Source organism: Stenotrophomonas sp. 93052_Sma (assembly GCF_056481145.1).
Genome location: NZ_CM151134.1, coordinates 4,104,003 through 4,161,673, shown reverse-complemented (window position 1 = coordinate 4,161,673; position 57,671 = coordinate 4,104,003). Strand labels below are relative to the sequence as shown.

The window sequence follows — 57,671 nt, the reverse complement described above, 5'->3', positions numbered from 1 at the left end:
CGCATCATCGCGGTGGACACCAACCCGTCCAAGTTCGAACTGGCGCGCGAATTCGGCGCCACCGACTGCATCAACCCGAAGGACTACGACAAGCCGATCCAGCAGGTCATCGTCGAGATGACCACCTGGGGCGTGGACCACAGCTTCGAGTGCATCGGCAACGTCAACGTGATGCGCGCGGCGCTGGAATGCGCGCACCGTGGCTGGGGCCAGAGCGTGGTGATCGGCGTGGCCGGTTCGGGCCAGGAGATCTCCACCCGTCCGTTCCAGCTGGTGACCGGGCGCAAGTGGATGGGCACCGCCTTCGGCGGCGTGAAGGGCCGCAGCCAGTTGCCGGGCATGGTGGAGGACGCGATGAAGGGCGATATCGAACTGGCACCCTTCGTCACCCACACCATGGACCTGGACAAGATCAACGAAGCCTTCGACCTGATGCACGAAGGCAAGTCGATCCGTTCGGTGGTCCACTACTGAGCCGCGTCATGGGCTGGCTGGATGCCCTGCGCCGGCCGCGTGCGGAAGACCCGCGCGCGGCCCTGGTGGCTCCGATCGAGCAGGCGTTGCGTGCGCTGGGCTGGGTAGTGGGCGAGGTGGGGCCACCGCGTGCGGTGACCTCGGCCTTCGGCAGTGACGATGGCATGCCGTTCGAGCAGTGGCTTGCGCAGGTATTCCTGCCGCGCCTTCATGAGGCGCGCGCAGCTGGACAGTGGCCGCCGCGCAGCGATGTGGCCGTGGCGGCCTGGCGCAATCTTGATGGCCAGCCTGGCGTCGAATCGTTGCTGCGCCTGCTGGCGCAGCTGGATGAACGGATCAACAAAGGCATCCACGCCGCGCGTGGATAAGCCGACCAAGGTCGGCATCTACCAGAAGCACGCGTGCGCTGACGCGCCGCGCAGGAGAGCACCATGGAACGTATTGAACACCGCGCCTGTTTCGGCGGCTGGCAGGACGTCTACCGGCATCATTCCACCACGCTGGGCTGCGACATGCAGTTCGCCGTGTACCTGCCGCCGCAGGGGGAAACGCAGAAACTGCCGGTGCTGTACTGGCTGAGCGGGCTGACCTGCACCGAGCAGAACGTCATCACCAAGGCGGGCGCGCAGCGCTACGCGGCCGAGCATGGCGTGATCATCGTCGCGCCCGATACCAGCCCACGCGGCGATGACGTGGCCGATGCCGAGGGCTATGACCTGGGCAAGGGGGCGGGGTTCTACCTCAATGCCACCCGTGCACCGTGGGCGAAGCACTACCGCATGCACGACTACGTGGCGCAGGAACTGCCGGCACTGATCGAGGCGAATTTCCCGGTCACCGATGCGCGCGGCATCAGCGGCCACTCGATGGGCGGTCACGGTGCGCTGGTGATCGCGCTGCGCAACCCGGGGCGCTACCGCAGCGTGTCGGCGTTCTCGCCGATCGTTGCGCCCAGCCACGTGCCGTGGGGGCAGAAGGCCTTCCACGCCTACCTGGGCGACAACCCGGCGGACTGGGCGCAGTGGGATGCCAGCGAACTGGTCGCCGTGGCCACTGAGCGCCTGCCGTTGCTGGTCGACCAGGGCGAGGCGGACGAATTCCTGCAGACCCAGCTGCAGCCGCAGCGCCTGCAGCAGGCCTGCGATGCCGCCGGCCATCCGCTGACCCTGCGCCTGCAGCCCGGCTACGACCACAGCTACTACTTCATCGCCAGCTTCATCGGCGAGCACATCGCCCACCACGCCCGCGCCCTGCACGGCTGACGGCTTTCCGGTAGTGCCGGCCGCTGGCCGGCAACCTGCAGCCCTGTGATTCACCGGGATTGCCGGCCAGCGGCCGGCACTACCATGGCGGGGCACGCGACGTGTCGTATTGCCGTATTGGATCACGTGGCCGTGGCGCGGGCGGGGCTATCGTGCGCCCATACGGCCTTGCGGATCGGGGGATGCATGCCGGTAGTGCTGGCGCTGCTGTATGTGCTGTGCCACGGCCTGGTCGTGGCCCTGTGGCCGGGTTCCGCCGGTGCGGGTTCCTTCGGGTTCCTCACGGGCGCCCCGTTGCTGGCCGCGGCCGCCTGCCTGTGGCGGGCCCGCCGCGACCGTGCCGCGCTCGGCTGGCGCGCCACCGCCCTGGCGCTGCTGCTCTGGGCGGGTGGCATGGCCGTCAACATGATCGATGCGCTCGGTGCCGGCCGTGCCGATGTCACGCCGCAGGCCAGCCTGTTCCTGTACGTGCTGTATGGCGTGCCCCTGGTGTTCATCCTGGCGCGGGCGCGCCGCGAGCGCCTGAGCATCAGCCTGATCGACGCGGCGATGGCCGCGTTGCTGGGTGTGCTGTTCTTCGTGCACACCGCATCGTTCGCCGCCCGTGTCGAGGTCGACGCCCATGCGATGTCCAACATGCAGCGCATGTTCGACATCCAGAACCTGTGTATCGCCGCGTTCGCCGTGGTGCGATGGCTGGCCGGCGACGTGCCTGAACGGCGCAGGTTCTTCCGCGCACTGGCGCTGTACGCACTGGCCTATCTGCTGGTGGCCTACTACATCAACCACTACACCTCCGATGATGCATTCGGTGCGTTCAACGATCTGCTGATCGACGTACCTTTTCTGCTGATCGCCTGCCTGGCGCTGGACACGAGGCCGGACACAGGCACCACGGCACACCCGCGGCTGGCGAGGACGGTGCAGGCCGCCGGTCCGATCATCCTGCCATTGCTGCTGCTGGTGGTCGGCACGCTGGTGGTCGATCATGCGCGGCCGTTGGCCGTTGCCGGCTTCGTCGTAGCCACCCTTGGCTTCGGCCTGCGCAGCGTCCTGCTGCAGACCGATCTTCTGGAACGCCAGGCAGCACTGGATCAACTGGCGCGGCAGGATGGCCTGACCGGCGTGGCCAACCGCCGCGAGTTCGACGCACGGCTGACGTCCGAGTGGAATCGCGCACGGCGCAGCGGCACCGAGCTGGGCCTGCTGCTGGTGGATATCGACCACTTCAAGGCCTTCAACGACCAGCACGGCCATCCGGCCGGTGATCGTTGCCTGCAGGCGGTGGCCGGGGTGCTGAAGGCCATAGCCGGTCGCGGTGGTGACAGCGTTGCGCGTTATGGCGGTGAAGAGTTCGCCGTCATCGTGCCCGGAAGCCCGTTGTCGGGCGTGCTGGCGCTGGCCGAGCGGCTGCGCGAAGCGGTCGAAGCGCTGCCATTGCCGGAAGGCCCGGTCAGCATCAGCGTCGGCGTGGGTTACCTGCATCCGCCGGCTCTGGCCCGTGCCGATCAGTTGCTGGCGGATGCCGATGCCGGCCTGTACGCCGCCAAGCGTGCCGGTCGCAACCAGGTGATCCTGCATGCGCACGTGCTCGACGACGAAGGCAGTGCGCATGGCAGGATGGATTGCTGAGCGCGCCGGGTGCCCGGTCCCCGTGCGCGATTGCGCACGGGCGGTGCGGCCGGGTCAGCGCTGCCGCAACCAGCCGGTGGGATCGAGCAGCCTCAGCCCGACCGGTGACAACGAGCGCTGGCGCAACGGCAGGTTTGCCGCCTGCACGGCCATCGCACAGCGCGCCAGCTGCTGGCGCAACGGTGCCAGCGTGTCATCTTCGCGCGGGCGTGCATGCCGCCACTGGGCGATGCGCAGCAGGCAGACCAGCAGGTCCAGTTCGCTGGCCGCGATGAACGGTGAGCCAGCGGGCAGCAGGTCGATCGGGGCGGTGGGCGTGGCCAGCAGCGGCAGCAGGCCGACGAACGCGTCGCAGCCTTCGGGATCAATACCGAGGCTGCTCAGCTGGGCGAGTCCATCGGCCTGTTGATCAGGATCGTGCAGCTGGCGTATCGCCGCCAGCAGTGCCTGTTCGCCGCGGCCGAACTGGCGGCCGAAGGCGCGGTAGTTGACGCGGGTGGGAAACAACGGGGAACGGGAGGCCATGGTGGCTAGGGTCGTGGGTCGCGGGTTTCCACCAGCACGGGACAGGGCGCGTGGTCGATGGTCCATTGCCCGATCGAGGGTTCGAACAGGCGTTCCAGGCGGGACAGGTGGCGGTGGCCGATGACGATCAGGTCGCACTTCAGGCGCCGGGCCTGCTCGCTGATCACTTCGCCCGGGTCACCCGAGGGAATCTGCGCGATGGCGTCGACGCCGCGCTCGCGCAGCTCGGCCAGGGCTTCGGCCAGCACCGCTTCGGCCCGCGAGCGCTGGCGGGCGGCTTCCGGGTACTCGATGCGGTCGGCTTCGCTGGCATCGGCCGCCAGCGCGAATTCGGGGTCGAGCACGCACAGCAGGTGCAGGCGGCTGTGGGGGCCGGCGATGGCGGCGGCCAGGTCCAGCACGCGTGCGTGCTGGGGGCCACCATCCAGGGCGACCAGCAGGGTATTGAACATGGATGTCTCCTTGGCAGGCCGGGGATGGTCGCCGATGTCACCGCGCGCACCCATGCCGTGCGCGGCAGTCAATGGATGCGTATAACGCAATCCACTGTGGTCACAAGTGTCGTAGAGTCATCTGATTTACTGGAGACTTTCATGCCCCTGCCGGACCTGAACCTGTTGCTGGCACTGGACGTGCTGATTGACGAATGCAGCGTGGCCGCCGCCGCGCGCCGGATGAACCTGAGCGCGCCGGCGATGAGCCGTACCCTGGGCCGGATCCGCACCGCGCTGGGCGACCCGGTGCTGGTGCGTGCCGGCCGCGGCCTGGCGCCCACGCCCCGCGCCCTGCAGCTGCGCGAGCAGGTCCGCGATGTGATCGAGCAGGCCCACCGCGTCTTCAACGCCGGTCGCGAGGTAGACATGCGCGTGCTCGAGCGAACCTTCAGCGTGCGTGCCAATGATGTGTTCGTCGGTGGTTTCGGCGGACGCCTGCGCGAGCTGTTCCGCCAGCAGGCGCCGCGCGCAGTGCTGCGCTTCGTGCCCGAAGGCGATACCGACGACGATGCGATGGCGCAGGGCCGGATCGACCTGTACATCAGCACCGCCGGCAAGCATGCACCCGATACCAAGGTGCAGAACCTGTTCAGTACCTCGTTCATGGGCGCCGCGCGCGAAGATCATCCGTTGTTCGATGAGGAGATCAGCGCCGAGCGTTTTGCTGCCTGCGACCACATCGCGGTGTCGCGGCGGGGGCTGCCGCGTGGCCCGATCGATGACGACCTGGCCACGCTGGGCCTGCAGCGGCGGGTGGCGCTGATCAGCCCGACCTTCCACGGCGCGATCTTCGCTGCCGCCGAGTCGGACCTGATCCTGCCGCAGATGCCGAGCGTGATGCTGGAGCGGATCGTCAGCATGCGCCTGCCGCTGCGCCTGTTCCCGCTGCCGATCCCGGTGCGCACCGCCGCCATCGTCCAGGCCTGGCACCCGCGGCTGGACAACGATGCTGCGCACCAGTGGCTGCGGCGCTCGATCAAGACCATGTGCGAAAGCGCAGGGGAGGCTCCGCGCTGACACTTTCATGCGTGCGCGTGACGCACGCCTGGGATGCGGGCTGCGCCATTTTTCGCAGGGAACCAGCTCCCTAGACTGCGCTCCCCGGAGTTTCACTGAGCGCATTCCAATGACCCCCAACATGCCGTGCACTGCACGGATCGGTGCCCGGCGATGAGTACGCCGGCCGCCGCTGTCCCGGCCGCTGCTGCGCCCCGTCCTGCCGCCGCCCCCGGGCTCGACCGCCGCGTTCTGGTCGGCCTGTGTGGCGTGCTGCTGGCGGTGCTGGTGTCGGGCTTCAACGAGAACATCACCAAGGTCGCCCTGGCCGACATCCGTGGCGCGATGGGTTTCAGCGTCGACGACGGCAGCTGGATCGTCGCCCTCTACAGCGCGATGTCGGTCAGCGCGATGGCCTTCGCACCGTGGTGTGCCGCCACCTTCTCGCTGCGCCGCTTCGCATTGGCGATGATCGGTGGCTTCATGGTGCTGGGCGTGCTGTGCCCGCTTGCCCCGAACCTGCAGGTGTTCCTGCTGTTGCGCGCTGCAGGGTCTGTGCGGTGGCGCGCTGCCGCCGCTGCTGATGAGCGTGGCCCTGCGCTTCCTGCCCCCGGGCATCAAGCTGTATGGCCTGGCCGGCTACGCGTTGACCGCTACCTTCGGCCCGAGCATGGGCACGCCGCTGGCCGCGTTCTGGGTCGAGCAGGTGGGCTGGCACTGGGCGTTCTGGCAGATCGTGCCGTACTGCCTGGCTGCCATGGCGATGGTCAGCTGGGGCCTGCCGCAGGACCCGCTGCGGCTGGAGCGTTTTGCCCAGTTCGATGGCGTGGGCCTGGCGCTGGGCCTGCCGGCGCTGGTGCTGCTGGTGCTGGGCCTGGTGCAGGGCCCGCGCCTGAACTGGTTCGACTCGCCGATGATCACCCTGATGATCGGTGGCGGCGCCGGCCTGATGGTGCTGTTCATGATCAATGAATGGTTCCACCCGCTGCCGTTCTTCAAGCTGCAGCTGCTGGCCAACCGCAATCTCAGCTACTCGCTGGTGACGCTGGGCGGCGTGCTGTTCGTGCTGCTGGCGGTGATCTCGATCCCGTCCGGGTTCCTGGCCAGCGTGCAGGGCTACCGGCCGCTGCAGACCGCACCGATGCTGCTGTGGGTGGCGCTGCCGCAGGTGATCGCGCTGCCGCTGGTGGCGGCGCTGCTGAACATCCGCGCGGTGGACTGCCGCTGGGTGCAGGCCACGGGCCTGGCGATGCTGGCGCTGGCCTGCTGGCTGGGCTCGCACCTGGACGTGGCCTGGATCCGCGACAACTTCCTGTGGGTACAGCTGCTGCAGGTATTCGCCCAGCCGATGGCGGTGTTGCCGCTGCTGATGCTGGCCACTGGCGGACTGGCACCGCAGGACGGTCCGTTCGCCTCGGCGTGGTTCAACACGGTCAAGGGCTTTGCTGCCGTGCTCGCCAGCGGCGTGCTGGATGCCGTCGCCCAGGGCCGCCGTCATTTCCATTCCACCGTGCTGGTCGACCGCCTTGGCGAGCAGCCGTGGCTGGCCGAGGGCCCGCAGCTGGGCGCGCGCCTGCATGCGCAGGTGCAGGCGCTGACCTCGGCCGACCTGTACTGGGTGGTCGCGCTGGTGGCGCTGGCCTTCATTCCCCTCATTGCCTGGATGCCCACCCGCATCCATCCGCCACGTGCCGTGGCCTGAACCTTTCGCAGGAACCCCCCTCATGACGATCAATCGAACCACTCTCAATACCGGCCTGGGCCTGGGCGTGCTGGCCCTGGCCATCGGTGCCTGGCTGCTGCTGCGCGACGGCGGTCACCAGACCACCAACAATGCCTATGTCGTGGCCGACTACACGCTGGTTGCGCCGAAGATTCCCGGCTTTGTCAGTGCCGTGGAAGTAGAGGACAACCAGTCGGTGAAGGCGGGCGACGTGCTTGCCCGCATCGACGACCGCGACTACCAGGTGGCCCTGCAGGCGGCCCGTGCCGACCTCGCCAACGCCCGTGCACAGCTGGCCAACGCGCAGGCCGCACTGGCCCAGCAGGACTCGCTGATCGAACAGGCCAAGGCCAGCGTCGATGTCAGCCGTTCCGAACTGACCCTGGCCAGCGCCGACCAGCAGCGCTACCGCGAACTGGCCCGTGACGGTGCCGGTACCGTGCAGAACGCACAGCAGGCGCAGTCGAAGCAGGCCGTGGCCAGTGCGCATCTGCAGCAGGGCCAGGCCGCGCTGTCGACCGCACGCCAGCGCACCGACATCCTCAGCGCGGGCGTGCAGGCTGCACAGGCGGCGGTGCAGCGTGCGGAAGCGGCGCAGGCGCGCGCCGAACTGGATCTGTCGCACACCGTGCTGCGCGCACCGATCGATGGCATGGTCGGTCGCCGCGCGGTGCGCGTGGGTGCCTACCTGACGCCGGGTACGCCGGTGGCCGCGGTGGTGCCGCTGAAGCGCGCCTTCGTGGTCGCCAACTTCCAGGAAACGCAGATGACCCGCATGCAGGCCGGCCAGCAGGTCGAACTGAAGGTGGACGTATTCCCGGGCAAGCCGCTGCGCGGGCACATCGACAGCATTGCACCAGCCACCGGCGTCACCTTTGCTGCAGTCGCACCAGAGAACGCCACCGGCAACTTCACCAAGGTGGTGCAGCGCATTCCGGTGAAGATCGTGCTGGAGCCGGGCCAGCCGCTGCTGGACCAGCTGCGTGCCGGCATGTCGGTGGAAGCCAGCGTTGACCTGGGCAGCCGCGCGCGCGCGCAGAGCGTGCAGCACAGTCCGGGCCACAAGAGCGGGGAGGGCGCATGAGCGCAGTCACCGTGTTCCGCACCTTCGTTGCGGCCAGCCTGTGCACGGCCTTGGCTGCCTGCACGATGGGGCCGGACTTCGTACGCCCGCAGGCGGAACTGCCCAGCCACTGGCAGGGTGAGGCCGTCGCCGGCAACGCCATCGACCAGGACGCGGCCTGGTGGGCCGGCTTCGACGATCCACTGCTGGGGCAGCTGGCCAACCAGGTGCTGGCGGCCAACCTGGACCTGCAGCTGGCGGCCAACCGCGTGCAGCAGAGCCGTGCTGCACGCGGCATCACCGCCGCCGATCGCCTGCCCAGCGTCAGCGCGAGCGCCAGTGGCGTGCGTGCACGCAACAGCGAGGTGGGCCTGAATGATCCGTCCGGCAACGGCGGCCGTGATGACTACGGGCTGTTCCAGGCCGGTATCGGCCTGAGCTGGGAACTGGACCTGTGGGGCCGCGTGCGGCGGCAGGTGGAAGCGGCCGACGCGCGCGTGCAGATGGCCGAGGAGGATGCACATGCAGTGCGCATCGCGCTGCTGGCGGAAACCGCGCGTGATTACCTGCAGCTGCGCGCGACGCGGCAGCTGCTGGCGATCACCGAGGATAACCTCAGCATCGCCCACGACATCAAACGCCTGACCGAAGCACGCCAACGCCAGGGTGTGGCCAGCACGCTGCAGGTGTCCAGCGCGGCCGCGCAGGTGGCATCGCTGCAGGCACGCATCGCGCCGTTGCAGCATCGCGAATCGCAGCTGCGCAATGCGCTGGCGTTCCTGCTGGCGCAGCCGCCGCAGGCGCTGGACGCGCAGCTGCAGGACGCACGCCGTGACTGGCCGGCGTTGCCGGCCGTAGCGGTGGGGCTGCCCAGTGAACTGGCCGAGCGTCGCCCGGACATCCGTCGTGCCGAAGCGGCACTGCATGCGGCAACGGCAGGCATCGGCGTGGCCAAGGCCAGTTTCCTGCCGCGCATCACCTTGAATGGCGACGCCGGCTTCCAGGCCAAGCAGCTGGATGACCTGGATGGCTGGAACGCGCACCGCTTCAGCATCGGGCCGTCCATCAGCGTACCGATCTTCCAAGGCGGGCGGCTGAAGGCCAACCTCGCGCTGAGCAGGCTGCAGCAGCAACAGTCGGCGCTGCAGTTCCGCCGTACCGTGCTGCAGGCATGGCACGAAGTGGATGACGCCATGGATGGCTACAGTGCCGAGCAGCAGCGCACGGTGCAGCTGCACGTGGCGGTGGATGAGAGCGAGACGGCACTGGGGGCGGCGCGCCGGCAGTACCAGGCCGGCGTGGTCGACATGCTGGACGTGCTGACCACCCAGCGCATCGCACTGGACAACCAGGCCGCGCTGGCCAACAGCCAGGCCACCGCCGCGATCGCGCGTGTAGAGCTGTACCGCGCGCTGGGCGGTGGCTGGTAGTGCCGGCCGCTGGCCGGCACCTTCATGGATGTTGCGGATGCCGGCCAGCGGCCGGCTCTACCTCGCGTCCCGGTAGTTGCCAACCAAGGTTGGCAACTACCAGAGCAGGGCTTCAACGCACGTCGCGCAGTTCCCAGTGGCTGCCGGCCAGCAGGCGCAGGCGCTGCTTGAACACGTCACTGTCGATGCGGGTGGTGGCGACCAGGTTGATGCGCAGGTCCTTCTGCTCGCCGGTCACGGTGGCCTCCGGATCGGTCACGCCCCACTGCGGTTCCACCGCGTCCGGGTCGGGCTGCTTGGCCTTCCAGCGCTCGAACAGCGTGCCGCTGCGCAGGGCATCCTGCAGCTCTTCGGCGAAACCGGCGGCGCCCTGCGAGTGGAAGGACAGGTCAGGGTCATTGCCACGGGCCTTGGACGGGTCGGGCAGGCTGATGTGGTACTGCGCAGGCATGGAGTTCTCCTTGAAGTGCGGCAAGACTGGCACAACCGCAGTGGAATCGATGTGCAGATTCCGGCCGTGGCCAGCGCTCATTCGAACCGATGCGGCCCATCGGCGAAGCCTACGGTGACCGCGCCCTTGCCGACGTTGACCATGCCGGTCAGGCTCATCACCGATTCGTACACGGTCACGCCATGGGTGGCGCAGACCTCTTTCAGCTGTGCGTAGCCGGGCAGGGCACGCAGCTCGTCCAGTTCTCCGCCGTAGCTGACGCACACCGTCGGCGTCATCAGCCCGGCGCGTACGCGCTGGCCAACTACCGCGAACAGCTTCTGCACGGCGTTGTCGAAGCCCTTGATCTTGGCCACCGGTCCGGTCTCGCCGCGGTAACCGTGCAGCACCGGCTTGATGTCCAGCGCACTGCCCAGCGCCGCGCTGAGCAGGCCGACGCTGCGGTCGCCCTTGTGCCGCGCACGCGCGCGCATGTAGTACAGGTCACGGGTGACCATGTAGCCGTGCACGTTGCTGGCCAGCTCCTCCAGCCGCTCGCGGATCTGCTGCACGCTGGCGTTGCTGTCGCGCAGGCGCACCGCTTCCACTGCGGTCACCGCCTGCGCGGCGAACAGGTTCTGGGTGTCGAGCACGCGCAGCGCGAACGGCGAGTTGTAACCGGCCGCCTGGCGCACCGGCTTGTAGTCGTTGAGGATGGCGAAGCTGGCCTGCAGCGCGTTGTCATGGATGGGGCTGCGGGTCTTGGTGATGGTCATGCAGAACACGTGGTCGTAATCGATCACCAGCTGCTGCAGGAACAGGTCGCGGATCTGGTTGACGCTGAAGGGGATGGTTTCCGCTTCAGCACCGTGTTCGGCCACGTGCGCGTGCAGGAAGCTCAGTGTGGCCTGTTCATCGCGATGATCGGCCAGCACGGCTTCGCCGATGCGGACGGTGATCGGCAGCAGCACGATGTTGTGCTCGGCAATGAAGTCCTGCGGCAGGTCGCAGGCCGAGTCGACGACGATTCCGATGCGCATCCGCGGCTCTCCCCTCCAGGGCGGTTGTAGGTTCGGAAACGTGAAATCTATCTCAAATCCCAGCCAGGCGCGCGAGGGAAACGCGCCACGCCCTGTTCAGCGACTGCGCTGCACCGCCACCGGCAGGCTGTCCAGGCGTTGCCATTCGGGCTGCTGCAGCAGGGCAGGATCGGCCAGCACGGCCGCCATCAGCGGATGGGCGTCGTTGCCCCAGAACAGTTCCTGGTCGATGGCCAAGGTCGGGACCCCGAACACCCCGGCGCCAATTGCGGCCTCTGTGTTACGGCGCAGCTGCTCCTTCACCGCCGGGTCGGCGATGGCGCTGGCGACATCGTCAATACCCAGCTGTGCGGCCGGTTCGCGCAGGGCGTCAGGGCTGTCGGCCGCGTTGCCGTCGCGCCAGATCCAGTCGAACAGGACGTCCACCGCCTGCACGCTGGCACCGGCGGCCAGGCACAGGCGCAGGGCGGGCAGCGGGTTGAACGGATGGCCGGGCGGGAATCGCAGCGGTGTGCCCTCGGCCTGCGCGGTCCACAACAGCTGGCGGTAGATGAAGCGGCGCTTGGCCGGAATCTCGGCCGGCCCGAGGTTGCCCAGGTGATGCAGCACCGCACCGAAGGCAATCGGCACGGTCTGGATCTGCGCGAACTGCGGCAGCTGCTTCAGCTTCTGCCAGTGCAGGTAGGAGTAGGGCGAGATGAGGTCGAAGTACCAGCGCAGTGTCGCCATCGGTGTGTCCTCGTGTGCGGTCAGGGCTGCGCGTTGCGCTGCAGGTAGCGGTCACGCAGTTCGGTCTGGCGCGAGCGCATCGGCATCGCACGGCCGCCCAGCCAGACCTGCTCGGCATAGTGCGCCACGTCCAGCGGATCGCCCTCCCACAGCACCAGGTCGGCGCGCTTGCCGGGCTCGATGCTGCCGATCTGGTCGGCCACCCCGAACGCCTGTGCAGGCACCCGGGTCAGGCCGGCCAGGCCATCGGCCCACGGCAGGCCGTTGGCCACTGCGTTGCCGGCCAGCTGGCGCATCTTGCGCGCGTTGTGGGTGGCGTCGCCGCGCTGCACGAAGGAAACCGCCACGCCGGCACGCTGCAGGCGCGCGGCGTTTTCCAGGGTGGCGCCGATCTGGTCGAAGCTGGCCGGCAGGTTGGCCAGCACGTCAACGAACACCGGCACCTGTGCGGCGGCCAGCTCCGGCGCGACCTGCCAGGCTTCGCTGGCGCCGGCGATGGCGATCTTCACCTTTTCGCGGGTGGCCCAGCGCAGCAGCTGGCGGATATCGGCGGCGCGATCCACCTCCACCACGATGCGGCCCTGGCCGGCCAGGTAGCGACTGAGCGTGCGGCGTCCGGCTGGCGTCAGCAGCGCGTGCGGCGAGTCCGCGGCCACCTGTCCGCGTGCTTCGTCGATCATCTGCTGCAACAGCATCCATTGCGCGGCGCGCGAATGCCCGGTCAGTTCGGAGGCTGCCGCGCCGATGCGCAGGAACAGGGCACGCGGGCCGATCGGGTCGATGCTGCCATCGAGCCGCATCACGCCGCCCTGGCCGGCCACGAAACCACCGCCGGTGGCAGCGCCCAGCGCGGTGAAGCCGATGCCTTCCAGGCGCGTTACCGGAATCAACACTGAGGCCGGGTTGTAGGCGAGGGTGACGTCGAATTCCGGCCGCAGTGGCTGCTCACCGAGCTTCAGAGAACTGTCCACCGTGCTCGATTCACCGGAAACTTCTTCGATGCCAGTCTCGGTGATGCCACCGAACAGTGCCGGTGTCAGGGGACGGCCATTGGCCTCGACCACGCTGGCGCCGGCCGGCGCCGACAGGCCGTTGCCCACCGCGCGGATGACGCCGCCCTGCACCAGCACATCGGCGTTCTGCAGGCTGCCACGTGCGCTGGCGGTGTGCACCGTTGCGTTGCGCACCAGCAGGTCCTGTGCCTGTGCGGATGCGGAGATGCAGGCCAGCACCATGACAGTAGCGCCGAACCATGCTCGGCTGCCCTTCGCGGCAGACTGCGTCAACTGCTTGAGCACCACCATCAGCGCACCTCCTGGCCAAGCTGGAAATCAGAACGCGGCGTCGCTGCCGGTGCACTGCGGTCGTACAGCCTGCGGCCATCAATGAAGACCTGCTCGGCCAGCGCATACGAACTGAAGGGGTTGCCGTTCCAGACCACCACGTCGGCCATCTTGCCGGCCTCCAGGGTGCCGGTCTGGCCTTCAATGCCCAGCGCCTTGGCGGCGTTGGCGGTCATCCAGGTGATGGCGTGTTCAGGCGTGATCTCCGGCATGCGCGCTGGCGCGCGGACGCCATCACCTTGGCTGCTTCCTGGTTCAGGCGCTGGATGCCCTCGGGTGAATCGGAGTGGACGATGGCGCAGCTGTTCTTCGGCCGGTCGACCAGCGCGATGTTCTCCGGGATGCCGTCGAAGGCTTCCATCTTGAAGCCCCACCAGTCGGCCCACAGCGCACCGCAGACGCCGTCGGCGGCCAGCCGGTCGGCCAGCTTGTAGGCCTCCACGCCGTGGTGGAACGCAGCGACCTTGAAACCGAACTCCTTGGCCAGGTCGAGCATGGTGGCCATCTCGTCGGCGCGGTAGCAGTGGATGTGCACGCGGATGTCGCCTTCGATCGCGCCGGCCAGCGTGTCCAGCTTGAGATCGCGCTTGCCGCCGGCATCACCGGCGCTGTCGCCCTTGTCACTGCCGAACCAGCCCTTGCGCTTGGCTGGCTTCGGCTTGTTCTTGGCGATGTAGTCGGCGGCATCGATGAAGGCGGCGCGGTAGCCGGCCACGTTGCCCATGCGCGTGGCAGGTGCAACGCCCTTGCCTTCGCCATAGACGCGCTTGGGGTTCTCGCCGCAGGCCATTTTCAGGCCCCACGGTGCACCGGGGAACTTCATCGCCTGGTAGGTCACCGCGGGTACGTTCTTGAGGGTCACACCGCGGCCACCCACCAGGTTGGCCGAGCCCGGCAGCACCTGCATGCTGGTCACGCCGCCGGCCAGCGCGGTGGCGAAGCCCGGGTCCTGCGGCCACACCGAGTGCTCGGCCCAGACGTTGGCGGTGACCGGTGCGGTCATCTCGTTGCCGTCGCTGTGCGCACCGACGCCCGGGCTGGGATACACGCCCAGGTGCGAATGCACGTCGATCAGGCCCGGAGTGACCCACTTTCCTTGTGCATCAATGCGGGTGACGCCCGCATCGGCCTGCAGCTGGCGGCCGACGGCAACGATGCGGCCGTCGCGCAGCAGCACATCGGCGTTGTCCAGGCGCTGGCCGGTACCGGTCAGCACGGTGGCGTTCTGGATCAGTACCGGCGCATCGGGATGGGCCTGGTAGGTGCTGGGGTAGGGATCGGCGACGAAGCGCGAGGCGCCCACCGCCGGAGCCGTACTCAATGAAAGCAGCGCCAGGGCCACCCCGGCGCGCAACAACGTCGATGCCATGCAGTTCCCCTTGCAACCTGGTCCAACCGCCGACGCTAGCCCGGTGGTGGCGGGCTTGCCAAGTGACCTTCTTCACAGGACGGTCGACGGCGGCTCGACTGCACCGGCCGGGTGGCCGAAAATACCCGGTCCCCCGCCGTACCGGACCGCCCATGAAAAGCAAGCAGGAAATCGTCGACAACTGGCTGCCCCGGTATACCGGCGTGCCTCTGGACCAGTTCGGCCAGCACATCCTGCTGACCAACTTCGGCGGCTACCTGCATACCTTTTCCGAGCTGACCGGTGCGCCGGTCATCGGCCTGGACCGGCCGATGGCCAGTGCCACCATCGATGGCATCACCATGATCAACTTCGGCATGGGCAGCCCCAATGCCGCGATCATCATGGACCTGCTGTCGGCGGTGATGCCCAAGGCGGTGCTGTTCCTGGGCAAGTGCGGTGGCCTGAAGCGCAAGAACCAGCTGGGTGACCTGGTGTTGCCGATCGCGGCGATCCGCGGCGAGGGCACCTCGGGCGACTACCTGCCGCCGGAAGTGCCGGCGCTGCCTGCGTTCGCGCTGCAGCGTGCGGTCTCGACCATGATCCGCGACCTCGGCCACGACTACTGGACCGGTACCGTCTACACCACCAACCGCCGGGTCTGGGAGCACGACGAGGCGTTCAAGGAGCGGCTGCGGGCGATGCGCTGCATGGCCATCGACATGGAAACCGCCACCGTGTTCGCCGCCGGCTTCGCCAACCACATCCCCAGCGGTGCGCTGCTGCTGGTGTCGGACCAGCCGATGATTCCCGACGGGGTCAAGACCGAGGCCTCCGATGCCAAGGTCAGCTCCCAGTTCGTGGAAAACCATATCCAGATCGGTATCGAGGCGCTTAAGCTTATCCGGCGCAACGGCAAGTCGGTCCGCCACCTGCGCTTCGACGAATGATGATGATGGCCTGGCGCGGCGCGCCGGCCCTGGGGAGTAGGTGATGGACGTTGCCGCGCAAGTGGTGGAATTCTGGAAAGAGGCGGGCCCTGCGAAGTGGTTCGCCCGCGACGATGCGTTCGACGCGCAGTTCCGCCAGTTGTTCCTGGATGAGCATTTCGCGGCCGCTTCGCGCGCGCGCGAACACTGGCTGGGCAGTGCCGAGGGCGCACTGGCGCTGATGCTGCTGCTGGACCAGTTCCCGCGCAACTGCTTCCGCGGTACCGCCCATTCCTATGCCACCGACGGCCTGGCCCGGCACTACGCCATGCGCGCCATCGAGGAAGGCCTGGACCTGCAGCTGGTGCCGAAGCTGCGCGCCTTCATCTACCTGCCGTTCGAGCACTCCGAGGATCCGCTGGACCAGGACCGCTCGGTGGCGATGTTCGACGTGCTGGGTGACAAGGAGTACCTGCAGTACGCCGAACTGCACCGCGACATCATCCGCCGTTTCGGGCGCTTCCCGCATCGCAACGCCGTGCTGGGCCGCATCCCCACGCCGGAAGAACTGGATTACCTGGCCGAAGGCGGGTTCGCCGGCTAAGAAAAAGGGGACGGAGGGAATTAAGTCGTTTATGGCAAAAACGACTTAATCCCCTCCGTCCCCTTTTTCAGTGCCGATCAGTACTTCGGCACGCCGTTGTCCACGTCTTCCGACCAGGCGTTGATGCCGCCGGTGACGTTGAACACCTTGGTGAAGCCCAGGGCGCGGAACTGCTCGGCGGCCTGCGCGCTGCGGCCACCGTGGTGGCACATGAAGGCCAGTGCGGTGTCCTTCGGCAGGGCTTCCAGCGCGGCGCGGCCGTTGCCGTCGAAGCTCTTGAACGGTACGCCGACGGCTGCGATGGCGCGCTCGTCGGCCGGGCGCACGTCCACCAGGGTGATGTTGCCGGCACGCACCAGGTCGTCGGCGTCGCGCACGCTGATTTCCTGCACCGGCTTGGGCGCGTTCGGGTTGTCGATCGCCAGGCCCTTGCCGCGGATGTCGTCCACCCAGTCGATGGTGATGCCGTTGGCGCGACGCGCGCTGGCCAGGTCGAACTGCACGCGCAGGCCGTTGGACTCGGCGGCAATCGCGCCTTCGTCGTGCGGGGCCAGCTGGAAGTTCGGCTGGAAACCGGCGTCGATGGACAGCTGCAGGGCAGCGCCTGGAGCATCGGCCAGCGCGCCCTTGAGCATTTCCACGGCGGCAGGAGTGACGGTGATGCTCGGCGGGGTACGGTCCGGCGCAGCCAGGCCCAGCACGCTGCTCAGCTCGCCGCTGGCGGCCATCTGCAGCACGATGTCGCTGCCGCCGACCAGTTCGCCGTCGATGTACAGCTGCGGGATGGTCGGCCAGTCGCCGTAGGCCTTGATGCCTTCACGGATTTCCTGGTCGGCCAGCACGTTGACGTGGGCGAACTCGACGCCGAGGTCCTGCAGGGCGCCCACGGCCTTGGCCGAGAAACCGCACTGCGGCATCGACGGCTGGCCCTTCATGAACAGCACGACGCGGTTGGCGTTGAGGATGGATTCGATGCGCGAACGCAGGGCGGGATCGAGGGACATGGACGTCGGGTTTCCGGGAATTCGAATCATCAATTCTAACCCCCATGGCATCATGGGGGATGAGCAACGCAGGAACATTGCATCGCATCCCGGCCCGCCCCTGGCGCTGGCTGCCCTGGCTGGTGGCGTCGCAGCTGGCCGTGATCCTGGTCTGGGCCCTGGCCGGCTGGCAGTGGGGGCTGCCGCTGATGGTGGCCAGCCACGCATTGTTCATGGTGCCGGTGTTCCTGCCCAACAGCCGCTTCTATGCGCCGGTGCTGAGCCGACTGCCGGAGGCCGCCAACACGGTATGGCTGACCATCGATGACGGCCCCGGTCCGGAAACCCGCGCCGTGCTCGACCTGCTGGACCGCCACCAGGCACGCGCCACCTTCTTCCTGGTGGGGGAACGAGCGCTGGCGCAGCCGGAACTGGTGCAGGAGATCCTGCGCCGTGGCCATGACCTCGGCAATCACAGCCACAGCCATCCGCAGGCGCGCTTCTGGAGGCTGGGCCCGGCGGCGATGCGCGCCGAGATCGAGGGCTGCCAGCATGCCCTGCAGGCGGTAAGCGGCCAGCCGGTGCGCTGGTACCGCTCGGTGGTGGGCATGACCAATCCGTTCGTGGCGCCGGTGCTGCAGCGGTTGGGGCTGGTCCGGGTGGGCTGGAGTGCGCGCGGCTTCGACGGCATCGACTGCACGGCGCAGGGCGTGCTCGATCGGCTGCTGCCCGACCTGCGCCCGGGCGCCATCGTGCTGCTGCACGAAGGTGCCGCCCATGGGCACAACCTGGTGATCATCGAGCGCGTGCTGCAGGCGCTGCACGAGCGCGGGCTGAAGGCGCAGCTGCCGGCCGGATAACCGGTAGCGCCGGGCCACGCCCGGCGAGCGCAGCGGCATGGATGGAATCCGCCGGGCATGGCCCCGCGCTACCGGATGCGGTGCGCCACCAGCAGCCAGCTGTTGAACGGGGTACGCCCGTGCAGCGGCCGGGGCGACGTCACCTGCAATCCGGCCTCGATCAATGTCGCCTGCAACACCTGCGGATCGGGATAGTGGCGCGGTCGTGTGCCCATCCAGCCGATCAGCCAGGCCAGCCGGTCGGCCACCCGCGTGGTGCGGTCGCGGCCATCGCCGGTGGCCAGCGGTGTACGCAGCAACAGGCAGCCGCCGTGGGCCACCTGCGCGCTGGCCGCGCGCAGCAGGGCCTGCTGTGGGCCCGCGTCCAGATACTGAAGCACGTCCAGCAGCAGGACGTGCCCGGCGTGCGCCGGCAGCGGCGCCTGCACATCCACGCAGTCGAAGCGCACGTCCTGCAGGTCGGCGGCAGCACGTTGCGCGCGGGTGATCTTGCCGGCATCCACGTCCACGCCCAGGTAATGCTGGGTACCGCCGCGCTGGCGCAGCACATGGGCGAACAGGCCCAGCCCGCAGCCCAGGTCCAGCACCGGCTGCCCATCGTCAGGCAGATGCTGCAGCACGCCGTCGTACAGCGGATCGCTGCCGAGCTTGCCGCGGGTGTAGTAGTAGTCGCGGCGGCTGCCCCAGGCCTGCGCTGGCCGGAATGCTTCTGCGATCAAGCGGGCCTGCGGGGCGGTCAGGGGCGTGCAGGGCAGGGGCGGGCCGTTCCGTGGCGTGCCGTCCATCGTCTCAGTCCGTGCCGCCAAGCAGATGCGCGGCCACCGGCAGAGCGCGCTCCACAGCGCATACATCCGCGCTGAAGGATGCAGGCCGTCCTCGGCAATCATCGTCGGGTCTTCGCCCTGCGCGCGGCTGATATCGGTGATGTCGACGAAGGCCACGCCCTGCTGGGCGCTGATCACCTCGGCAGCCGCATTGAATTCGTCGGTCTCGATCTCGATCGTGGCCAGGTCGCGGCCACTGCCGGCGCCGAACGGGGTCGCACCCCAATCGGGGAAGGACAGCACCAGCACGCGGCCGGCATCACCGCCAGCGAAACCGATGGCCCGCTGCAGCAGCGCCTGGAACTGGCTGCGGTATTCGTCCAGCGGACGCCCGCGGTACTGGTTGTTGACGCCGATCAGCAAGCTGACGAAATCGAACGGCCCCTGCGGCGCGGCCGCATCGATGCCCGCATCGAGTTCGTCGGTGGTCCAGCCGGTGGTCGCAATGGTCTGCGGATCGGACAGCTCAATGCCCTGCGCACGCAGCGTGGCGGCCAGCTGGTGCGGCCAGCGGCCTTCGACTGCAACCGCTTCACCGATGGTGTACGAATCGCCCAGCGCCAGGTAGGACAGCGCCACGCTCAGGCCACCGAACGGCGCGGCTTCAGCGGCACGACCTTGGTCGCGTCCTCGGCACGGCGGGCCAGGGCACGGTCAATGCGCGCGAATACATCGCGCATCACCGAGGCTTCCGGCATCAGGGTCACGCGGAAATGGTGGCGGTAGGGCACGTTGAAGCTCGAGCCCGGCACCACCAGCACGCCCTCGTTGTTCATCAGGTCCAGCGCGAAGTTGTGGTCGTCGAAGCCCTTCGCCGCAGCGCCGACCACGGCCGGGAACGCGTACAGCGCACCGGCCGGCGCGACCAGCGACAGGTGTTCGCTGGCTTCGCAGGCTTCGATCACCGCACGGCGGGTTTCATACAGGCGGCCGCCCGGCGTGCACAGCTCGGAAATGGTGTCCGGGCCGTTCACCGCGGCCTCGATGGCGTACTGGCCCGGCACGTTGGCGCACAGGCGCAGCGCACCGAGCAGGTCCAGCGCCGCGCGGAAGTCACCCAGGCGGGCATCATCGCCGCTGAGGTGGGCCCAGCCCACGCGCCAGCCGCAGGCGCGGTGCACCTTGCTCAGGCCGCTGAAGGTCAGGCACGGATGATCACCGGCCAGCGGTGCGACCGGCTGGAACACCGCGTCGTCGTACAGGATCTGGTCGTAGATCTCGTCGACCAGCAGCAACAGGTTGTGGCGGCGCGCGATCTCCACCACGCGCTCCAGCAGTTCGCGCGGGTAGCTGGCGCCGCTGGGGTTGTTCGGGTTGATCAGCACGATGGCGCGGGTGCGCGAGGACACCAGCGTCTCGATCTCGCTCGGGTCCGGCTGGAAGCCGTTCTCCGGTGCGCAGCGGTAGTACACAGGGCGGCCATCGTTGAGGATGGTCGAGGCCGACCACAGCGGGTAGTCGGGCGAGGGCACCAGCACTTCGTCGCCGGGATTGAGCAGCGCACGCAGCGACAGGTCGATCAGTTCGCTGACGCCATTGCCGAGGAAGACGCGGTCCGGGTGCGCATCGGGCGCGCCACGGCGGGCGTAGTAGCTGGCGATGGCTTCACGCGCGACCGGCAGGCCCTGCTGGTGCGTGTAGGGGTCGGTGCGGCCCATGTCGTCGGCGATCGCACGCTGAAGGTGCTCCGGCGCGCGGAAACCGAAGGCGCCGGGATTGCCGATGTTGAGCTTGATCAGCTTGCGGCCCTGCGCCTCCAGCTCCCGGGCTCGCCGCGCCAGTTCTCCGCGGATTTCGTAGCGCACTTCGGAAAGGCGCTCGCGGATGGCCAGGGGCTTGGGCGAGTTGGTGGACATGGGGGCTGGGCCGTCAAAAGGCATGGGGCTTCCATCCTACCGGAATTGCTGCAATGCATGGCAAGGGCTCCGAGCCCGTCATTGCTGGGCTGGCAGGGCGCCGGCACAGGTAGAATGGCGGCGATGACCCAGACCCCCGATTTCATCGCCCTGCAGACCATTGGCTGGCCCTGGCCGGGCCCGGCGCAGCAGGCCGACTGGCAGGCCGCGATGGCCGCACATCCGCAGGCCCGCCCGGCACGGGTGATCGAACAGCACCGCACCCACTACGTGGTGGCCGATGGCCCGGATGCGTCGATCAAAGCCGAGTCGCTGCCGGAATGGCAGCGCCCGCGCTTCCCCAGCCATGAACGGCCAGCGGTGGGTGACTGGGTATTGCTCGATGGCATCCGCATCGTCGCCCTGCTGCCACGGCGTACCGCGATCAAGCGCGGTGCGGCCGGCGAGCATTACCACCAGCAGGTGATCGCGGCCAACATCGATACGGTGTTCATCGTCTGTGGCCTGGATGCCGACTTCAATCCGCGCCGCATCGAACGCTACCTGCTGCTGGTCGGTGGTGGCGGTGCAGAACCGGTGGTGGTGCTGACCAAGGCCGACCAGACCGAGTACAGCGAAGATGCACTGGCGGTGCTGGAAGAGCTGGAGATGCAGGGCATCGCGCTGCATGCGATCAACGGCCTGGATGCCGACAGCGTGGCGGTGCTGCAGCCGTGGCTGGGCCCGGGCCGCACGGTGGTGCTGGTCGGTTCCTCCGGTGCCGGCAAGTCCACGCTGACCAACACCCTGCTGGGCGAGCAGCGGATGAAGACCAACGCGGTGCGCGCCAACGATTCGCGCGGACGCCACACCACCACGCACCGCGCGCTGATGCCGCTGCCGACCGGCGCCTGCCTGATCGACACCCCGGGCATGCGCGAGCTGAAGCCGACCGGCGAAGAAACGCTGTCCGAAGGTGGCTTCGCCGACATTGAAGCGCTGGCCGCACAGTGCCGTTTCAACGACTGCAAGCACCAGCAGGAACCGGGCTGTGCCGTGCGTGCAGCGATCGAGGCCGGCGAGATCGAAGAGAGCCGGCTGCTGAACTACTTCAAGCTGAAGGAAGAAGTGGCCGCCGCTGCCGCCAAGCTGGCGGTGCGCCAGGCCGAAACCGCGCAGGAACGCGGCGGCAAGAAGGGCAAGGGCCAGCAGTTCCGCCCGTCTGGCAAGCCGCGTAGGCGCTGATCGGTATCGCGGGGTCGGATCCCATTGCACCGCAATGGGCTCTGACCCCTGCAATGAAACCCGCCTCTGCCTGCTTCGGGTGGATGCCAACTGCCCGCTCCTGGTAGGTGCCAACCTTGGTTGGCACGGATGTATCCGAAGCCCGCCTCTGCCCGCTCCTGGTAGGTGCCAACCTTGGTTGGCACGGATGTATCCGAAGCCCGCCTCTGCCCGCTCCTGGTAGGTGCCAACCTTGGTTGGCACGGATGTATCCGAAGCCCGCCTTCGGCGGATGCCAACCAAGGTTGGCAGCTACCCGATCCATTGCACCTACCAACGCGCGGGCAGGGCGCTATAGTCCGCGCATGGAACCGACTGCGACGCTGGACCGTGACGTGGCCCACCATGCAGCGCTCGATGCGCGCCTGGTCGAGGCCGTGGGAGGCATCCGCCTGCTGGGCCTGACCAGCTGGCCGGCAACGGTGCAGGCACCGTTCCTGGACAGCGTGGCACGTGGCCAGCCGGTACTGCCGAAGGTGGATTACCCGAAGCTGGACTTCAGCGAAGAACGCCGCGCGCTGGCCGCGATTGCCGCCGACTGTGACGACAGCCATCCGCTGGGCCACTACGTGCGGCAGTCGGCACAGAGCTGGGACCTGGCCGCACAGCTGCTGGAAGGGCTGGGCACCGCTGCAGTCGATACCTGTTCTGTGCAGCTGTTCGGCGCCCCCGAGCAGCCGCTGCCGGGCAATGGCCCCAGTACGCGTGAGGCTGCACGCCACTTCATCCAGATCGCCGCCGAACTGGACCACGAACTGCTGGCGCCGGAAGAACAGGTGCCGGTCTCGGCTATTGCCCTGCAACTGCAGCTGCAGAACGATCTGGACGCGTTCTTCGAATCGCGCATCATCCAGGTGCAGCTAGACCCGGAGCTGGTGTCCAAGGCCGCCGCCGGCCCGACCCGCATCCGCCTGCGCACCAGTGCACGCTTCAGCGCCTACGACCGCGCGCAGCTGTTCCACCATGAAGCGCTGGTGCATTCGCTGACCGCCCTGAACGGCCGCGAGCAGCCGGTGCTGCCGAGCCTGGCACTGTCCTCGCCGCGGGTGACGGCAACCCAGGAAGGGCTGGCCACCTTCGCCGAGCAGATCACCGGCAGCATCGACATCGAGCGCCTCAAGCGCATCAGCCTGCGTACCGAAGCGATTGCGATGGCCCGCGAAGGTGCTGATTTCATCGAAGTGTTCCGCTATTTCTGCGATGCCGGGCAGAACGCGGAGGAGAGCTTCGCCTCGGCACAGCGCGTGTTCCGTGGCGTGCCGCCCAGTGGCGGCCTGGCCTTCACCAAGGACACGGTGTACCTGCGCGGCCTGGTGTCGGTGCACACGTTCTTCCGCCACATGCTGGCCGAGGACCGCCTGCAGGTCTGCCGCTGGTTGTTCGCGGGCAAGATGAGCCTGACCGATGCGATCGCGTTCGCGCCGTTGTTCGATGCGGGGGTGCTGAAGCCGCCGCGCTGGCTGCCGCACTGGGTGAGCCGGGCGAACGGCCTGGCCGGCATGCTGGCGTTCTCGCTGTTCGCCAACCGGATACGGATGGACCAGCTGGCGCCGGAATGAAATGCGTTGGCGGGATGATGCGCTGGCGCCTCGATTGATGTCGCTGGGCGGCGGTGGGGCACCCTGGCCAGGACACGCCGTAAACCCATCCATGGGGGCTCGATCGGCGCATCCATGCGCCTCACGGTCCTGGCCAGGGTGCCCCACCGCCGCCAGACAGCTTCCCGCGCGGGCGGCAGCACATCACCGCGCCGAAGGGATTGCGCTTGAAAAGCAAAGAGCCGGGCAGTGCCCGGCTCTTTGCTCTTGCTCTTGCTTTCCATTGCCTCCGCGCCGGCGCGGGGAACTGTCCAGCGTGGGTAGGCAGGCCCATGCAGGACCGTGAGGCGCATGGATGCGCCGATCGAGCCCCCATGGATGGGTTTACGGCGTGTCCTGCATGGGCCTGCCTACCCACGCCATGCAGGAACAATCAACGCGCCGCAGCGCCCGCTTCTGACTTAGAACTCCGCCGCCACCGTCATGAACAACTGCCGCGGTGCGCTCGCATGGATCGCATAACGCGTGCCCTTCGGATCAGTCGGTGCGAACGAACTCAGCTGGCCGGCATAGCGCTTGTTGGTCAGGTTGGTCGCATTCAACGACACCCGCACATTGCGCAGGCCCAGGCCCGGGCCGAAATCGTAGCCCGCACCGGCGTCGAAGGTGGTCACGCCCGGCACCGACTGGTCGTTGGTGTAGGTGTAGTAGCGCTTGCCGGTGTACTTGGCACGCAGGCTGGCGAAGAAGCCATCGCGGTTCCAGCTGATTTCACTGGAGGCCATGCGCTGCGGCGTATCCACCGTGATCTTGCCAGCCACCGGCACCACAGCGCCGCCGGACAGGTAGTCGTCCTCGTAGGTGGTCTTGTTCCAGGACAGCGCGTTGTACCACTGCAGGCCGTCGATCGGCTTGAGGATGAAGGTCAGTTCCGCACCGTAGCTCTTCACCGAACCGACGTTGATGAAGCGCGTCACGCACTCCGGACGCGTGCCGACTTCGATGCTCGAGCACGGGTTCAGCGACAGCAGGCGGTTGTCGAACTTCACGTTGTAGCCCGCGATCGACGCCTGGTACTTCTCGCCGAAGGTACGGAAGCCGGCTTCCAGGCTCTTGGACTTCTCCGGCTCCAGCCCGGCACTGGCCGCGAACGATTCCGGCGACACCTGCAGCGGGCCGCCGCTGCCACCGCCGACGAAGGCGGCGATGTTCTCGGCGTAGGAGGCGAACAGCTCGTTGTTGGCGTTGAGCTTGAAGCCCAGGCCCACCTGCGGCAGCACCGATTCCTTGGCGGTCAGCGTGCCCGAGGCGATGCTGGTTTCCACGCCGGGGTTGGCGGTGGCGCGCATGCGGGTGTTCGGGCTCTTGATGCCCACGTCCACGGTCAGGCGCTGGTCCAGGAAGCGCATGCGGTCCTGCACGTAGAACTGGCGCGTGCGGATGTCGAAGTCCTGGTTGAACAGCAGGCGGTCCGGGTTCTTCAGGTACAGGTCGTCCAGGAACGGGCCGCTGATGTAGTAGAAGTTGCGCGACACGTTATGGTCGTTCTGCTCGTACCACAGACCGGCTTCCAGTTCGTGGATGCCCACCGTCCACGACAGCGCGGCGGTCAGGCCATCGCGGTTGATCGTGTAGTTGGTGCTGCGGATCGAAATCGGCAGCATCTTGTCGGTGCCCGGGTAGGACGGCTGGCCCGGTGCCCACCAGTGGCCCTGGCCACGGTTGTCGTGGTGATAGGCCAGCAGCTTCAGGCGACCCTGCTCACCCAGGCGCAGGTAAGCATCGACCGAATAGAGGTTGTCGTCACGCAGTGCACGGCTCTGGTAGTACGCATCGTCGATGCTGGTGACGCCACCGCTGAACCCGCACTTGCTGCGGTCCAGAGTGCCCGGCGCGCAGTACGCAGCAGCCACGGCTCGATCCCAGTCCGGCGCGTAGATGTTCCAGTCATAGCCCAGGCCACGTGCCAGCATGTCCTTGGACAGGTAGGCGTAGTTGGCCTGGCTGGCGCGCGAGGTGGCCACGAACGCACCGAAACGATGGTCGCCCACGTTCCACACCGCCTTGGCGTTGAACTGGCGGGTGGTCTGGTTCTGGTACGGCGCAGCCCACATGTCCTGGTCCTGGTGCACGCCGGACACGTAGGCCGAGAAGCCGTTGATGTCGCCGGTATCCACGCGCAGGTAGCCACGGCGCTGGCTGTTGTCGCCAACGGTGACGCTGGCGCGGCCGCCGAATTCGGTGGACGGGTCCATCGAGAAGTACTGGATGGTGCCGCCCAGGTTGCTGGTCGAGGCCACGCCCAGCGAACCGATGCCCTGCGACAGTTCGGCACCGGCCAGGTTTTCGGCGATGATCGCGCGGGCGATGCTCAGGCCGTTGTAGTTGCCGTAGCTGTTGTCGCCCAGCGGGATGCCGTCCAGCGTGTAGCCCAGGCGGCTCTTGTCGAAGCCGCGCAGGCTGATGGTCTGCGATTCTTCGTTGGCGCCGAAGGCATCGTTGGACTGCACCGACACGCCCGGCAGCCGGTCGAGGATCTTCTGGCCGCTGGTGCCCGGCGGCAGCACCTGCTTGTCGACTGTGGTGATGCGCTGCACCTGGCGGGTCTCGCCCTGGCCGATCACGGAGACGGTATCCAGCGTCTGCGCGCTCAGCGCGGCATCGGTGCTGGCGCCGGTATCGGCGGCGGTGGCGGCATGGGCGCTGGTGGCGGCGGAGAGGGCGATCGCCACGGCGATCGTCAGGTGTCGGGTCTGCATGGTGGTCCGTTGCATTGGGGGTGGTCACCGGCACGCGTGCGCGGTGCATGGCCACTATGCGAACGGAACATGAAACCTTCTTTACGAAAAACCAACGAACGATGCAGGGCAGTGGTGCGTGTCCTGCAACATGTTCGTCATGGTGGTAGGCCGGTGGGAATCAGAAGCGCTCCCCAGGCCAGCTCAATTTGAGCTGGTCCATGCAGTCACGGTCATGTTCGGAGAATGAGAACCCGATCTGGATGCCGTTCACTACTGTGCCGAACACCGTCGACTCGTCCAGGCTATGCCCTGACGGCACGGAAAGGACATTGAAGTCGGGGTAGCGACGACCCATCTGCTTTCGCGAGATGCAGGCGCCGCTCAGCCGCAGCGTAATGCCTTTGATGATTCGCCCCGACGCGTCGGTGTAGATCTCGCCAGAGGGCCCCTTGATCCTCCCAGCGACCGCGAATGGCGCCAGATCGATGGTGGCGCTGTCGCCCCGGCCCATTCTTGCCTCCGAACGCGAGCCGGCCGGAGCCAGGGGTGATAGCTGCGCGACAAGGTCAGAGCGTGACAGCTGCAAGGACCAGCGCTCCACGAGCCGCCAGGTTGCATCCGCCTCTTCCGCAGTGGCAGCGGACGTGGCTGCTGTTGCAGAACCGGCAACCAACAGGCTCAGGATCAGAAGAAGTTCAGGGACGGGCTGCGATCGCTTCATCGTAGATTCTTCCGTAGAAGTCGTTGTAGTTCTCGCCGGTGGTTGAAGTTACGTTGTTGTCGCAGAACAGCTTACCTACCTGCCGGTCCAGGTCTTCACCGCCGGCATCGGCCTGTGCGATGAGGCCAGGACCGTTGGACGCAGCTACGCCGATGTCGTAGTACCCCAGGCTGGTCACCAGAAGCTCACTGCGCGCGGTGAGGTTGTTGAGTACCGCTTTCCCCTCCATGGTGCAGAAGTGCTGGATGAACGCACCTCGGGTGCTCAAGGCGATACCTTCGAAATACAGTGCGTGTCCCACTTCATGGGCAATGGCTGCGATCCGGAAGTAATAGCCTGCAATGTCGGAGGAATCGCAGTCGAAGGACTGGATGTAGATCCGGATGGGATCGCGATTGGTATAGGACGCGGGAGCCCAGGCGAAGGTCCACTCCGGATGGCCGGTGATCTGCGCGTCGAGCGTGGGCGCGCCTGGGATCAGCCAGTCGGGGCAGCCCAGGCCCGTGATCACCCGCATGGGCGGGGGCTCCGCGCGGGTCGGTGTCGCCAGCAGCGTAGTGGCGACCACGAGAAGCGCAATCAGCAATGCACGCATGCCAACCTCCTTGATCCGCGATTCCAGCCGTTCATCCATCGGGCTCGGCGAGCGCTGGCAGGTATAGCACCGGTTCTGCCGATGTATCGGGAAGTGCGTCTCAGAAATGCAGAAACAAAAGGGGCCGGATCACCTTCACAACTGAAGGTGATCCGGCCCCCGCGCCTCCGTGGGGGAGGGCTTAGCCCATGTACAGACCACCGTTGACCGGATAGTCGGCACCGGTCACATACGAGGCTTCATCCGACGCCAGCCACGCGCACAGGCCGGCCACTTCATCGGGGCGGCCCAGGCGGCGCACTGGTACCGAGGCGGCCAGCCGGTCCAGCACGTCCGGCGGGAAGCTGCTGATCGCCTGGCTGGCGATGTAGCCCGGCGACAGCGTGTTGACGGTGACCCCGCGTGAGGCCACTTCGGCGGCCAGCGCACGGCTGAAACCATGCATCGCGGCCTTGGCGGTGGCGTAGTTCACCTGGCCGATCTGGCCCTTGTGGGCACTGACCGAACCGATGTTGATGATGCGGCCCCAGCCTCGCGTGGCCATGCCGTCCACCACCTGCTTGGTCAGGTTGAACAGCGCGTTGAGGTTGGAGGCGATCACCGCGTTCCAGTCCTCCACCGTCATCTGCCGGAACAGCAGGTCGCGGCTGCCGCCGGAATTGTTGACCAGTACATCCACCTCGCCGACTTCGGCGCGGACCTCGGCGAACGCGGCGCTCGTCGAGGCCCAGTCCGTCGCGTTGCCTTCGGAGGCGATGAAGTCGAAGCCCCCTGTTCGCGCTGCTCGCGCAGCCAGTTGGCCTTGCGCGGCGAGTTCGGCGCGCAGCCGGCAACCACGGTGTGGCCGCTGCGGGCCAGGCTCTGGCAGATGGCAGTGCCGACACTGCCCATTCCACTGGTGACGTAAGCGATTCGAAGCGTCATTGCAGAAGGCTCCTTGGCAAAGGGTCAGGCGGCGAGGGGATACAGGCCGAACAGCAGGCTGCCGATCATCAGCAGCATCGAGATGGCGATGGCCCACTTCAGGGTGAACTTCTGGTGGTCGGCGAATTCGACCTTGGCCAGGCCCACCAGCAGGTAGGTGGACGGCACCAGCGGGCTGAGCAGGTGCACTGGCTGGCCGGCCAGCGAGGCGCGTGCCATTTCCACCGGGGTGATGCCGTAGTTGCCAGCGGCCTCGGACAGGATCGGCAGCACGCCGAAGTAGAACGCGTCGTTGGACATGAAGAAGGTGAACGGCATCGATGCCACCGCGGTGATCACCGCCAGGTAGGGGCCCCACGATTCCGGAATCACCGCCAGGAAGCTGTGTGACATCGCTTCGACCATGCCGGTGTTGTTGAGGATGCCGGTGAAGATGCCCGCGGCGAAGATCAGCGACACCACCGACAGCACGTTGCCGGCATGGTTGACCACGCGACGGCGCTGCTCGGCCAGGTTCGGGTAGTTGATCACCAGGGCGATGGCGAAGCCGACCATGAACAGCACCGGCATCGGCAGCACGCCGATGATCAGCGCGGTCATCAGCGCCACGGTCAGGGCCAGGTTCACCCACAGCAGCTTCGGGCGCTTGATGTCTTCGGCGTCTTCCACGGTCGGCAGCGGGTTGCTGTCATCGGACACGCTGTTGTCCATCCAGCTGCCGCCCTTGGGCAGGGTGACCACGCCGAGGCGACGGCGTTCCTTCAGGCCCAGGTACCAGGCCAGCAGCAGCACGCCGGCACAGGCGATCACCATCGACGGGATCAGCGGCACGAACACGTCGGCCGGGTCCACGTGCAGCGCGGTGGCCGCGCGTGCGGTCGGGCCGCCCCACGGGGTCAGGTTCATCACGCCGCCGGCGAGGATGGTCACGCACGTCATGTTCAGCGCGTTCATGCCCAGCCGCTGGTACAGCGGCAGCATCGCCGAGACGGTGATCATGTAGGTGGTCGAGCCATCGCCGTCGAGCGAGATCAGCATCGCCAGCACTGCAGTGCCAAGCACGATCTTCATCGGGTCGCCCTTGACGAAACGCAGGATCACCCGCACCAGCGGATCGAACAGGCCGGCGTCGATCATCACCCCGAAGTAGAGGATGGCGAACATCAGCATCACGCCGGTCGGGGCGATCTTCTTGATGCCCTCCAGCATCATCTCGTCGATGCCGGCACCGAAGCCACCGATCAGCGCGAACAGGATGGGGATGGTGATCAGGGCGACGAGCGGCGACAGGCGCTTGCTCATGATCAAGTACATGAACGTAATGACCATGCCAAAGCCGAGGATGCTCAGCATCATCTGCGGACTCCTTGCGAAAACAGGACGTGGGGAGTGGAAGGGGCCCGGGCGGAATGCCCGGAATGTCGGGCCTAGAAGTCGTACTGCAGGCGGCCGGTGACGGCGCGCGTGCGGTCCACCGTGACCCCGGCCAGGCGGTCGCGGTTGCGGCTTTCGATCACGTTGAGCATGAAGCGAAGGTTGTCGCGCAGGTACCAGTTGCCGCCCAGCGTCCACGCTTCGGTGCTGCCACGGCGCAGGTCGGGTGCACCGTCGAGGTGCTGCGCGCCCCACATCTGGTCGTAGCGCAATGCCACTTCGAAGGCACCGGCCTTGTGGCGGATGTCCTTCACCCGCGCGAAGCGACCGGTCTTGCGGTCATACGCGCGGCTTTCGCCGGTGACGAACCAGCTGAGCATGCCGTAGGCCGCCATCACGTCACCGCGCTGCGCGCCGTCATCGAAGGTGGCACCGCTGAATTCCCCCTGCCACGACAGCGGGCCGCGCACCTGCGCGTATTCCAGCGACCACTTGTTGACGTCGGTATCGCGGCCGGCGGAGAAGTCGACCAGGGTCAGGCGGCTCTCGTCGGACAGGTGGCCGGCCGGGCGCGGGCGGATGCGCAGGCCGGGCACGCCGTTGGCGCCCGGGTTGTCATAGGCCTCGCGGGCCAGCGACAGGCCCAGGTGCAGCACGTCGCCATCGCTGGGCGAGGGGGCCCAAGTGACGCGGCCACCGGCGGCGCGGCCCTTCACCTGCCAGGCGTCGATGCTTTCCAGGCTGTAGAGGCTGGCCGCCCAGGTGAAGTCCCCCGGGTTGGCCTGCCACGACGCACCCAGGCGGTACAGCGGCGCCAGCGTAGTACCGGCGTTGCCGCGCTCCAGGAAGCTGCCGTAGTTGGAACTGGTGCGGTCATCCAGCGAGAAGTACTGCTTGAACTGGCCCACGGTCAGCTTGCCGGCCTTGCCGAAGCTGCGTGCCAGGTACACGTCCTTGGCCTCGACGCGGTCGCCGGAGAAATCGGCTTCCAGCTTGTAGTCGACCACGAAGAACTTGCCGGACACATCGACCCAGGCACGGCGGATCTCGGTGTCATCCTTGTTCGGCGTACCGCGGTTGTCGTTGTCGAAGGTGGCGAAGTCCAGGTGCAGGCGGCCTCCGAGCGAGGCCGTGACCGGACGATCGTCTTCGGCGGCAAAGGCCGGCGCCGACAGGGCAGCCAGCGCCATCATGGCGGCAGGGCGCCGCCAGGCAAACGTGAATTCCACAAACCCTCCCAGGTGCGCGCCAGGCGCGGCAATCGTGGGCACCGGACGGTGCGCGGCCGCAGTCTGGGTCGGGCAAGCTGTCATCGTCCTGTCAACGGATTGTGCGGTGCAGCGTAAAACCGGCCACTGCGCTCACTGGGCCACGCCCGGCAAGCGCGGCGGCGGCATGCGGTAGCATTCGTTTCCCCTCCCACCCCCGTGCCCATGCGCCTGCTGCTGGTCGAAGACAACCCGGATCTGGCCGATGCGATCATCCGCCGCATGCGCCGCAGTGGGCACGCCGTGGACTGGCAGGCCGATGGCCTGGCGGCCGCCAGCGTGCTGCGCTACCAGAGCTTCGACCTGGTGGTGCTGGATATCGGCCTGCCCAAGCTCGATGGCCTGCGCGTGCTGGCCGGCATGCGCGAGCGCGGTGACAGCACACCGGTGCTGATGCTGACCGCGCGTGATGGCATCGAAGACCGTGTGCAGGCGCTGGACGTCGGCGCCGACGATTACCTGGGCAAGCCGTTCGATTTCCGCGAGTTCGAAGCGCGCTGCCGCGTGCTGCTGCGACGCGCGCGGCCAGGCCAGCGAAGTGGTGCAGATCGGTGGCTTCCAGTTCGACAATGCCGCGCACCGGGTCAGCCTCGACGGCGAACCGATCGAACTGCCGAACCGCGAGTACCGGCTGCTGGAGATTCTGGTCGGCCGCCTCGGCCAGGTGGTCGGCAAGGATGAGATAGGCAATGGCCTGTTCGGCTTCGACGATGAAGCCGGCCCGAATGCCATCGAGCTGTATGTGGGGCGCCTGAGAAAGAAGCTGGCAGGCGCACCGCTGCGCATCACCACGGTGCGCGGCGTTGGCTACCTGCTGGAAACCAGTGATGACAGCACCGACGCCGATGGCTGACGCGCGTACCGCGAACGCCGCACCGGGCTCGCTGCGGCGCACGCTGCTGCTCTACCTCGGCGCGTTGCTGGCGGTGTTCGCGGTGGCTCTGCTGTTTGCCGCGCGCGGCTATGGCCAGCGCGCCGCCAACCGTTCCTACGATTACCTGTTGGTCTCTTCGGCGCTGTCCATCGCCGATTCGGTGGCGCTGGTTGATGGCCAGTGGCAGGTGGATCTGCCTTATGCAGCGCTGGACCTGCTGGCGATGGCCCCGGAAGACCGCGTGTTCTATCGGGTCGCCGACAGCCGTGGCAACCTGATCACCGGCTATGGCGACCTGCCGGCGCCGCCGCGCCGGCCCGGCACGCAACCGCAGTTGTTCGATGCCGCCTACAGCGGCGAGACCGTGCGCTTCGTGGTGGTCGGCCGCAGTTTTGCTGCCGCCTCGGCGCAGGGGGAAGTACAGGTGCAGGTCGGCCAGACCCGGCGTGCGCGTGAAGCGGTCGCGCAGGACATGGTCAACCGCGCACTGCTGGCGATCGGTGTGCTGTCCGGCCTGCTGCTGGCGCTGGTGGCCTTTGGCGTGCATCGCGCATTCCGGCCATTGGTGCGGGTGGAACGCGAGCTGTCGCGCCGCGAGCCGTCCGATCTGAAACCGCTGGATGCGCGCGTGCCGCGCGAGATGGACCAGATGGTGGCGGCGTTGAACCGCTTCATGGAACGACTGTCCAGCAGCAACGAGACCTTGCGCGCGTTCATGGCCGAGGCCGCGCACCAGATGCGTACGCCGTTGGCTGCCCTGCGCGCGCAGGCACAGCTGGCGCTGGATGACGACGACCCCGAGGACATGCGGCGCAGCCTGCAGGCGATCGAACGCAATGCCACCCACATGAGCCGGTTGCTGAACCAGCTGCTCAGCGATGCCAGCGTGATCCATCGCTCGCATCTGCAGCGCTTTGCAGCGGTGGACCTGGCCGAGACCGTGCACCAGGCCCTGCATGAAGCACTGCCGCAGGCCGGCCCGGCACCGCGCGTGCAACTGGCGATGACCGCCGAGCCGGTACAGGTGCATGGCGATGCGCTGCTGCTGCGCGAGGCGATCAAGAACCTGGTCGACAATGCACTCAAGTACGGCGGCGACGGTCCGTTGCAGATCGCATTGACCGTGGAAGGCGGGCAGGCCGTGCTGACCATCGCCGACCACGGTGCCGGCATTGCCGCCGCTGATGCCGAACGCGTGTTCGAGCGCTTCGCCCGTGGCGAGGGCGCGCCGTCCGGCGGCGCCGGGCTGGGCCTGGCCATCGTCAAGCGCGTGGTCGACAGCCATGGCGGCCGCATCGATCTCAGCAACCGTCCGCAGGGTGGTTTGATCGCTACCATCCGCCTGCCCCGGAGCAGTTCATGATCCGCCTGTTCGCCACCGCCGTTGCCCTGCTGTTGGCCCTGCCGGTGCTGGCCGCGCCCGGCGATGTGCGCCGTTTTCCCGCACAGGCAAAGACCACGGCGCAGCTGCGCATCCACGGCACCACCGACATCGAAGTGTTCGCGGTGGTCATCGCCGACTACCAGCGGCTGCACCCGGGCACCGAAGTGGTGTACGAGGACATCATCACCCAGGACCTGTACGCGCGGTACCTGCACGACCGCGGCGGACCGGCATCGCCGGACCTGCTGATCTCCAGTGGCATGGACCTGCAGACCAAGCTGGTCAACGATGGTCATGCACTGCCGCACCGCTCCGCGCAGACCGCCGCGCTGCCGGCTTGGGCGCAGTGGCGCAACGAGGCATTCGGCATCAGCTACGAGCCGGTGGTGATGGTCTACAACACCCGCGCGCTGACGGCTGCGAGGGTGCCGCACACGCGCCGGCAACTGCTGGACCGGTTGCGCGCCGAAGGCGCACCGCTGCGCGGCAGGGTCGGCACCTATGACATCGAACGCAGCAGCGTCGGCTACCTGCTGTCAACGCAGGATGCGCAGCGTGGCAGCATCGCCGGTGCGCTGCTGGGCGCGCTGGGCGACAACGACGTGGTGCGCGAGGAGCGCACCGGCGTGCTGCTGGACAAGGTGGCCAGCGGACAGCTGTCGCTGGTCTACAACGTGCTCGGCTCTTACGCGCAGGCGCGCATCGACGCGGGTGCTCCGCTGGCGATTGTGGAGCCTGAGGACTACACGCTGGTGGTACTGCGTACCGCGGTGATTCCACGCACCGGCCCACACCCGGAAGAAGCCCGGCGCTTCCTCGACTACCTGTTGTCGCCGCGTGGCCAGCAGGTGCTGTCACGCGAGGCACGGCTGATGCCGATCGTCACCGGCAGCGCACGTGGCGACGATGCACCCGGCCGCAGCCGTCGTCCGATCCAGCTGGGCCCGGGCCTGCTGGTGTACCTGGATGCACTCAAGCGCCGCCAGTTCCTCGATGCCTGGCGCAGCAGCGTGGAGCCGGCAGGGCGCTGAGGCGACGGCCTGCCCGTACAATGGCGGCATGAGCGAATACACCATCCTGATCGCCGATGACCACCCGCTGCTGCGTTCGGCAGTGGTGCAGTCATTGCGGCAGAGCCTGCCGCTGGCGCAGGTGCGCGAGGTCGCCAGCGCCGAGGCATTGGCCGAAGCCCTCGACGCGCACCCGGACGTGGACCTGGTGCTGCTCGACCTGACCATGCCTGGCGCACACGGTTTTTCCGCGCTGCTGCACGTGCGTGGCTCGCATCCGGACATTCCGGTGGTGATCCTCTCGTCCAACGACCACCCCCGTGTGATCCGCCGCGCGCAGCAGTTCGGTGCTGCCGGTTTCATTCCGAAGTCGGCCCCGGCCGAGACCATTGGCGAGGCCGTGCAGGCGGTGCTCGATGGTGGACTGTGGTTCCCGGCGATGGCCGCCGAGCGCTCGGAGGCCGATGCGCTGCTGGCCAGCCGCCTGGCCCAGCTGACCCCGCAGCAGTTCCGCGTGCTGCTGTGCCTGGCCGATGGCCTGCTCAACAAGCAGATCGCGTATACGCTGGGATTGGCCGAGAACACGGTGAAGGTGCATGTCACCGCGATCCTGAAGAAGCTCGAATGCCATAGCCGAACGCAGGCGGCAGTGCTGGTGAAGGCGCTGGAGCCGGAAGGCGACGCGGGCATCGGGTTGTAGTTTCCAGCCAACGGCGCAGCCCCTCGTGGGTGGACACGTAGAGCAGTTCATGGGTGAGGCCGGGCAGGTGGACTGCGCAGGGGCCGCTGCAAGTACGTCCATGTAAGCTCGGTCGCCGCTTGCTCGTGTGCGCAGTCCTGCGCACACGGCAAGACCGGGGTTGGGCGTCCTGCCCAACCCGCCCGAGGCATGCCTCGGGCCCATGCGGCTCACGCCCCTGCGCAGCCCACCTGCCCGGCCACGGACAGGTTCCGTGCGCATCCATCCACGGAAGAGAAAAGAACATCAAAAGCAAAGGCAGCCTGGCAGGCCGCCTTTTGTAGAGCCGAGCCCACGCTCGGCTGCTTTGCGGTCAGCCCGCGATGCCGAGCATGGGCTCGGCTCTACACGAGCAAGCGCAGCGCGACCGGCTTTTGTTCTTCTTTTTCTTCTCCGTGGGTGGCAGGCCACCGAAATCTGTCAGAGGCCGGTCGGGTTGGGTTCGCGGGGGTGTCAGCCGCATGGATGCGGCTGCCAAGCCTCCAGGGACGGATTCACGGCGTCCCCCGCGAACCCAACCCGACCGGCCCACCCACGGCTTCTGCTTTCCACGACCAATCAGGCACCACCCATGAGGGGCTGCGCCGTTGGCTGGAATCACCCGCGATGCCGCACCAGCAACTGACTCATCAGCGCCCGCAGCGCCGGCGGCTTCACCGGCTTGGCCATCATTCCCCAGCCACGCTCGGCAGCCATCTCACGCAATCCCGCATCGCGCTCGGCAGTGACCAGCACCACCGGCGGGCGGGCCCGCCACAGCTCTGCCAATGTCTCGTACAGCACCGGGCCGTGGTGGTCACCCATGCGCACATCCAGCAGCACCAGCTCCGGCACGGTTGCCGTCGTGGCCAACTGCAGCGCTGCCTGCGGGCCATCGGCCAGCAGCACCTCGCAGCCCCACCGCTCCAGCAGCGCGCGGCTGGCCGCGCACACGTGCGGATCGTCATCGATCACCCACACCCGGCGCCCTCGCAGCGGGTTGTCCGCCGCCGGTTCCTGCGCCAGCACCGGCGCGGGCGCGGTGGCGGGAATCGCGCTGGCGTCGCCGAACGGCACGCCCACGGCGAACACGCTGCCCTGGCCCAGCTGCGAGCGCAGCCGGATCGGATGTCCGAGCAGGCGGCCGATGCGGTCGACGATGGCCAGGCCAAGGCCGGCACCGCGCTGCTGGCCGTCGTGCAGGCGGCGGAACTCCTCGAAGATCTCGCCCTGCAGCGCATCGGGGATGCCGGGGCCCTGGTCGTGCACTTCGATCCACAGCAGGCCCTCGCGGCGGCGGCAGCCGAGCAGCACGCGGCCACGTTCGCTGTAGCGCAGTGCGTTGGACAGGAAATTCTGCAGGATGCGGCGCAGCAGCGCTTCATCGCTGACCACCACCGCATCGGTATCGACCCAGTCCACCACCAGGCCACGTGACTGCGCGGCGATGCCGAATTCGCGCGCCAGTGTCTGCAGCAGCGGCCCGAGCCGGAACGCCTGCACACGGGTCGGCAGGCTGCCCGATTCCAGCCGCGCGATATCCAGCAGGCTGTTGAGGATCGCATCCTGCGCGGCCAATGCAGCGTCGATGTGATCGCTGGTCTGCTGCTGCGCCGGATCGCTCAGCTTGCCGCGCAGCACCGAGACGAACATGCGTGCTGCGTTGAGCGGTTGCAGCAAGTCGTGCACGGCCGAGGCGACGAAGCGGGTCTTGTAGCGGTTGGCCTGTTCGGCCTCGCGGCGTGCTTCGTCCAGGTCGTGGGTACGTTCGGCGATGCGGTGTTCCAGTGCATCGGCCAGCGAGCGCAGTTCGCGTGCAGCATTCTTGTAGCTGGTGATGTCGGCGTAGCTGGTGACGAAACCGCCGTCGGGCAGCGGGTTGCCGCGGATTTCCAGCACCGTACCGTCGTCCTTCTCACTTTCGCGCATGTGCGGTCGGCCGCTGCGCAGGTGGTTGAGGCGACGCTCGATGGCCTCGTCGACCGGGCCGGGACCGAGCAGGCCACGGCGTGCGTTGAAGCGGAACAGTTCCTCGATGGGCCGCCCCACGCGCACGAGGTCCAGCGGGAAACGGAACAGCTCCAGGTAGCGCGAATTCCATGCGACCAGACGCAGGTCCCGGTCGATCACCACCACGCCCTGCGGCAGGTGCTCAAGGCTGCGGCTGAGGCCGCTGTCGGCATCCGTGGCGGCCTGCAGCAGGCCATCCTGTGCGGTGCGCAGTTCCTGTGCATGCTGCTTGAGCAGGGTTTCCAGCTCGCGGCGGCTGCGCAGGCGATGCTTGGCCAGACGCCGGCGCTGCTGTATGAACAGCACCAGGAAGCCCAGCGCCAGCCATGCGGCACCTCCGGTAAGCGCGGCCGCACGGCCGGCGGCGGTGGCGGCACTGGCGTCGTGCAGCAGGTGCAGGTTCCAGTCTTCGGCCGGCAGCGCAAGGCTCTGCCACAGCATCGGCTGCGGCAATGCCGGATCCAGCAGGCGCACCATGCGGCCGCCATCGGCCAGTACATCCTCGGTACGTGCGCGCAGTGGCTGCAGGGTGCGATCGGCGTACTGGCGGGCGTCCAGCATTTCGCGGCGCTCATCGGCGCCCAGCGGTCGCAGCAGGCGGTAGCGCCAGCTGTCACGGTTGGCCAGGAACACCACGTCGTGGTCGTCACTGGCCAGCACCACGTCAGGGCTGCTCAGCCACTCCTGCTCCAGTGCCGACAGCTCGACCTTGATCACCACCACGCCGAGCCGCTTGCCGTCTTCCTCGATGGCCTGCGACAGGTAGTAGCCGGGCACGCCGGTGGTCATGCCAATGCCGTAGAAGCGGCCGCGGCCCTGGGCCAGCGCCTGGCGGTAATAGGGACGATAGCTGTAGTTCTCACCGACGTTGGTGGTCGGCTGGTCCCAGTTGCTCGCCGCCACCGCCACGCCATCGTGACCGACCAGGGTCAGGGTCGAGGCACGGGTGACTTCATTGGCGCGTTGCAGCTTGAGGTTCAGCCGCTGCCGTTCGGTGGGCGAGGGCTGCACACGCAGGGCGTGCAGAAGATCCGGATCCAGTGCCAGTACCTGCGGCAGCGTGCCGAAGCGGTCGATGCGCTGCTGCAGGCCCTGGCCGTACAACTGCAGCTGGCGTTGTACCTGGCTGCTTTCCTCACCGAGGGCGCGCCGCCAGGCGTAGTGGCCGGCGGCGACCGCACACAGCACGGTGCCGCCGACCATCACCGCGATGGTCAGCAACAGCGTCCGGTGGCGGCTGAGCCAGTACATGGCGGCAGTCTACGCAGGGCCGGCGGGCGTGGCGTACACGCCCGCCGGGATCTGACGTGGAAGGGGTCAGAAGTGCATCTGCGCGCGCAGTTCGAAGATCTCCGGCGTGCTGTGCACGCCGCGACGGCTGGCGTCGACCTTGACGTAGTTGGCCTGGAACTTGAAGTGGCTGGTCAGGTACCAGTTCGCACCCAGAGTGAGGTCGTGCTGGCGGCCGCCGAGGATGCTGCCATCGTCGAGGTCGAGGCGGCTGTAGCGGGCCACCAGTTCCACTGCGCCGTAGTCGTGCGCCGGCTTGATGTTGGCCACCGCACCGGCGTTGTACGGGCGCGATTCGCCGGTCAATACCCAGCTGGCCATCGCGTACTGGCCGCTGCCGGTGTAGTCGGGCTTGCCGTCATTGCGGGTGACCGTGGCGCGCAGGGCTTCGGCCTGCAGCGAGAACGGGCCGCGGATCCAGATGCCTTCCAGGCCGGTGCGGCGGATCTGGTCGGCGGTGACCAGCGCGCCGGAATCGACATAGCGGATGTCGGTCAGGCCGGCTTCCGGACGTGCGCGCAGGCGCGCTGGCCTCGTGGTGCACGTCGCGGCCATCGCTGTAACCGCGCGGATTTTCCTGCGAGTAGGCCAGGCCCAGGTGGATCACGTCACCCGGCGCCTTCACCGGGGTCCACACCGCACGCACGGCCTGGGTGGTGCCCGGGTTGTCACCCTGCAGGTCCTTGCCGCCATAGGCGCCGGCCTGCAGCAGGTACTGCGGGCGCTCCAGCACCCATTCCACACCCGTGCGGCGGCCAGCGTAGAAGGCCTGCACCGGCAGCGCGGTTTCCAGGAAGCTGCCGGCGCGCGAGGACGTGTTCGCGTCCAGGCCGACCGGGGTCTTCATGTAGCCGAAGCGGAAGCGGCCGATGTCGCGGCCGAAGAAGGCCTTGCTTTCGAAGCGCACGAACACGTCCAGCCAGGTATCGGACTGGAAGTCGTAATAGACCATCGCGTCGTAGACGCCCTTCTTCTTCAGCGTCGCACCGAACTCCTTGCGGCGCACGGCGTCGTCGTCCTCAAGGCCACTGCCCGAGGAGAAATCGTTGTAGTCGTAGGCGATGTTGGCGGTAGCGGCCAGCTCGGTGCCGTCGCCGAAGGCGTACTTGGTCGGCCAGTTGTCGAAATCGGCAGCCGAAGCGAAGGCGGGAAGCGCGGCCAGCGACAGGGCCAGCAAGGTGGGAATCGGGCGCATGTTGGGTGCGGCTCTCTCAGATTGCGTGTGGACAGGACAACAACGGCCGCAAGGGCCGGAACTTTCGCAATGACGCGCCCGGCCGTTCAGCTCGGGCCACCGGCCTCCCCGTGATCGGGCGGTGCGGCGCCAGTGTAGGCATCGCGGCCACCTGAACCGGGGGGCTAGTACCAATAGGTTATCTGCGCCAGCGAGCCCGGCGCGTACAAAGGCGTCCATTGGTCGCACCCCCTGCGCGTGCTGCACAGGGCCTGCGGTCAGTTTCCACGGTAACGGTTCCCGTGCAGTCCCGGGGCCGTACGTGCCTGAAAACGCCCCTTCCGGAGTCCGCCATGCACATCCCGACCGCAGCACCGGTGCCTGCAAAGCCGTTGCCGATCTATCGCCAGCTGTACTTCCAGGTGATCGTGGCGATCGTCCTGGGCGCCATCCTCGGCCACTACGAACCGTTGATCGGCGAGAAGATGAAGCCGCTCGGCGATGCCTTCATCAACCTGGTGAAGATGATCATCGCACCGGTGATCTTCCTGACCATCGTCACCGGCATCGCCGGCATGACCCACCTGCGCACGGTGGGCCGCGTATTCGCCAAGGCGATGGCGTACTTCCTGTTCTTCTCCACGCTGGCGCTGATCGTCGGCATGATCGTGGCGCACGTGGTGCAGCCCGGCGCCGGCATGAACATCAACCCGGCCGAGCTGGACCAGACCGCGGTGCACAGCTACGTCGAGAAGTCGCATGACCTGACCCTGGTCGGCTTCCTGATGGACATCATCCCGAAGACGCTGCTCAGCGCGTTCGTCGATGGCAACATCCTGCAGGTGCTGTTCGTGGCCGTGCTGTTCGGCATCGCGCTGGCATCGGTGGGCGAGAAGGGCAAGCCGATCGTGAACTTCCTGGAGGCGCTGGTCGCCCCGGTGTTCAAGCTGGTGCACATCCTGATGAAGGCCGCGCCGATCGGTGCCTTCGGCGCAATCGCCTTCACCATCGGCAAGTACGGCGTTGGCTCGCTGATCAACCTGGCCTGGCTGGTGGGTTCGTTCTACCTCACCGCCTTCCTGTTCGTGGCGGTCATCCTGGGCCTGGTCTGCCGCCTGTGCGGCTTCTCGGTGTTCAAGCTGGCGCGCTACCTGAAGGCCGAACTGCTGCTGGTGCTGGGCACCTCCTCGTCGGAGTCGGCGCTGCCGTCGCTGATGGAGAAGATGGAACGCGCCGGCTGCAGCAAGTCGGTGGTGGGCCTGGTGGTCCCGACCGGCTACTCGTTCAACCTGGACGGCACCAACATCTACATGACCCTGGCGGCGCTGTTCATCGCCCAGGCCACCAACACCGAACTGACCCTGGGCCATCAGATTGCCCTGCTGCTGGTCGCCATGCTCAGCTCCAAGGGCGCGGCCGGCGTCACCGGCGCCGGCTTCATCACCCTGGCCGCCACCCTGGCTGTGGTGCCGGAGGTGCCGGTGGCCGGCATGGCGCTGATCCTGGGCGTGGACCGCTTCATGAGCGAATGCCGCTCGCTGACCAACTTCATCGGCAATGCCGTGGCCACCGTGGTGGTCTCGCGCTGGGAGGGGGCGCTGGACCGCAACCGCCTGAAGCTGGCGCTGGATGGCCGCGAAAGCGAACTGCCGCCGCTGGTCGATGCCGTGCCCGAGGCGCTGCCGGCCAGGGGCTGATCCAGGTGTGTGGTACCGCGGGGCCGATCACGACAGTGGTACGGCCCCGCGGCGTTTCAAGGCGTCCCATGGCTGTCATGGGACGCACCGAAGCTGGTGTCGCGGTACCGTCGCATACGGCACGGAATTGTGCGGTCGCAGCATGCCTGCGACAGGATAGCGACAGGTCCAGACGCTCCAACGGGGGTATCATCCCCTGTCCCTTCTGCCCATTCATGTAACCCACATCGATGTCCAACGAAGATTTCAAACAGGCCGCCCTCGATTACCACCGGATGTCCCCGCCGGGAAAGATCAAGGTTTCCGCTACCAAGCCCATGCTGACCCAGCGCGACCTGTCGCTGGCGTATTCGCCGGGCGTGGCATACGCCTGTGAAGCGATCAAGGCCGACCCGCAGCAGGCCAGCGAGCTGACCGCCCGCGGCAACCTGGTGGCGGTGATCTCCAACGGCACCGCGGTGCTGGGCCTGGGCAACATCGGCGCGCTGGCCGGCAAGCCGGTGATGGAAGGCAAGGGTGTGCTGTTCCAGAAGTTCGCCGGCATCGATGTGTTCGACATCGAAGTGGACGAAACCGACTCGGACAAGCTGGTCGACATCATCGCCTCGCTGGAGCCGACCTTCGGCGGCATCAACCTGGAAGACATCAAGGCGCCGGAATGCTTCGTGGTCGAGCGCAAGCTGCGCGAGCGCATGAAGATCCCGGTGTTCCATGACGACCAGCACGGCACGGCGATCATCGTCGGCGCAGCGGTGCTCAACGCCATGGCGATCACCGGCAAGAAGATCGAGGAAGTGAAGCTGGCGACCACGGGCATGGGCGCGGCTGGCATTTCCTGCGTGAACATGCTGGTGCAGCTGGGCCTGAAGCCGGAGAACATCCTGGCCTTCGACCGCGAGGGCGTGATCCACACCGGTCGTACCGACCTGGACCCGGAAAAGCAGCGCTATGCGCGCGACACCGACAAGCGCACCCTGGCCGAGATCGTCGACGGCGCGGACATCTTCCTGGGCCTGTCGGCGCCGGGCATCCTGACTGCCGACATGGTCAAGACCATGGCGCCGGATCCGGTGATCTTCGCGCTGGCCAACCCGACCCCGGAAATCATGCCGGAACTGGCGCGCCGCCCGTCCGGACGCGATCATCGGCACCGGCCGTTCGGACTACCCGAACCAGGTCAACAACGTGCTGTGCTTCCCGTACCTGTTCCGTGGTGCGCTGGACGTGGGCGCGACCGCGATCAACGAGGAAATGAAGATCGCCTGCGTGCGCGCCATCGCGGCGCTGGCGCGTCGTGCGGCCACCGACATGGGTTCGGCCTATGGCGGCGAGACCCCGAGCTTCGGTCGTGAATACCTGATCCCGCGCCCGTTCGACCGCCGCCTGCTGGTGGAGCTGTCGGCCGCCGTGGCCCAGGCCGCGATGGACTCGGGCGTGGCCTCGCGCCCGATCGACGACATGGGCGCTTACCGCGACAAGCTGGCCCAGTTCGTCTACCGCACCAGCCTGATGATGAAGCCGGTCTACGACCGCGCGCGCAGCGACAAGCAGCGCGTTGTGTATGCCGAGGGCGAAGAGGAAGTGGTGCTGCAGGCGGTGCAGAACGTGGTCGATGACGGCCTGGCGCACCCGATCCTGATCGGCCGCCCGGAAGTGATCGAGTCGCGCATCGAGCGCCTCGGCCTGCGCCTGAAGATCGGCGAGAACGTTGAAGTCACCAACATCAACGACGACCCGCGCTTCAACGAGTACTGGCAGTACTACCACGGCCTGACCGGCCGTCGTGGCGTGACCGTGGCCGCGGCGAAGAACCTGATGCGTTCGCGCCCGACCCTGATCGCTGCAGTGATGGTGGCCCGTGGCGAAGCCGATGCGATGCTGACCGGCATCGTCGGCCGTTTCCACAAGAAGCTGGGCTACGTGCGCAGCGTGCTGCCGCTGGAGCCGAAGGTCACCTCGACCTCGGCGATGACCGGCGTGATCAACCAGCAGGGCGTGTTCTTCTTCGTCGATACCCACGTGCAGGAAGACCCGACCGCCGAGCAGCTGTGCGAAGCGACCCTGCAGGCGGCCTACCGCATGAAGCTGTTCGGCATCGAGCCGAAGGTGGCGCTGCTGTCGCACTCCAACTTCGGCAGCCACGATTCCAAGGACGCGCTGAAGATGCGCCAGGTGCGCGAGCTGCTGCTCAAGCGCAACCCGCGTCTGAACGTGGACGGCGAAATGCAGGGTGACACCGCATGGGACGAAGCGCTGCGCCAGAAGCTGCTGCCGGGCTCGACCCTGCAGGGTCGCGCCAACCTGTTCGTGCTGCCGAACCTGGAAGCGGCCAACATCGCCTACAACCTGGTGCGTGTGTTCACCGACGGCGTGGCGATCGGCCCGATCCTGATGGGCGTGAACAAGCCGGTGCATATCCTGACCACCAGCGCGACCTCGCGCAGGATCCTGAACATGACCGCCATTGCGGCGGTGGATGCGCAGATCCGCAAGCAGCTGGAAGCGGAAAAGAAGGCGTAAGCCTTCTTTCCAGCGTCAGCTGCAGAAGCGCGCCCCCCAGGGCGCGTTTCTGTTTCCGCAAAGCGGAAACGGGTAGTGCCGGCCGCTGACCAGCAACCGCAATCATGTCCACCACCACCGCAGCCGGCCAGCGGCCGGCTCTACCGCCCGCCGGCCTGTGCCACACGCGCTACGCCGCCCGGTCATGTCCCTGCAACGCCGTTGCGGCCCAATACGCCCACGCGGCCCGGCCGTGGGAAGGGACCGGACCGGCCTTCCCACCCTGGGCCCGACCAACTTTTCATGGGCGAGGGTGTCATGCGCAATCGAGTGACGCGGCGGTACTTCCAGCAGCTGTTCGCGCTCTACGCCGGCTTCGTGCGGTCGCGCTGAGGCAGCGATGTGGTAGCGCCGGGCCATGCCCGGCGAGCGCGCAGCGTGGCGAATCAGGCATTTCGCCGGGTGTGGCCTGGCGCTACTGAGCGAACGTGGCAACCAAGGTGTGCCGCAGTGGTAGCTATTGAGCTACCGAAATATCTCCGATGGTCACCCTTCCTCCGCCACCATATCCCCGGCTACATTGCAGGCCTTGCCGCAGTAGAATTTCCCAACCGACGCTGCGATTGCTGTGCCACCCAGGCACGCGACCACGATCATCAACCAGCGATTGTGTTTCAGCTTTCCGTTCATTTCATTTCTCCTTTTCTTCGACTCGATATCTCGATATGCCATCGGTTCGATTCCCGTTGCTGGTCCGGTGAGAGTTGGCTCCAGAGCCGCTCGGCATAGCGAAGCCCCTTGCCGCCACTGGCCTGGCTGAATGCGCGCGCATAGGCGTGTGCGCGTGCTGCATCGCGAGGCACATGCAGACCATCCTCAAAGGTGGCCGCAAGATGCATCAGGGCATTGCTGTCACCCGAGTCCGCGGCTTCGTTGAGGAATCTCACTGTCGCTTCCTTGAATCGCTTGACGAGCTCTTCATCGAACATGGAGTGCTCATCGTCGAACTGATGAGACGCCAGTCCCGAGAACATCAATTTCGCAGTGGAGTCGCCGTCTGACGCCGCGTAGTAGGCGAGGTCATAGATGGAGTGTTCTGATTCAAGAGCGGAGCAGTCTGAGTCACCCAGAACGTTTTCCCGGAACTCACGCTGCTGGTCGGGAGTCAGTCCCGTCGGAATGTCTGTTTCCGCCAAGCTTGCGGCGTTTGTGCAACGCGCTATGTCCTGCGCCAGCAGAAGGGCCTGCTGGGGCGACAACTTTCGGCGAATTGCAATCAACTGAGTCCCGGCGGCGGCAACGCTTGTGGCCTGCGTCGTCTCGATCGCAGCATCTTTTCCGTTGATACGAACCCGTACGGTCTGCTGCTCTTGGGGGGCAACAGCGAGAACGCTCGGCGTGTTGCTTCTCGTCCAGATCGCGGTCGTGATCAGTGCAATGGCTGCTCCTGTCACCAGCACAACGACCGCTTTGCGCCTACCGACCTTGGTTCTGATTTTCATGCAAGCAAGGTTAGCGACCCTCGCTCAGTCACGATGTCGGTTGCTGCCGCGTGCTGTTGTGAACAGGCGCCTATCCGACTTGTCGGATTACTCCGCGTGAGATCGTAATGAGATCCCGTTGGGCAGGTCATGCCGGGCCATGCCAGGCGGGCGCGCAGCGCGGCGAAACAGGCGTTTCGCCGGGCAAGCCACGGTGCTACCTGCGGTCAGCGCTTGCCGCGCCGTGCCGGCGGCGGTGCGTCCGAACGCGGCTTGGCGTACTGGGCCCACAACGCCGGCAGTGCCTTGCCGGTGTGCTTCTGCCACAGCGCCGGTGCATAGCGGCCGTCGCGCAGGGCCTTGTCCAGTGCCAGCACCAGGCCGGGATGCTCCGCCTCCGCCCACTTCAGGAACGCACCGGTCACCCGGTAGCCGCTGTCGACGTTCTGCCCCTTCTCGACCTTCACCGGCAATGCCCAGCCAGCGGCGGCGTTGTCCATGCCGTAGCGGTCGCGCGCGTAGTCGGCGATGCCTTCCACCAGCCAGCCCGGTACCCGTGCATCGCCGTAGCCGGGATACCCCTGCACGATGTGCATCGCCTCGTGGGTGACCAGGTCGATGTCGTTCGGATGCTGCGCCAGCCAACCCGGATTGATGGTGATCGTCGCTGCCTGGTCCTTGTCGCCGACGAAGGCGATGCCGGTGTAGGCCGGATCGATCACGATGCGCACCATTGACGGCGCAGCGGGATGGAAGTCCGCACGTTCGCGCAGGTACGCGAAGAAGAACGTATCGATCACCCGCTTGCGCTGCGGTGCGGCCAGGGCGCCACGGGCGTCCTGGTAGTTCAGCGTCACGCCGTCGCGGGTCAGTTGCGTATCGAACGCCTGGGTCTGGCCGAAGCTTGAGAAGGACAGGGCAACAAGGGCCAGAGGCAGTAGACGGAAGCGCATGCAGCTCATTGTACGGTGCCGGCCGCCAGCAGTTCGATCTCCGCCAGCGGCAGCCGTGCCGGTGCCGCCAGGCGCAGGCGGTACTCGCTGTAACGACCGGGTTTGGCGATGCGGAACGGACGGGTCTGGCGGGCGGATTCGAAGTCTTCGCCGCTGCGCTGGTCGAGCACGGCCCAGCTGCCGCCGCCGTTGCGCGCCTCCAGCGTCCACTCACCGCCCTGGATGCGGCCGTCACCGCTGGTCAGCGTGTACATCGTCGGGGTGCCCTCGGCCAGACCGGTCAGCGCGATGGTTGCACCGGCGCCCAGACCCACCGTGGTGCCGGCATCGTCATCGACCAGCGCGGGCAGGGCACGGCCATCGGCCAGCGTCGCCTTCGCGCCGCTGCCGAGCAGGTCGTGCAGCAGCTGCGGGTGCTGGCCGCGCGCGGTCAACGAGCGCGGCACATCGTCCACGCCGCTGCCCCAGCGCGAGGGGCGGGGTCCCATCACGAAGTCGAGGGTCGCGCCCTTGGCGATCAGGTCGTGCGGCACCCAGGTCTTCGTCCACGGCGTACCGTTGATCTTCAGCGACTGCACGTAGACGTTCTCACGCGAGTTGTTGGCCGCGTTCACGGAAAGCACCGCACCACCCTGCAGCTCCACCCGTGCATGCTCGAATGCCGGCGAGCCGATCACGTACTCCGGGGCGCCCATGCGAAGCGGGTACAGGCCCAGCGAGGCCAGTACGTACCATGCCGAGGTTTCACCGTTGTCCTCATCGCCCGGGTAGCCCTGGCCGATCTCGCTGCCGACGTACAACCGCGACAGGATCTCGCGCACGTGCTGCTGGGTCTTCCACGGCTGCCCGGCGTACAGGTACATCCACGGGATGTGGTGCGCCGGCTGGTTGCTGTGCGCATACATGCCCATGCGCACGTCGCGGGCTTCGGTCATCTCGTGGATGGTGCCGCCGTAGGAGCCGGCCAGTGCCGGGTCCGCGGTTTCAGGTGTGGCGAAGAAGGTATCCAGCTTCGCCGCCAGCTTTTCGCGGCCGCCATACAACGCGGCCAGGCCTTCGCCGTCATGGGCGGCGGTGAAGGCGAAGGTCCAGCCATTGGATTCGGTGTAGTCGTGGCCCCACACGCGCGGATCGTAGGCCTTTGCGTCCACGCGCCAGCGACCATCGGCCTTGCGGCCCTGGAAGAAGCCTGCCGCCGGATCGAACATCGTCGCGTAACTGGCGGCGCGATGGCGGAAGTAGTCGGCCTCGGTGCTGTAGCGCTCGCGTGCGGCGGGCGCGGTCGCGCGCTTGGCCAGGGCATCGGCCATGTTGGCGATGCCAAAGTCATTGAGTGCGCCTTCCATCGTCCACGACATGCCTTCGTGCACGTCGGCACTGGCATAGCCGCGGAAGGTCGAACGGTTCATGCCCTTGCGGCCGACATGGCGGTCCGGCGGCACCACGGTCGCGTTCTTCAGCGCGGCGGCATAGGCCTCGGCCGGATCGAAACCGCCGACGCCCTTCAGCCATGCATCGGCGAAGGCCACATCGGAGCTGGTGCCGACCATCAGATCGGCGTAGCCCGGCGACGACCAGCGTGCAATCCAGCCGCCGGCGCGGTACTGCTCGATGAAGCCCTGCACCAGCTGCCCGGCATCGTCGGGCGTGAACAGCGCATAGGCCGGCCAGGTGGTGCGGAAGGTGTCCCAGAAGCCGTTGTTGACGAACACCTTGCCGTCGCGCACGGCGGCATAGCTGCGGGTCGCGCTGCCCTCGGTGTTGTCATCGCTGGCGCTGGCCTGGTTGGCGTAGCGCCACTCCGGTGCGGCGGCGCTGCCCACGTTCTCATGGCCGGAATTGGGGTACAGGAACAGCCGGTACAGGCTGGAGTACAGCGTGGTCTTCTGGTCGTCGCTGGCATCGCCGATGTCGAAACGGGCCAGGCGCGCATCCCATGCATCCTGCGCACGGCCGGCCACGCTTTCCAGTGTATCGGCGGCGGCCATTTCCAGGGCCAGGTTGTGCCGTGCCTGCTCCACCGAGATCAGCGAGGTGGCGATGCGCATGGTCACCCGCCGGTCGCTGCCGGCATCGAATTTGATGTAACCGGTCGGTCGGCCGGTGTTGAGGCGCCCACTGCTGCGCCACGGCCTGTCGAAGCTGGCCACCACGTACATGCGACTGGCGCCGTTGGACAGCCCGCTGCGCGTATCGGTGTAGCCGGACAGTGTCTGCGTGGCAGCGTCCAGGGTCAGGCCACCGCGTGCATCGACATTGTCGAACAGCAGGTTGGCGTCGCCGCCCTCGGGGAACTCGAAGCGGAACAGCGCGGCATGATCGGTCGGCGCGATGGCGGCCGCGATGCCGTTGTCGAAGCGCACGTCGTAGCGATACGGGCGCGCTTTCATGGCTGCGCTCGAATGACAGCGCGCTTGCGACGGTCGGCCTCCGGCACGCCACGGCTGGCCGAGGGCATCACCTGGAAGGTCTGGCGGTCGCCCATCCACGGGCTGGGCTGATGGCTCAGCGCAAGCGCCTGCAGCTGCGGGCGGTTCTGTGCGTCGTTCTGTTCGTTCCAGCGGTACAGCCAGTTCAGTGCGCCAGCATCGGTCACCGGGGTCCAGAAGTTGAATCCGTGCGGTACCGCGGTGGCCGGGAAATTGTTGCCGCGCGAGAAGGTGCCGTTGGCCTGGGTGCCACGGGTGGTCAGCACCCAGTCGGAGACGCGCGCTGGCTGATGACGTGGCACTGTGTCCAAGCGCACGTCATCGATCCAGCCCGAGACCGGTGCACCGTCGGCACTGGCCACCGCCAGTTCGATCGCCACCACGCGGCGGCCCTTCAGCGCGGGCACGTCGCCCAGCCGCACCGCCTTGCGCGCCCACTGCTGCGGATACAGCGTCTTCGAATCGCCCTGCGCGCGCACCGATGGCCACGCCATGCTGGTCGCGTGCAGCGCTGGCCGAAACGCGGCTGCCATCGTCCAGCAGCAGGTCCAGTGACACATAGGTCGAGGCCACGGTGTCCTCGCCGACGATCTCCGGCAGCACCAGCCACGACAGGGTGGTATCGGCCTCGATGGTCATGTCCGCCTTGAACAGCTCGCGTCGCGCGCTGCCGCCTTCGCTGCTGTAGCGCAGTGCATGCAGGCCGCTGTAGCCCGCATTGCGCTTGGCGGCGTAAGGCGCCGCAGGGCCGTTGCCGATCGTGACCTGCAGTGCGCCTGCGGCCGGTGCCGGAGCCGGCTGGCCCGGTTCGAACGAGGTCTGCAGTCCCTGTGCCCGCACCGGCATCGCGGTAGTCGCACAGGCCAGGGCCAGGGCGAGCGGAAGCAGGGCGCGGCGTGGATCGGACAGGGTCATGCAGGGGTCTCCCGGAAGGGCAGGCGGCGGGCAGAACCCGCATCGGCGGACACCACGGACAGCATCGCTCCGCCCGCCGGGATGGCAGTGGAAGAAGCGATGCCGGTCCGGTGGGGGCGGGCCATGCGATCGGGTCGGATTGGAGTGGGCCGGTTTACGACCTGGCCCGATCCTGCAACAGCCGTGGCAACCTGACAAGTGCCATTTAGTTCGATCCAAATGCGGGAAATATCGTTGTAGGCGGATTTTCGGCGTGAACCTGCAGGATCGATCGGGAATTTCCACCGGCACCCCGTCCCGAGGTGGCATGCAGGGCCGCAGGGAATCGGCCCGGTACGCGCAAAGACCCGTTGCGGCGCAATGTCGGGGCGGCCCAGATGCTAGAATCACAGGCCTCGCAACCCGTTCATCGACATCCGCCATGAGCCATACCGCCACCGCGCCCGCCAACGCCGAGAAGCGCTACACCGTGCACCGCAGCGATCTGCCGCTGAGCTGCCCGACCCCGGAAATGGCGCTGTGGAACTCGCATCCGCGCGTGTACCTGCCGATCGAAGACGAGCCCAACGGCGAAGCGCAGTGCCCGTACTGCGGTTCCGTGTTCGTGCTGGCCGACTAAGCGGCCGCCCCTTCGATGCGCCGATTGACCGTGGTGCAGTTGCTGCCGGCGCTGCACTCCGGCGGTGTCGAGCGCTCGACCCTGGAAATTGCTGCGGCCCTGGTCGCTGCCGGCCATCGTGCGCTGGTGGTCTCCGCCGGTGGCCGCCTGGTGCAGCCGCTGCTCGATAGCGGTGCCGAGCACCTCACCCTTGATATCGGCCGCAAATCGCTGCTGACCCTGCGCCACCTGCCGACCCTGCGCCGCCTGTTCGCTGAAGTTGGCGCCGACATCGTGCATGCCCGTTCGCGGCTGCCGGCCTGGCTGGGCCTGTACGCGATCCGCGCGATGCCTGCCGCACAGCGCCCGCATTGGGTGACCACCGTGCACGGGTTGAACTCGCCCAGCCGCTACAGCGCAGTGATGACCAGCGGTGAACGCGTGATCTGCGTGTCCAATACCGTGCGCGACTATGTGCAGCGGCACTACCCCACGGTTCCCGAAGCGAGGCTGCAGGTGATTCCGCGCGGCGTCGATGTCGCACAGTTTCCCCGCGTGGCCCGCGCCGACCGTCGGCCACGACTGGCGCTGGCAGCCGATTACCCGTGGCTGGCGCAGGTTGAGGGCCCGCTGCTGCTGCTGCCGGGGCGGGGCACCCGGCTGAAGGGGCATGCTCATGCGCTGCAGTTGCTGGCGGATGTGCGCGCGGCCGGTGTGCCGGCACAGCTGTGGATGCTGGGCACCGATGAACCCGGCCGTGAAGCCTACGTGGCCGACCTGCGCCGGCAGGCGACTGCTTTGGGCGTGACCGACGCCGTGCAGATCAGCACGCCGACCGCGCGCATCGCCCAGGCCTATGCGGCCAGCGATCTGGTGCTGCAGCTTTCGGACAAGCCCGAAGCGTTCGGCCGCACCGTGGTCGAAGCGTTGTCGGTCGGTCGCCCGGTACTGGGCTGGGACCATGGCGGCGTCGGCGAACTGCTGCAGCAGCTGCAGCCGGCCGGCGCCGTGCCGCTGGGCGATGCACGGGCGCTGGGTGAACGTGCGCTGGCCCTGCTGGCGCAGCCGCCGTCCTTGCCGACCCGCATCCCGTTTACCCTGCAGGCCATGCAGCGCGACACCCTCCGCCTCTATGCCGACCTCGCCGGCTGACCCCGCAACCCTCGTGCGCGAGGACCGCGCCGGACGCTGGGCGCCGTGGTGGGTGCTGGCCTACGTGGCGCTGTGGCCGTTGCCGGGCATCGCTGAAACCGTGCTGGGTCTTGGTGCGCTCTATGCCGCGGTGCGCATGATCATGCGCCGCCTGCAGCGCCGCCCGCACCTGCTGACACCCGCCGCGTGGGCGCTGACCTCGATCCTGTTCCTCGGTTACTGGCTGCCGCAGGCGTTCTCCGCCTTCGATGCGATCGATCCGGCGGCGTCGTGGACCAAGGCGGCCGCCGGCCTGCGCTACCTGCCCTTCATGTGGCTGGTGGCGATCGCCGTGGCCACGCCGGAACGCCGGCGGCTGACCTTCGGTGGCCTCGCATTGATTACCGCTGCGTGGACGCTGGATGCACTGGTGCAGGCGGTTGTGGGTACCAGTCCGTGGTTCTGGTCACTTGAGCAACTGAAGTTTGCAGTAAGCGGTCACGCGTTGTGCCCGGCCAGCGAGGCAGCATGGGTCGATCGCCTCAGTGGCGCGCTGGGGCCGTGCAACCTGAAGTTCGGCCAGGTCCTGGCCAGCCTCTCACCGTTCCTGTTGCTGCCGCTGGCGCGCCGCTTCGGCAATCCAGGGTGGGTCCTGGCTGCGGCGGCGCTGGGCTGCGTGCTGCTGCTGGCCGGCTCGCGCGCGTCGTGGATCACCTTCGCGCTGGTGCTGGCCTACAGCGGCGTGCGCCAGTTCGGCTGGAAGCGGTTGGTGCTGCTGGGGCTGGTCGCTGTCCTCGGAGCGGGTGTGCTGACCGCCAGCGTGCCGCAGCTGCGTGAGCGCTTCGCACGTACGGCGATGGCCTGGGAGGGGAGCGAACGCGGTGTCGACGAGGCGTTGTCGGGGCGCGCGGATCTGGGACGCCGCGGCCTGCATGATTGAAGAGCACCCGATCAACGGGGTCGGCGCGCGGTTTCCGCGATGCCTATCCGGCCTGCGTGTCTGGCGACGAACCGGCGGTGTGGGGCGATGCCCCGGCGTTGCATGCCCATCAGATCGTGCTGGAGATCCTGGCGGAAACCGGTGTGCTCGGCCTGCTGCTGTGGTTGGCTGCGGTGGCCCAGGCCTGGCGGGCCTGGCGATATGCACCGGCCGCCGCCCGTGAGCGTGCGCGCCCGGCGATGCTGGCGCTGGCGGTCACCGTATTCCCGCTCAATACCCATCTGGCGTTCTATTCCGCGTTCTGGGGGGGCCTGACGGTAATGCTGGCCGCGTTGTTCGCCGGCAGCCTGTTGGCCCGCGAAACGGACGACACGCCGACGGTGGTGTGATCGTCCATCCACGCATGGCGTGGCTCTACTCCACGTACCGAACAAACGTCCCCATGGTGGATCCACGCCATGGCGTGCATGGGGCGGTCACCGAACGAACGTCGCCGTAGTAGATCCACGCCATGCGTGGATGGGGCTTTACCGACGCAAACACGCGCCAACCTCCACTAGCCGTGCCTCCGTGTGTATCGCACGCTGAGGCCATGGCCAGCCCAAGACTCCGCTACGGTCGTTACTCCTGCACCGGTAACGTCTATTCATTGACTACGGTAGCCCTCGATCGTGAACCCTTCTTTGCCGATGCTTCCAACGTAGCGATTCTGGTTGAGGCACTGCGCTTCGTAGAGCGCAAGGGGGTGAGCCACAGCTTCACCTGGGTGGTGATGCCCGACCATCTGCACTGGTTGATGGAATTGCGCGGGGGAACCCTGGCCGAGTGCATGGCCCTGCTCAAATCACGCAGCAGCCGGCTGCTGAATCGGCGATTGGAGCGGCGAGGGTCGCTGTGGCAGCACGGTTACCACGATCACGCCGTACGCAGCGATGAATCCCTTCACGAGAAGGCGATGTACATCCTGGCCAATCCGGTCCGTGCGGGCTTGGCGTGCGTGATGGGGGAGTACCCGTACGCCTGGTGCCGCTGGCCGTTGTGAATCCCGGCACGGAATCGAAGAGCATCCACGCATGGCGTGGATCTACTTCAGAATGCCCCACGTCATTGAATCCACGCCATACGCGGATGAAGCCGCACAAGGCAGTAGATCCACGCCATGCGTGGATGAAGCCATCCCTCCCACCGCTACTTGTAGAAATCGCTCCGCCCGCCCGGCTGGCGCTTGAACCGCCGATGGATCCACAGGTACTGGTCCGGGGCTTCGCGCACCATTTCTTCGATGGCCTGGTTGACCCGCGTGGTATCGGCTTCCACATCCTCGCTGGGGAAATTCTCCAGCGGTGCGCCGATCTTCAGGAAGTACTTCCCGCCCTCGCGGCGGTGGAAGTACGGAATCACCGCGCAGCCGGTCATCCGCGCCAGCTGGTGGGTGGCGGTAATGGTGGATGCGGTATGGCCGAAGAACGGCACGAACACGGTGTCCTTGCCACGCATGTCCTGATCCGGCGCATACCAGAGGAAGCCGCCCTTCTTCAGGTGGCGCACAGTCGCGCGGATGTCCTCGTTGGCGAACATCGCCTTGGCATAACGCAGGCGGCCGAACTTCACCGCCCACTCGTACACCGGGTTCTTGTGCTTGCGGTACATGCCTGAAAGATCGACGTAGTCGCACAGCAGGCGGCCGCACATCTCCAGGGTCATGAAGTGGCCGGAGACCAGCAGCACGCCGCGGCCTTCGGCCTGCATCTGCCGCAGATGCTCGAGGCCTTCGATCTTCACCTGCGGGCGGATGCGGTCGATGCTGCCCCACCAGGCGCGGATGCACTCGAGCACGCCCACGCCCAGCGCGTCGAAGCTGTCGCGCACCAGGCGCTGGCGCCAGGCTTCGTCCTTCTCCGGGAAGCACAGCTGCAGGTTGACCTCGGCGGCGCGACGGCGGCTGCCGAGCAGGCGCCAGCTGATCCAGCCGACGCCACGGCCGAGCGCACGCTGCAGCATCCACGGCAGGCGGGCGATGGCGAAGGCGCCGAGCATGGCGGCGAACATCGGCCAGTTGCGGGGATCGCGCAGCGACGGGCGGACGGCGGTGGTGGCATCGGACATGGCGCCATTCTACCAACCCGGCTGCGTGTCTTTCCCGGGGGGCTCCCGTATCCTTGCCGCATGCGTAAAGACCCTGTCGAATGGATCCTGCGCGGCCTGTACTCGGCCGTGCTCTACATCCTGCTGCCGATCACCGTGTACCACCTGGTCTGGCGCGGTTTCCGGGTCCGTGAATACTTCCGGCGCTGGGACGAGCGTTATGCCTCGTATCCGCAGCCGACCGGCCAGCCGCGGGTCTGGCTGCACGCGGTCTCGGTGGGCGAGGTCAATGCCGCCGCGCCGCTGGTGAATGCCCTGCGCCAGCAGCGTCCGGACATCCGCTGGGTCATCACCACCATCACCCCGACCGGCTCGGAGCGCGTGCGCGGCGCTGTGGGGAGACGCGCTGGACCATGTCTATCTGCCGTACGACGTACCGGGCAGCGTCAACCGCTTCCTCGGCCATTTCCAGCCCAGCCTTGCACTGATCCTGGAAACCGAGCTGTGGCCGAACATGCTGTTCGGCTGCCGCGACCGTCGCATCCCGGTCTACATCCTCAACGCCCGCCTGTCCGCGCGTTCGCTGCGCGGTTACCGGGTGCTGGCGGCGCTGATCCGCCGTGCGCTGCGCACGGTCACCTGCGTGGCCGCGCAGTCGCAGGACGACGCCGAGCGCTTCGTGCAGCTGGGTGCTGCGCGTGAACAGGTGCAGGCGCTGGGCAACCTCAAGTTCGATATCGCCACGCCGGATGTGCAGGGCTTCGTCGAGCAGTTCCACGCCTGCGTGCCCGCCGGGCGCCCGGTGTGGATCGCGGCCAGTACCCACGATGGTGAGGAGCAGGCGGTGATCGACCTGCATCGGCGCCTGCGCCAGCAGCACCCCGACCTGTTGTTGCTGTGGGCGCCGCGGCACCCCGAGCGCTTCCCGAAGGTGGAGGCGCTGGCGCGCGAGCAGGGCTGGAACGTGACGACCCGTCGCGCGAAGCAATGGCCGGAGGCCGGCACGGATGTATTCGTCATCGACACCCTGGGCGAGCTGATGCCGTTCTATGCCTGCGCGCAGGTCGCTTTCGTCGGCGGCAGCCTGCAGCCGATTGGTGGCCACAATCTGCTGGAACCGGCGGCGATGGGCACTGCCGCTGTGACCGGTCCGCACCTGCACAACTTCGCCGAGATCTCACGGCGCATGCGTGAGGCCGGTGCCTTGCTGATCGGCGAGGACGTGCAGGCGGTAGGTGACCTGCTGCAGCACCTGCTGGGCGACGCAGCGGCGCGCGAGGACATGGCCCGTGCTGGATGCACGCTGGTCAGCAATGGCCGCGGTGCCCTGCAGCGCACGTTGGCGCTGGTCGCGCCACATCTGCCGCCGCCGCGCAGCTGAGCCGGGCAGCAACACCGCCAGGGCGGACACTACGTGGACCGACTGACGTGATCGACTGCATCAATTCTGCTTAGCAACCGGATTCCTGTCGCAGCAGGACCGGATGCGTGGCTGCGAACGTGTTTGTGGTCACATCGCGATGCGCACGGTACGGATTCTGATACCGCCCTTTGGCGCAGGCTGCCAGCCTGCTGTCGACCGCGCATGGGCGGAATCAAGAGGGCTTGCGATGGACAGCGACAACCGCCGTGGCCGGCACGCGCTGCTGGGAATGGATCACTTCGCGTTGGTGGCGTTGACCTTGTTGCTAGGGGGCAGCGTGATCGCCCTGGTCGGCCAGTACACCGCCGCCCAGGCCGGCCCGGCCATCGTACTGAGTCTGCTGCTGGCCGCACTGGGCACAGCGCCGATGCTGTATTGCCTGCACGTGCTGAACCAGCAGCAGCCGGAAGCCGATGGCCTGTACGGCCCGCTGCGGGCCGCCTGGGGCACGGCAGTCGCGCGCCTGCTGGGTGCTGTGCTGCTGCTGGAGCTGGTGGTGACCAGCGCCGGCGTGGCGCAGTCCATGGCGGGCCACGCGCGTGTGGTGTTTGCCAGTCGCGGTATTGAAACCGGCAGCGCATTGCCGGATCCGGTGATGGCTGTCACCAGCCTGCTGGTGCTGGGTGCGTTCGTGTTGCTGCCTCCGCGTCGCATCGCGCTGATGGTCTGCGTGCTGTTGACGGCGAAGATCGGTGTTGGGCTGTTGCTGCTGGCGCTGGCGGTCCGCCACGTGCACTACGCGAACTGGATCCCGTGGCTGCCGGACGCCACCGCGCCCTATCGGTTCGGACCCGGCGGGGTGCTGGCGGCAAGCGTGCCCTTGCTGGCGGTGTTTGCCAGTGTGGGTCTGGCATTGGGGTTTCCTGGGCGTGGCCCGCAGGTGCGTGCGCGGTCACCAGGGCTGCTGGCGGCCGCGCTGCTGCTGGCAATGCTGCTGCTGATCGTGCTGGCGGCGTTGCAGGCCGGCCTGGTCGAGTTCCCGGCATTGGCCGGTACGCGGCCGTTGTCGGTGGCATTGCAGGGCCATCCGCAGTTGCAGTGGCTGCTGCCGTTGCTGCCGCTGGCGGGCATGGCTGGGCTGGCAGCACTGCTGCTGGTGCTGTTGTCGTTGGCCACACAGCTGGCAGCGCAGCTCTGGCCTGTGGCCGTGGATGAAGCGCCCGGGTTCCGGACACGGCTGATACCGGTTACCGTGGTGCTGGCGGCGCTGCTGGCGTTGGGAACGCCCGTCGATGCATTGCCGGTGCTGCCAGGTCCGGCAACCCTGCTGGTGATGGCGGCTTTGTGCCTGGCAGTACTGCGTGTGCGCGCCGATGCCGGGTGCTGCGATGGTGCTTGCGCCCCTGGCCGCGGCGCTGTGCGTGCTGGCCGCAGTGGAGCGGGCAGGCGCGTGGCCGGGCTGACGGCCGGCGGATCTGCGCCATGTCTGGGTGGGGCCGTACGCGCTGCCCACAAAAAAGCCACCCTCCCGGGTGGCTTCTTCGTTGCCGGCAGGGCGACGACTCAGTGCGTGGTCGTCGACGGGTTGCCCGCGTCCTGGGTCAGCAGGCGGTTCACGTCCTGCAGCTCGGCCACGTCCAGCGCACCCAGCGACTGGCTCAGCAGCAGGCGGTTCTGCAGGAAGGTATAGCGGGCCTGGGCGTAGTCCAGCTGCGCCGAGAACAGGATGCGCTGGTTCTGGATCACGTCCAGCACGGTACGGGTACCGACTTCCAGGCCAACCTGCGACGCGTCGTAGGCGCTCTGTGCCGAAACGACCGCCAGGCGACGGGCTTCCACTTCGCTGATGCCCTGCACCAGGGTCTGGTAGGCATTGCGGGTGTTGCGGTCCAGGGCGCGCTTCTGCTGTTCGTAGCCGTCCTGGGCGATGTCACGCTGGGCCAGCGCCTGGCGCACGCCCGACTGGGTGGCACCGCCGGCGAAGATCGGCACGCTCAGGGTCAGCCCGATGCTGTTGGTGCGTGCATCCGGCGACAACGAGCCAGCACCGGTGCTGTCGCCCCAGGTGGCGGTCTTGCCCCAGCTGCCGCCCAGCGACAGGGTCGGGTAGTGGCCACCACGTGCGGCCTGCACGCCGGCCTCGGCGGCGCT

39 protein-coding genes and 11 pseudogenes (2 of these 50 cut by a window edge) are annotated in these 57,671 nt (G+C 67.4%); 25 read left to right on the top strand and 25 right to left on the bottom strand.

The window, feature by feature from the left end:
* The 4 genes from ACZK2V_RS19440 to ACZK2V_RS19425 form a co-directional block, all read left to right on the top strand.
* On the top strand, positions 1–474 hold the end of the coding sequence (locus ACZK2V_RS19440; protein ID WP_012512082.1) for an S-(hydroxymethyl)glutathione dehydrogenase/class III alcohol dehydrogenase. Its footprint begins 636 nt before the window's first position; only the last 474 of its 1,110 coding nucleotides appear in the window; its start codon lies off the left edge, out of view; its stop codon occupies positions 472–474.
* A gap of 8 nt (positions 475–482) precedes the next feature.
* Positions 483–842, top strand: coding sequence for a YqcC family protein (locus ACZK2V_RS19435; protein WP_049421830.1), 360 nt, complete (start codon positions 483–485; stop codon positions 840–842).
* A gap of 63 nt (positions 843–905) precedes the next feature.
* Positions 906–1,736 (top strand): S-formylglutathione hydrolase, encoded by an 831-nt coding sequence (gene fghA / locus ACZK2V_RS19430; protein ID WP_049400259.1) that lies wholly within the window; start codon positions 906–908, stop codon positions 1,734–1,736.
* 186 nt (positions 1,737–1,922) lie between these two features.
* Positions 1,923–3,368, top strand: coding sequence for a GGDEF domain-containing protein (locus tag ACZK2V_RS19425; protein WP_486322694.1), 1,446 nt, complete (start codon positions 1,923–1,925; stop codon positions 3,366–3,368).
* 54 nt (positions 3,369–3,422) lie between these two features.
* Here the strand turns inward: ACZK2V_RS19425 and ACZK2V_RS19420 are convergent, their stop codons facing one another.
* Positions 3,423–3,893 (bottom strand): hypothetical protein, encoded by a 471-nt coding sequence (locus tag ACZK2V_RS19420; protein WP_049400257.1) that lies wholly within the window; start codon positions 3,891–3,893, stop codon positions 3,423–3,425.
* A gap of 5 nt (positions 3,894–3,898) precedes the next feature.
* Positions 3,899–4,345, bottom strand: a complete 447-nt coding sequence (locus ACZK2V_RS19415; protein ID WP_071229624.1) for a universal stress protein — start codon at positions 4,343–4,345, stop codon at positions 3,899–3,901.
* A gap of 141 nt (positions 4,346–4,486) precedes the next feature.
* Here ACZK2V_RS19415 and ACZK2V_RS19410 point away from each other — a divergent pair, with 141 nt between their 5' ends.
* From ACZK2V_RS19410 to ACZK2V_RS19395, 4 genes and pseudogenes are all read left to right on the top strand, one after another.
* A complete protein-coding gene (locus ACZK2V_RS19410; protein WP_486322693.1) occupies positions 4,487–5,404 on the top strand; it encodes a LysR family transcriptional regulator in 918 nt (305 codons plus the stop codon).
* A gap of 153 nt (positions 5,405–5,557) precedes the next feature.
* Positions 5,558–7,085 (top strand): annotated as a pseudogene (locus ACZK2V_RS19405) (MFS transporter).
* A 22-nt stretch (positions 7,086–7,107) separates the two neighbouring features.
* Complete coding sequence (locus ACZK2V_RS19400) at positions 7,108–8,190, top strand: HlyD family secretion protein (protein WP_180845159.1); 1,083 nt, start codon at positions 7,108–7,110, stop codon at positions 8,188–8,190.
* Positions 8,187–9,599 (top strand): efflux transporter outer membrane subunit, encoded by a 1,413-nt coding sequence (locus ACZK2V_RS19395; RefSeq protein WP_486322692.1) that lies wholly within the window; start codon positions 8,187–8,189, stop codon positions 9,597–9,599. The genes ACZK2V_RS19400 and ACZK2V_RS19395 overlap by 4 nt, the downstream gene beginning before the upstream one ends.
* Before the next feature lie 112 nt (positions 9,600–9,711).
* Here the strand turns inward: ACZK2V_RS19395 and ACZK2V_RS19390 are convergent, their stop codons facing one another.
* The 5 genes and pseudogenes from ACZK2V_RS19390 to ACZK2V_RS19370 form a co-directional block, all read right to left on the bottom strand.
* The gene (locus tag ACZK2V_RS19390; RefSeq protein ID WP_005410998.1) at positions 9,712–10,050 is read right to left on the bottom strand and encodes a hypothetical protein; all 339 of its coding nucleotides are present in this window, start codon (positions 10,048–10,050) and stop codon (positions 9,712–9,714) included.
* A gap of 77 nt (positions 10,051–10,127) precedes the next feature.
* Entirely contained in the window at positions 10,128–11,069 is a 942-nt protein-coding gene (locus ACZK2V_RS19385) for a DegV family protein (protein ID WP_486322691.1), read from the bottom strand.
* A 96-nt stretch (positions 11,070–11,165) separates the two neighbouring features.
* Positions 11,166–11,798 (bottom strand): 2-hydroxychromene-2-carboxylate isomerase, encoded by a 633-nt coding sequence (locus ACZK2V_RS19380; protein WP_197573144.1) that lies wholly within the window; start codon positions 11,796–11,798, stop codon positions 11,166–11,168.
* A 20-nt stretch (positions 11,799–11,818) separates the two neighbouring features.
* Entirely contained in the window at positions 11,819–13,102 is a 1,284-nt protein-coding gene (locus tag ACZK2V_RS19375; protein WP_486322690.1) for an amidohydrolase family protein, read from the bottom strand.
* Positions 13,102–14,510, bottom strand: a pseudogene (locus ACZK2V_RS19370) (amidohydrolase). Before ACZK2V_RS19370 ends, ACZK2V_RS19375 begins: the two are co-directional and overlap by 1 nt.
* Positions 14,511–14,662: 152 nt before the next feature.
* Here ACZK2V_RS19370 and ACZK2V_RS19365 point away from each other — a divergent pair.
* Positions 14,663–15,439, top strand: coding sequence for an AMP nucleosidase (locus ACZK2V_RS19365; RefSeq protein WP_005414446.1), 777 nt, complete (start codon positions 14,663–14,665; stop codon positions 15,437–15,439).
* A gap of 43 nt (positions 15,440–15,482) precedes the next feature.
* On the top strand, positions 15,483–16,022 hold the full coding sequence (locus tag ACZK2V_RS19360) for a DUF924 family protein (protein WP_049421811.1): 540 nt from the start codon (positions 15,483–15,485) through the stop codon (positions 16,020–16,022).
* 77 nt (positions 16,023–16,099) lie between these two features.
* Here the strand turns inward: ACZK2V_RS19360 and grxD are convergent, their stop codons facing one another.
* Entirely contained in the window at positions 16,100–17,026 is a 927-nt protein-coding gene (grxD, locus tag ACZK2V_RS19355) for a Grx4 family monothiol glutaredoxin (RefSeq protein ID WP_049421809.1), read from the bottom strand.
* A 59-nt stretch (positions 17,027–17,085) separates the two neighbouring features.
* Here grxD and ACZK2V_RS19350 point away from each other — a divergent pair, with 59 nt between their 5' ends.
* The gene (locus ACZK2V_RS19350) at positions 17,086–17,865 is read left to right on the top strand and encodes a polysaccharide deacetylase family protein (RefSeq protein ID WP_486322689.1); all 780 of its coding nucleotides are present in this window, start codon (positions 17,086–17,088) and stop codon (positions 17,863–17,865) included.
* 68 nt (positions 17,866–17,933) lie between these two features.
* Here ACZK2V_RS19350 and ACZK2V_RS19345 read toward each other — a convergent pair whose 3' ends face one another.
* The 3 genes and pseudogenes from ACZK2V_RS19345 to ACZK2V_RS19335 all read right to left on the bottom strand — a co-directional run bounded on the left by ACZK2V_RS19345 (position 17,934) and on the right by ACZK2V_RS19335 (position 20,545).
* A complete protein-coding gene (locus ACZK2V_RS19345) occupies positions 17,934–18,650 on the bottom strand; it encodes a class I SAM-dependent methyltransferase (protein ID WP_478057788.1) in 717 nt (238 codons plus the stop codon).
* Positions 18,651–18,654: 4 nt separating this feature from the next.
* Positions 18,655–19,268, bottom strand: a pseudogene (locus ACZK2V_RS19340) (SGNH/GDSL hydrolase family protein).
* A gap of 2 nt (positions 19,269–19,270) precedes the next feature.
* Positions 19,271–20,545 (bottom strand): pyridoxal phosphate-dependent aminotransferase, encoded by a 1,275-nt coding sequence (locus tag ACZK2V_RS19335; RefSeq protein ID WP_032129867.1) that lies wholly within the window; start codon positions 20,543–20,545, stop codon positions 19,271–19,273.
* Positions 20,546–20,659: 114 nt separating this feature from the next.
* Here ACZK2V_RS19335 and rsgA point away from each other — a divergent pair, with 114 nt between their 5' ends.
* Positions 20,660–21,769 carry a ribosome small subunit-dependent GTPase A gene (rsgA, locus tag ACZK2V_RS19330; RefSeq protein WP_486323344.1) on the top strand — a complete coding sequence of 370 codons (1,110 nt, stop codon included), beginning with the start codon at positions 20,660–20,662 and terminating at the stop codon, positions 21,767–21,769.
* 344 nt (positions 21,770–22,113) lie between these two features.
* Positions 22,114–23,367: a flavohemoglobin expression-modulating QEGLA motif protein gene (locus ACZK2V_RS19325; protein WP_049463662.1), complete on the top strand. Its 1,254-nt coding sequence runs from the start codon at positions 22,114–22,116 to the stop codon at positions 23,365–23,367.
* A 440-nt stretch (positions 23,368–23,807) separates the two neighbouring features.
* Here the strand turns inward: ACZK2V_RS19325 and ACZK2V_RS19320 are convergent, their stop codons facing one another.
* The 6 genes and pseudogenes from ACZK2V_RS19320 to ACZK2V_RS19295 form a co-directional block, all read right to left on the bottom strand.
* Positions 23,808–26,105: a TonB-dependent receptor gene (locus ACZK2V_RS19320; RefSeq protein WP_486322688.1), complete on the bottom strand. Its 2,298-nt coding sequence runs from the start codon at positions 26,103–26,105 to the stop codon at positions 23,808–23,810.
* A 160-nt stretch (positions 26,106–26,265) separates the two neighbouring features.
* Positions 26,266–26,808: a hypothetical protein gene (locus ACZK2V_RS19315; RefSeq protein WP_486322687.1), complete on the bottom strand. Its 543-nt coding sequence runs from the start codon at positions 26,806–26,808 to the stop codon at positions 26,266–26,268.
* Positions 26,783–27,403 (bottom strand): hypothetical protein, encoded by a 621-nt coding sequence (locus tag ACZK2V_RS19310; RefSeq protein ID WP_065426815.1) that lies wholly within the window; start codon positions 27,401–27,403, stop codon positions 26,783–26,785. The genes ACZK2V_RS19315 and ACZK2V_RS19310 overlap by 26 nt, the downstream gene beginning before the upstream one ends.
* A gap of 181 nt (positions 27,404–27,584) precedes the next feature.
* Positions 27,585–28,327 (bottom strand): annotated as a pseudogene (gene phbB / locus ACZK2V_RS19305) (acetoacetyl-CoA reductase).
* Positions 28,328–28,351: 24 nt separating this feature from the next.
* Positions 28,352–29,680: a CitMHS family transporter gene (locus ACZK2V_RS19300; protein WP_005419191.1), complete on the bottom strand. Its 1,329-nt coding sequence runs from the start codon at positions 29,678–29,680 to the stop codon at positions 28,352–28,354.
* 74 nt (positions 29,681–29,754) lie between these two features.
* Complete coding sequence (locus ACZK2V_RS19295) at positions 29,755–30,894, bottom strand: OprO/OprP family phosphate-selective porin (protein WP_486323343.1); 1,140 nt, start codon at positions 30,892–30,894, stop codon at positions 29,755–29,757.
* 240 nt (positions 30,895–31,134) lie between these two features.
* Between ACZK2V_RS19295 and ACZK2V_RS19290 the strand changes: the two are divergent.
* From ACZK2V_RS19290 to ACZK2V_RS19275, 4 genes and pseudogenes are all read left to right on the top strand, one after another.
* A pseudogene (locus ACZK2V_RS19290) lies at positions 31,135–31,822 on the top strand (response regulator).
* Entirely contained in the window at positions 31,815–33,206 is a 1,392-nt protein-coding gene (locus ACZK2V_RS19285; RefSeq protein WP_486323342.1) for a sensor histidine kinase N-terminal domain-containing protein, read from the top strand. Before ACZK2V_RS19290 ends, ACZK2V_RS19285 begins: the two are co-directional and overlap by 8 nt.
* Positions 33,203–34,258, top strand: coding sequence for an ABC transporter substrate-binding protein (locus tag ACZK2V_RS19280; protein ID WP_182266673.1), 1,056 nt, complete (start codon positions 33,203–33,205; stop codon positions 34,256–34,258). The genes ACZK2V_RS19285 and ACZK2V_RS19280 overlap by 4 nt, the downstream gene beginning before the upstream one ends.
* A 28-nt stretch (positions 34,259–34,286) precedes the next feature.
* Positions 34,287–34,937, top strand: a complete 651-nt coding sequence (locus tag ACZK2V_RS19275; protein ID WP_005414428.1) for a response regulator — start codon at positions 34,287–34,289, stop codon at positions 34,935–34,937.
* A gap of 636 nt (positions 34,938–35,573) precedes the next feature.
* Here the strand turns inward: ACZK2V_RS19275 and ACZK2V_RS19270 are convergent.
* Together ACZK2V_RS19270 and ACZK2V_RS19265 are read right to left on the bottom strand one after the other, a co-directional pair.
* A complete protein-coding gene (locus ACZK2V_RS19270) occupies positions 35,574–38,216 on the bottom strand; it encodes a hybrid sensor histidine kinase/response regulator (RefSeq protein ID WP_486322686.1) in 2,643 nt (880 codons plus the stop codon).
* Positions 38,217–38,282: 66 nt separating this feature from the next.
* Positions 38,283–39,450 (bottom strand): annotated as a pseudogene (locus ACZK2V_RS19265) (OprO/OprP family phosphate-selective porin).
* Positions 39,451–39,782: 332 nt separating this feature from the next.
* On the opposite strand from ACZK2V_RS19265, the gene ACZK2V_RS19260 reads away from it, so the two are divergent.
* On the top strand, positions 39,783–41,126 hold the full coding sequence (locus ACZK2V_RS19260) for a dicarboxylate/amino acid:cation symporter (protein ID WP_032129107.1): 1,344 nt from the start codon (positions 39,783–39,785) through the stop codon (positions 41,124–41,126).
* Between the two features lie 230 nt (positions 41,127–41,356).
* Positions 41,357–43,646, top strand: a pseudogene (locus ACZK2V_RS19255) (NADP-dependent malic enzyme).
* Between the two features lie 525 nt (positions 43,647–44,171).
* Here ACZK2V_RS19255 and ACZK2V_RS19250 read toward each other — a convergent pair.
* The 4 genes and pseudogenes from ACZK2V_RS19250 to ACZK2V_RS19235 form a co-directional block, all read right to left on the bottom strand.
* Positions 44,172–44,315: a hypothetical protein gene (locus tag ACZK2V_RS19250; RefSeq protein WP_154353323.1), complete on the bottom strand. Its 144-nt coding sequence runs from the start codon at positions 44,313–44,315 to the stop codon at positions 44,172–44,174.
* A complete protein-coding gene (locus ACZK2V_RS19245; RefSeq protein WP_201117287.1) occupies positions 44,312–45,127 on the bottom strand; it encodes a hypothetical protein in 816 nt (271 codons plus the stop codon). Before ACZK2V_RS19245 ends, ACZK2V_RS19250 begins: the two co-directional genes overlap by 4 nt.
* A gap of 206 nt (positions 45,128–45,333) precedes the next feature.
* Positions 45,334–46,068, bottom strand: a complete 735-nt coding sequence (locus tag ACZK2V_RS19240; protein WP_164080779.1) for a basic secretory protein-like protein — start codon at positions 46,066–46,068, stop codon at positions 45,334–45,336.
* A pseudogene (locus ACZK2V_RS19235) lies at positions 46,065–49,403 on the bottom strand (GH92 family glycosyl hydrolase). Before ACZK2V_RS19235 ends, ACZK2V_RS19240 begins: the two are co-directional and overlap by 4 nt.
* A 421-nt stretch (positions 49,404–49,824) precedes the next feature.
* Between ACZK2V_RS19235 and ACZK2V_RS19230 the strand changes: the two are divergent.
* The 4 genes and pseudogenes from ACZK2V_RS19230 (at position 49,825) to ACZK2V_RS19215 (ending at position 53,114) form a co-directional block, all read left to right on the top strand.
* Positions 49,825–50,022, top strand: a complete 198-nt coding sequence (locus tag ACZK2V_RS19230; protein WP_005410967.1) for a zinc-finger domain-containing protein — start codon at positions 49,825–49,827, stop codon at positions 50,020–50,022.
* A 15-nt stretch (positions 50,023–50,037) separates the two neighbouring features.
* On the top strand, positions 50,038–51,153 hold the full coding sequence (locus tag ACZK2V_RS19225; RefSeq protein WP_201117284.1) for a glycosyltransferase: 1,116 nt from the start codon (positions 50,038–50,040) through the stop codon (positions 51,151–51,153).
* Positions 51,134–52,461 (top strand): annotated as a pseudogene (locus tag ACZK2V_RS19220) (O-antigen ligase family protein). The gene ACZK2V_RS19225 and the pseudogene ACZK2V_RS19220 overlap by 20 nt, the downstream one beginning before the upstream one ends.
* A gap of 203 nt (positions 52,462–52,664) precedes the next feature.
* Positions 52,665–53,114: an REP-associated tyrosine transposase gene (locus ACZK2V_RS19215; protein WP_486322685.1), complete on the top strand. Its 450-nt coding sequence runs from the start codon at positions 52,665–52,667 to the stop codon at positions 53,112–53,114.
* 146 nt (positions 53,115–53,260) lie between these two features.
* Here the strand turns inward: ACZK2V_RS19215 and ACZK2V_RS19210 are convergent, their stop codons facing one another.
* Positions 53,261–54,178: an LpxL/LpxP family Kdo(2)-lipid IV(A) lauroyl/palmitoleoyl acyltransferase gene (locus ACZK2V_RS19210; protein ID WP_049398382.1), complete on the bottom strand. Its 918-nt coding sequence runs from the start codon at positions 54,176–54,178 to the stop codon at positions 53,261–53,263.
* 60 nt (positions 54,179–54,238) lie between these two features.
* Here ACZK2V_RS19210 and waaA point away from each other — a divergent pair.
* Both waaA and ACZK2V_RS19200 read left to right on the top strand, forming a co-directional pair.
* Positions 54,239–55,538 (top strand): annotated as a pseudogene (gene waaA / locus ACZK2V_RS19205) (lipid IV(A) 3-deoxy-D-manno-octulosonic acid transferase).
* Between the two features lie 229 nt (positions 55,539–55,767).
* A pseudogene (locus ACZK2V_RS19200) lies at positions 55,768–56,983 on the top strand (APC family permease).
* 100 nt (positions 56,984–57,083) lie between these two features.
* On the opposite strand, the gene ACZK2V_RS19195 reads toward ACZK2V_RS19200, so the two are convergent.
* On the bottom strand, positions 57,084–57,671 hold the end of the coding sequence (locus tag ACZK2V_RS19195) for a TolC family outer membrane protein (RefSeq protein ID WP_486322684.1). Its footprint extends 711 nt past the window's final position; the window shows 588 of its 1,299 coding nt (coding positions 712–1,299); its start codon lies beyond the right edge, outside the window; the stop codon is at positions 57,084–57,086.

What these genes read in the sequence shown, in the direction of transcription:
- ACZK2V_RS19435 (WP_049421830.1), top strand. Translation starts at nt 483, where the DNA reads ATGGGCTGGCTGGATGCCCTGCGCCGGCCGCGTGCGGAAGACCCGCGC.
- fghA (WP_049400259.1), top strand. Translation starts at nt 906, where the DNA reads ATGGAACGTATTGAACACCGCGCCTGTTTCGGCGGCTGGCAGGACGTC.
- ACZK2V_RS19425 (WP_486322694.1), top strand. Translation starts at nt 1,923, where the DNA reads ATGCCGGTAGTGCTGGCGCTGCTGTATGTGCTGTGCCACGGCCTGGTC.
- ACZK2V_RS19420 (WP_049400257.1), bottom strand. Translation starts at nt 3,893, where the DNA reads ATGGCCTCCCGTTCCCCGTTGTTTCCCACCCGCGTCAACTACCGCGCC.
- ACZK2V_RS19415 (WP_071229624.1), bottom strand. Translation starts at nt 4,345, where the DNA reads ATGTTCAATACCCTGCTGGTCGCCCTGGATGGTGGCCCCCAGCACGCA.
- ACZK2V_RS19410 (WP_486322693.1), top strand. Translation starts at nt 4,487, where the DNA reads ATGCCCCTGCCGGACCTGAACCTGTTGCTGGCACTGGACGTGCTGATT.
- ACZK2V_RS19400 (WP_180845159.1), top strand. Translation starts at nt 7,108, where the DNA reads ATGACGATCAATCGAACCACTCTCAATACCGGCCTGGGCCTGGGCGTG.
- ACZK2V_RS19395 (WP_486322692.1), top strand. Translation starts at nt 8,187, where the DNA reads ATGAGCGCAGTCACCGTGTTCCGCACCTTCGTTGCGGCCAGCCTGTGC.
- ACZK2V_RS19390 (WP_005410998.1), bottom strand. Translation starts at nt 10,050, where the DNA reads ATGCCTGCGCAGTACCACATCAGCCTGCCCGACCCGTCCAAGGCCCGT.
- ACZK2V_RS19385 (WP_486322691.1), bottom strand. Translation starts at nt 11,069, where the DNA reads ATGCGCATCGGAATCGTCGTCGACTCGGCCTGCGACCTGCCGCAGGAC.
- ACZK2V_RS19380 (WP_197573144.1), bottom strand. Translation starts at nt 11,798, where the DNA reads ATGGCGACACTGCGCTGGTACTTCGACCTCATCTCGCCCTACTCCTAC.
- ACZK2V_RS19375 (WP_486322690.1), bottom strand. Translation starts at nt 13,102, where the DNA reads ATGGTGGTGCTCAAGCAGTTGACGCAGTCTGCCGCGAAGGGCAGCCGA.
- ACZK2V_RS19365 (WP_005414446.1), top strand. Translation starts at nt 14,663, where the DNA reads ATGAAAAGCAAGCAGGAAATCGTCGACAACTGGCTGCCCCGGTATACC.
- ACZK2V_RS19360 (WP_049421811.1), top strand. Translation starts at nt 15,483, where the DNA reads ATGGACGTTGCCGCGCAAGTGGTGGAATTCTGGAAAGAGGCGGGCCCT.
- grxD (WP_049421809.1), bottom strand. Translation starts at nt 17,026, where the DNA reads ATGTCCCTCGATCCCGCCCTGCGTTCGCGCATCGAATCCATCCTCAAC.
- ACZK2V_RS19350 (WP_486322689.1), top strand. Translation starts at nt 17,086, where the DNA reads ATGAGCAACGCAGGAACATTGCATCGCATCCCGGCCCGCCCCTGGCGC.
- ACZK2V_RS19345 (WP_478057788.1), bottom strand. Translation starts at nt 18,650, where the DNA reads ATGGACGGCACGCCACGGAACGGCCCGCCCCTGCCCTGCACGCCCCTG.
- ACZK2V_RS19335 (WP_032129867.1), bottom strand. Translation starts at nt 20,545, where the DNA reads ATGTCCACCAACTCGCCCAAGCCCCTGGCCATCCGCGAGCGCCTTTCC.
- rsgA (WP_486323344.1), top strand. Translation starts at nt 20,660, where the DNA reads ATGGCGGCGATGACCCAGACCCCCGATTTCATCGCCCTGCAGACCATT.
- ACZK2V_RS19325 (WP_049463662.1), top strand. Translation starts at nt 22,114, where the DNA reads ATGGAACCGACTGCGACGCTGGACCGTGACGTGGCCCACCATGCAGCG.
- ACZK2V_RS19320 (WP_486322688.1), bottom strand. Translation starts at nt 26,105, where the DNA reads ATGCAGACCCGACACCTGACGATCGCCGTGGCGATCGCCCTCTCCGCC.
- ACZK2V_RS19315 (WP_486322687.1), bottom strand. Translation starts at nt 26,808, where the DNA reads ATGAAGCGATCGCAGCCCGTCCCTGAACTTCTTCTGATCCTGAGCCTG.
- ACZK2V_RS19310 (WP_065426815.1), bottom strand. Translation starts at nt 27,403, where the DNA reads ATGCGTGCATTGCTGATTGCGCTTCTCGTGGTCGCCACTACGCTGCTG.
- ACZK2V_RS19300 (WP_005419191.1), bottom strand. Translation starts at nt 29,680, where the DNA reads ATGCTGAGCATCCTCGGCTTTGGCATGGTCATTACGTTCATGTACTTG.
- ACZK2V_RS19295 (WP_486323343.1), bottom strand. Translation starts at nt 30,894, where the DNA reads ATGATGGCGCTGGCTGCCCTGTCGGCGCCGGCCTTTGCCGCCGAAGAC.
- ACZK2V_RS19285 (WP_486323342.1), top strand. Translation starts at nt 31,815, where the DNA reads ATGGCTGACGCGCGTACCGCGAACGCCGCACCGGGCTCGCTGCGGCGC.
- ACZK2V_RS19280 (WP_182266673.1), top strand. Translation starts at nt 33,203, where the DNA reads ATGATCCGCCTGTTCGCCACCGCCGTTGCCCTGCTGTTGGCCCTGCCG.
- ACZK2V_RS19275 (WP_005414428.1), top strand. Translation starts at nt 34,287, where the DNA reads ATGAGCGAATACACCATCCTGATCGCCGATGACCACCCGCTGCTGCGT.
- ACZK2V_RS19270 (WP_486322686.1), bottom strand. Translation starts at nt 38,216, where the DNA reads ATGTACTGGCTCAGCCGCCACCGGACGCTGTTGCTGACCATCGCGGTG.
- ACZK2V_RS19260 (WP_032129107.1), top strand. Translation starts at nt 39,783, where the DNA reads ATGCACATCCCGACCGCAGCACCGGTGCCTGCAAAGCCGTTGCCGATC.
- ACZK2V_RS19250 (WP_154353323.1), bottom strand. Translation starts at nt 44,315, where the DNA reads ATGAACGGAAAGCTGAAACACAATCGCTGGTTGATGATCGTGGTCGCG.
- ACZK2V_RS19245 (WP_201117287.1), bottom strand. Translation starts at nt 45,127, where the DNA reads ATGAAAATCAGAACCAAGGTCGGTAGGCGCAAAGCGGTCGTTGTGCTG.
- ACZK2V_RS19240 (WP_164080779.1), bottom strand. Translation starts at nt 46,068, where the DNA reads ATGAGCTGCATGCGCTTCCGTCTACTGCCTCTGGCCCTTGTTGCCCTG.
- ACZK2V_RS19230 (WP_005410967.1), top strand. Translation starts at nt 49,825, where the DNA reads ATGAGCCATACCGCCACCGCGCCCGCCAACGCCGAGAAGCGCTACACC.
- ACZK2V_RS19225 (WP_201117284.1), top strand. Translation starts at nt 50,038, where the DNA reads ATGCGCCGATTGACCGTGGTGCAGTTGCTGCCGGCGCTGCACTCCGGC.
- ACZK2V_RS19215 (WP_486322685.1), top strand. Translation starts at nt 52,665, where the DNA reads ATGGCCAGCCCAAGACTCCGCTACGGTCGTTACTCCTGCACCGGTAAC.
- ACZK2V_RS19210 (WP_049398382.1), bottom strand. Translation starts at nt 54,178, where the DNA reads ATGTCCGATGCCACCACCGCCGTCCGCCCGTCGCTGCGCGATCCCCGC.